Annotated in this window: 51 protein-coding genes; 19 read left to right on the forward strand and 32 right to left on the reverse strand. The window is 41.7% G+C overall.

Features of this window, described 5'->3' with window-relative positions; all coding sequences use genetic code 11:
- Nucleotides 1–230: 230 nt before the first annotated feature.
- The 8 genes from ACE4RR_RS04510 to ACE4RR_RS04545 all read right to left on the reverse strand — a co-directional run bounded on the left by ACE4RR_RS04510 (nucleotide 231) and on the right by ACE4RR_RS04545 (nucleotide 8,940).
- Nucleotides 231–869: a CAP domain-containing protein gene (locus ACE4RR_RS04510; RefSeq protein ID WP_375534214.1), complete on the reverse strand. Its 639-nt coding sequence runs from the start codon at nucleotides 867–869 to the stop codon at nucleotides 231–233.
- Between the two features lie 65 nt (nucleotides 870–934).
- Nucleotides 935–2,320 (reverse strand): hypothetical protein, encoded by a 1,386-nt coding sequence (locus ACE4RR_RS04515; protein WP_375534215.1) that lies wholly within the window; start codon nucleotides 2,318–2,320, stop codon nucleotides 935–937.
- Between the two features lie 111 nt (nucleotides 2,321–2,431).
- Nucleotides 2,432–3,154, reverse strand: coding sequence for a ThuA domain-containing protein (locus ACE4RR_RS04520; RefSeq protein ID WP_375534216.1), 723 nt, complete (start codon nucleotides 3,152–3,154; stop codon nucleotides 2,432–2,434).
- Nucleotides 3,155–3,255: 101 nt separating this feature from the next.
- Entirely contained in the window at nucleotides 3,256–4,533 is a 1,278-nt protein-coding gene (locus tag ACE4RR_RS04525; protein WP_375534217.1) for a TRAP transporter large permease, read from the reverse strand.
- A 3-nt stretch (nucleotides 4,534–4,536) separates the two neighbouring features.
- Nucleotides 4,537–5,043: a TRAP transporter small permease gene (locus ACE4RR_RS04530; RefSeq protein WP_375534218.1), complete on the reverse strand. Its 507-nt coding sequence runs from the start codon at nucleotides 5,041–5,043 to the stop codon at nucleotides 4,537–4,539.
- Nucleotides 5,044–5,055: 12 nt separating this feature from the next.
- A complete protein-coding gene (locus ACE4RR_RS04535; protein ID WP_375534219.1) occupies nucleotides 5,056–6,072 on the reverse strand; it encodes a TRAP transporter substrate-binding protein in 1,017 nt (338 codons plus the stop codon).
- Between the two features lie 94 nt (nucleotides 6,073–6,166).
- Nucleotides 6,167–7,186: a LacI family DNA-binding transcriptional regulator gene (locus ACE4RR_RS04540; RefSeq protein ID WP_375534220.1), complete on the reverse strand. Its 1,020-nt coding sequence runs from the start codon at nucleotides 7,184–7,186 to the stop codon at nucleotides 6,167–6,169.
- Nucleotides 7,187–8,016: 830 nt separating this feature from the next.
- Nucleotides 8,017–8,940 (reverse strand): aldo/keto reductase, encoded by a 924-nt coding sequence (locus ACE4RR_RS04545; protein ID WP_375534221.1) that lies wholly within the window; start codon nucleotides 8,938–8,940, stop codon nucleotides 8,017–8,019.
- A gap of 202 nt (nucleotides 8,941–9,142) precedes the next feature.
- On the opposite strand from ACE4RR_RS04545, the gene ACE4RR_RS04550 reads away from it, so the two are divergent.
- Nucleotides 9,143–10,183 (forward strand): exonuclease domain-containing protein, encoded by a 1,041-nt coding sequence (locus ACE4RR_RS04550; protein WP_375534222.1) that lies wholly within the window; start codon nucleotides 9,143–9,145, stop codon nucleotides 10,181–10,183.
- Here the strand turns inward: ACE4RR_RS04550 and ACE4RR_RS04555 are convergent.
- Together ACE4RR_RS04555 and ACE4RR_RS04560 are read right to left on the reverse strand one after the other, a co-directional pair.
- Nucleotides 10,180–11,373: an aminotransferase-like domain-containing protein gene (locus ACE4RR_RS04555; protein ID WP_375534223.1), complete on the reverse strand. Its 1,194-nt coding sequence runs from the start codon at nucleotides 11,371–11,373 to the stop codon at nucleotides 10,180–10,182. The two genes, ACE4RR_RS04550 and ACE4RR_RS04555, sit on opposite strands and share 4 nt — an antisense overlap.
- 150 nt (nucleotides 11,374–11,523) lie before the next feature.
- Nucleotides 11,524–12,018: a metallophosphoesterase family protein gene (locus tag ACE4RR_RS04560; RefSeq protein ID WP_375534224.1), complete on the reverse strand. Its 495-nt coding sequence runs from the start codon at nucleotides 12,016–12,018 to the stop codon at nucleotides 11,524–11,526.
- 543 nt (nucleotides 12,019–12,561) lie between these two features.
- Between ACE4RR_RS04560 and ACE4RR_RS04565 the strand changes: the two genes are divergently transcribed.
- From ACE4RR_RS04565 to gvpU, 5 genes are all read left to right on the forward strand, one after another.
- A complete protein-coding gene (locus tag ACE4RR_RS04565; protein WP_375534225.1) occupies nucleotides 12,562–13,212 on the forward strand; it encodes a type 1 glutamine amidotransferase domain-containing protein in 651 nt (216 codons plus the stop codon).
- Nucleotides 13,213–13,317: 105 nt separating this feature from the next.
- On the forward strand, nucleotides 13,318–14,439 hold the full coding sequence (locus ACE4RR_RS04570) for a 5-methyltetrahydropteroyltriglutamate--homocysteine S-methyltransferase (RefSeq protein WP_375534226.1): 1,122 nt from the start codon (nucleotides 13,318–13,320) through the stop codon (nucleotides 14,437–14,439).
- Between the two features lie 180 nt (nucleotides 14,440–14,619).
- Nucleotides 14,620–15,402 carry an AAA family ATPase gene (locus ACE4RR_RS04575; protein WP_375534227.1) on the forward strand — a complete coding sequence of 261 codons (783 nt, stop codon included), beginning with the start codon at nucleotides 14,620–14,622 and terminating at the stop codon, nucleotides 15,400–15,402.
- Between the two features lie 443 nt (nucleotides 15,403–15,845).
- Nucleotides 15,846–18,908 (forward strand): efflux RND transporter permease subunit, encoded by a 3,063-nt coding sequence (locus ACE4RR_RS04580; protein ID WP_375534228.1) that lies wholly within the window; start codon nucleotides 15,846–15,848, stop codon nucleotides 18,906–18,908.
- Between the two features lie 122 nt (nucleotides 18,909–19,030).
- The gene (gene gvpU / locus ACE4RR_RS04585; RefSeq protein WP_375534229.1) at nucleotides 19,031–19,447 is read left to right on the forward strand and encodes a gas vesicle accessory protein GvpU; all 417 of its coding nucleotides are present in this window, start codon (nucleotides 19,031–19,033) and stop codon (nucleotides 19,445–19,447) included.
- 21 nt (nucleotides 19,448–19,468) lie between these two features.
- On the opposite strand, the gene ACE4RR_RS04590 is transcribed toward gvpU, so the two are convergent.
- Nucleotides 19,469–20,764 carry a M20 family metallo-hydrolase gene (locus tag ACE4RR_RS04590; RefSeq protein ID WP_375534230.1) on the reverse strand — a complete coding sequence of 432 codons (1,296 nt, stop codon included), beginning with the start codon at nucleotides 20,762–20,764 and terminating at the stop codon, nucleotides 19,469–19,471.
- A 183-nt stretch (nucleotides 20,765–20,947) separates the two neighbouring features.
- Here ACE4RR_RS04590 and ACE4RR_RS04595 point away from each other — a divergent pair, with 183 nt between their 5' ends.
- The 3 genes from ACE4RR_RS04595 to ACE4RR_RS04605 all read left to right on the forward strand — a co-directional run bounded on the left by ACE4RR_RS04595 (nucleotide 20,948) and on the right by ACE4RR_RS04605 (nucleotide 22,996).
- The gene (locus tag ACE4RR_RS04595; protein WP_375534231.1) at nucleotides 20,948–21,298 is read left to right on the forward strand and encodes a DoxX family protein; all 351 of its coding nucleotides are present in this window, start codon (nucleotides 20,948–20,950) and stop codon (nucleotides 21,296–21,298) included.
- A 146-nt stretch (nucleotides 21,299–21,444) separates the two neighbouring features.
- Nucleotides 21,445–22,347 carry a prenyltransferase gene (locus ACE4RR_RS04600; protein ID WP_375534232.1) on the forward strand — a complete coding sequence of 301 codons (903 nt, stop codon included), beginning with the start codon at nucleotides 21,445–21,447 and terminating at the stop codon, nucleotides 22,345–22,347.
- 7 nt (nucleotides 22,348–22,354) lie between these two features.
- Nucleotides 22,355–22,996 (forward strand): HAD family hydrolase, encoded by a 642-nt coding sequence (locus tag ACE4RR_RS04605; protein WP_375534424.1) that lies wholly within the window; start codon nucleotides 22,355–22,357, stop codon nucleotides 22,994–22,996.
- A gap of 149 nt (nucleotides 22,997–23,145) precedes the next feature.
- Here ACE4RR_RS04605 and ACE4RR_RS04610 read toward each other — a convergent pair whose 3' ends face one another.
- Nucleotides 23,146–24,252, reverse strand: a complete 1,107-nt coding sequence (locus ACE4RR_RS04610; protein WP_375534233.1) for an NAD(P)/FAD-dependent oxidoreductase — start codon at nucleotides 24,250–24,252, stop codon at nucleotides 23,146–23,148.
- Between the two features lie 318 nt (nucleotides 24,253–24,570).
- Between ACE4RR_RS04610 and adhP the strand changes: the two genes are divergently transcribed.
- Nucleotides 24,571–25,587: an alcohol dehydrogenase AdhP gene (adhP, locus tag ACE4RR_RS04615; protein ID WP_375534234.1), complete on the forward strand. Its 1,017-nt coding sequence runs from the start codon at nucleotides 24,571–24,573 to the stop codon at nucleotides 25,585–25,587.
- 44 nt (nucleotides 25,588–25,631) lie between these two features.
- On the opposite strand, the gene ACE4RR_RS04620 is transcribed toward adhP, so the two are convergent.
- The 9 genes from ACE4RR_RS04620 to htpG form a co-directional block, all read right to left on the reverse strand.
- The gene (locus tag ACE4RR_RS04620) at nucleotides 25,632–27,071 is read right to left on the reverse strand and encodes a sigma-54-dependent transcriptional regulator (RefSeq protein ID WP_375534235.1); all 1,440 of its coding nucleotides are present in this window, start codon (nucleotides 27,069–27,071) and stop codon (nucleotides 25,632–25,634) included.
- On the reverse strand, nucleotides 27,052–28,734 hold the full coding sequence (locus ACE4RR_RS04625; protein ID WP_375534236.1) for an ATP-binding protein: 1,683 nt from the start codon (nucleotides 28,732–28,734) through the stop codon (nucleotides 27,052–27,054). Before ACE4RR_RS04625 ends, ACE4RR_RS04620 begins: the two co-directional genes overlap by 20 nt.
- Before the next feature lie 12 nt (nucleotides 28,735–28,746).
- A complete protein-coding gene (locus ACE4RR_RS04630) occupies nucleotides 28,747–29,892 on the reverse strand; it encodes an iron-containing alcohol dehydrogenase (protein ID WP_375534237.1) in 1,146 nt (381 codons plus the stop codon).
- Nucleotides 29,893–30,175: 283 nt separating this feature from the next.
- Nucleotides 30,176–30,763: an NAD(P)H oxidoreductase gene (locus ACE4RR_RS04635; protein WP_375534238.1), complete on the reverse strand. Its 588-nt coding sequence runs from the start codon at nucleotides 30,761–30,763 to the stop codon at nucleotides 30,176–30,178.
- A 364-nt stretch (nucleotides 30,764–31,127) separates the two neighbouring features.
- Nucleotides 31,128–31,274 carry a hypothetical protein gene (locus tag ACE4RR_RS04640; protein WP_375534239.1) on the reverse strand — a complete coding sequence of 49 codons (147 nt, stop codon included), beginning with the start codon at nucleotides 31,272–31,274 and terminating at the stop codon, nucleotides 31,128–31,130.
- Nucleotides 31,275–31,354: 80 nt separating this feature from the next.
- Complete coding sequence (locus ACE4RR_RS04645; RefSeq protein WP_375534240.1) at nucleotides 31,355–32,959, reverse strand: ABC transporter permease; 1,605 nt, start codon at nucleotides 32,957–32,959, stop codon at nucleotides 31,355–31,357.
- Nucleotides 32,959–33,852: an ABC transporter ATP-binding protein gene (locus tag ACE4RR_RS04650; protein WP_375534241.1), complete on the reverse strand. Its 894-nt coding sequence runs from the start codon at nucleotides 33,850–33,852 to the stop codon at nucleotides 32,959–32,961. Before ACE4RR_RS04650 ends, ACE4RR_RS04645 begins: the two co-directional genes overlap by 1 nt.
- Nucleotides 33,849–34,490 carry a TetR/AcrR family transcriptional regulator gene (locus tag ACE4RR_RS04655; RefSeq protein ID WP_375534425.1) on the reverse strand — a complete coding sequence of 214 codons (642 nt, stop codon included), beginning with the start codon at nucleotides 34,488–34,490 and terminating at the stop codon, nucleotides 33,849–33,851. The genes ACE4RR_RS04650 and ACE4RR_RS04655 overlap by 4 nt, the downstream gene beginning before the upstream one ends.
- 515 nt (nucleotides 34,491–35,005) lie before the next feature.
- Nucleotides 35,006–36,889 carry a molecular chaperone HtpG gene (htpG, locus tag ACE4RR_RS04660; RefSeq protein ID WP_375534242.1) on the reverse strand — a complete coding sequence of 628 codons (1,884 nt, stop codon included), beginning with the start codon at nucleotides 36,887–36,889 and terminating at the stop codon, nucleotides 35,006–35,008.
- Between the two features lie 334 nt (nucleotides 36,890–37,223).
- Between htpG and ACE4RR_RS04665 the strand changes: the two genes are divergently transcribed.
- The 4 genes from ACE4RR_RS04665 (at nucleotide 37,224) to ACE4RR_RS04680 (ending at nucleotide 42,323) form a co-directional block, all read left to right on the forward strand.
- On the forward strand, nucleotides 37,224–38,201 hold the full coding sequence (locus ACE4RR_RS04665; RefSeq protein WP_375534243.1) for a 2-keto-3-deoxygluconate permease: 978 nt from the start codon (nucleotides 37,224–37,226) through the stop codon (nucleotides 38,199–38,201).
- A gap of 61 nt (nucleotides 38,202–38,262) precedes the next feature.
- A complete protein-coding gene (locus ACE4RR_RS04670) occupies nucleotides 38,263–39,555 on the forward strand; it encodes a four-carbon acid sugar kinase family protein (protein ID WP_375534244.1) in 1,293 nt (430 codons plus the stop codon).
- Entirely contained in the window at nucleotides 39,552–40,550 is a 999-nt protein-coding gene (pdxA, locus tag ACE4RR_RS04675; protein ID WP_375534245.1) for a 4-hydroxythreonine-4-phosphate dehydrogenase PdxA, read from the forward strand. The genes ACE4RR_RS04670 and pdxA overlap by 4 nt, the downstream gene beginning before the upstream one ends.
- Before the next feature lie 39 nt (nucleotides 40,551–40,589).
- On the forward strand, nucleotides 40,590–42,323 hold the full coding sequence (locus ACE4RR_RS04680; protein ID WP_375534246.1) for a sigma-54-dependent Fis family transcriptional regulator: 1,734 nt from the start codon (nucleotides 40,590–40,592) through the stop codon (nucleotides 42,321–42,323).
- A 15-nt stretch (nucleotides 42,324–42,338) separates the two neighbouring features.
- On the opposite strand, the gene ACE4RR_RS04685 is transcribed toward ACE4RR_RS04680, so the two are convergent.
- The 4 genes from ACE4RR_RS04685 to ACE4RR_RS04700 form a co-directional block, all read right to left on the reverse strand.
- Complete coding sequence (locus tag ACE4RR_RS04685) at nucleotides 42,339–42,944, reverse strand: response regulator transcription factor (RefSeq protein WP_375534247.1); 606 nt, start codon at nucleotides 42,942–42,944, stop codon at nucleotides 42,339–42,341.
- Complete coding sequence (locus ACE4RR_RS04690; RefSeq protein ID WP_375534248.1) at nucleotides 42,941–44,077, reverse strand: sensor histidine kinase; 1,137 nt, start codon at nucleotides 44,075–44,077, stop codon at nucleotides 42,941–42,943. Before ACE4RR_RS04690 ends, ACE4RR_RS04685 begins: the two co-directional genes overlap by 4 nt.
- Nucleotides 44,078–44,705: 628 nt before the next feature.
- Nucleotides 44,706–45,740: a Delta(5) desaturase DesA gene (desA, locus tag ACE4RR_RS04695; protein ID WP_375534249.1), complete on the reverse strand. Its 1,035-nt coding sequence runs from the start codon at nucleotides 45,738–45,740 to the stop codon at nucleotides 44,706–44,708.
- Nucleotides 45,741–45,942: 202 nt separating this feature from the next.
- Nucleotides 45,943–46,599 carry an HAD family hydrolase gene (locus tag ACE4RR_RS04700; protein ID WP_375534250.1) on the reverse strand — a complete coding sequence of 219 codons (657 nt, stop codon included), beginning with the start codon at nucleotides 46,597–46,599 and terminating at the stop codon, nucleotides 45,943–45,945.
- A 357-nt stretch (nucleotides 46,600–46,956) separates the two neighbouring features.
- Here ACE4RR_RS04700 and ACE4RR_RS04705 point away from each other — a divergent pair, with 357 nt between their 5' ends.
- Complete coding sequence (locus tag ACE4RR_RS04705; RefSeq protein ID WP_375534251.1) at nucleotides 46,957–47,451, forward strand: L,D-transpeptidase family protein; 495 nt, start codon at nucleotides 46,957–46,959, stop codon at nucleotides 47,449–47,451.
- A 643-nt stretch (nucleotides 47,452–48,094) separates the two neighbouring features.
- Here the strand turns inward: ACE4RR_RS04705 and ACE4RR_RS04710 are convergent.
- Together ACE4RR_RS04710 and ACE4RR_RS04715 are read right to left on the reverse strand one after the other, a co-directional pair.
- Nucleotides 48,095–48,547: an SgcJ/EcaC family oxidoreductase gene (locus ACE4RR_RS04710; protein WP_375534252.1), complete on the reverse strand. Its 453-nt coding sequence runs from the start codon at nucleotides 48,545–48,547 to the stop codon at nucleotides 48,095–48,097.
- A 267-nt stretch (nucleotides 48,548–48,814) separates the two neighbouring features.
- Nucleotides 48,815–49,255: an SRPBCC family protein gene (locus tag ACE4RR_RS04715; protein ID WP_375534253.1), complete on the reverse strand. Its 441-nt coding sequence runs from the start codon at nucleotides 49,253–49,255 to the stop codon at nucleotides 48,815–48,817.
- Between the two features lie 143 nt (nucleotides 49,256–49,398).
- Between ACE4RR_RS04715 and ACE4RR_RS04720 the strand changes: the two genes are divergently transcribed.
- Together ACE4RR_RS04720 and ACE4RR_RS04725 are read left to right on the forward strand one after the other, a co-directional pair.
- The gene (locus tag ACE4RR_RS04720; RefSeq protein WP_375534254.1) at nucleotides 49,399–50,226 is read left to right on the forward strand and encodes a cytochrome P450 family protein; all 828 of its coding nucleotides are present in this window, start codon (nucleotides 49,399–49,401) and stop codon (nucleotides 50,224–50,226) included.
- On the forward strand, nucleotides 50,226–50,648 hold the full coding sequence (locus ACE4RR_RS04725) for a cytochrome P450 (protein WP_375534255.1): 423 nt from the start codon (nucleotides 50,226–50,228) through the stop codon (nucleotides 50,646–50,648). Before ACE4RR_RS04720 ends, ACE4RR_RS04725 begins: the two co-directional genes overlap by 1 nt.
- A gap of 134 nt (nucleotides 50,649–50,782) precedes the next feature.
- Here ACE4RR_RS04725 and ACE4RR_RS04730 read toward each other — a convergent pair whose 3' ends face one another.
- A complete protein-coding gene (locus tag ACE4RR_RS04730) occupies nucleotides 50,783–51,658 on the reverse strand; it encodes an AraC family transcriptional regulator (protein WP_375534256.1) in 876 nt (291 codons plus the stop codon).
- Nucleotides 51,659–51,820: 162 nt separating this feature from the next.
- On the opposite strand from ACE4RR_RS04730, the gene ACE4RR_RS04735 reads away from it, so the two are divergent.
- Entirely contained in the window at nucleotides 51,821–53,023 is a 1,203-nt protein-coding gene (locus ACE4RR_RS04735) for an NAD(P)/FAD-dependent oxidoreductase (RefSeq protein ID WP_375534257.1), read from the forward strand.
- A 142-nt stretch (nucleotides 53,024–53,165) separates the two neighbouring features.
- Entirely contained in the window at nucleotides 53,166–54,563 is a 1,398-nt protein-coding gene (locus ACE4RR_RS04740) for an ATP-binding protein (RefSeq protein ID WP_375534258.1), read from the forward strand.
- 133 nt (nucleotides 54,564–54,696) lie between these two features.
- Here ACE4RR_RS04740 and blaOXA read toward each other — a convergent pair whose 3' ends face one another.
- The 4 genes from blaOXA to ACE4RR_RS04760 all read right to left on the reverse strand — a co-directional run bounded on the left by blaOXA (nucleotide 54,697) and on the right by ACE4RR_RS04760 (nucleotide 57,506).
- Nucleotides 54,697–55,515, reverse strand: a complete 819-nt coding sequence (gene blaOXA, locus ACE4RR_RS04745; RefSeq protein WP_375534259.1) for a class D beta-lactamase — start codon at nucleotides 55,513–55,515, stop codon at nucleotides 54,697–54,699.
- A gap of 306 nt (nucleotides 55,516–55,821) precedes the next feature.
- Nucleotides 55,822–56,064: a hypothetical protein gene (locus tag ACE4RR_RS04750; RefSeq protein WP_375534260.1), complete on the reverse strand. Its 243-nt coding sequence runs from the start codon at nucleotides 56,062–56,064 to the stop codon at nucleotides 55,822–55,824.
- Nucleotides 56,061–56,519 (reverse strand): Na-translocating system protein MpsC family protein, encoded by a 459-nt coding sequence (locus ACE4RR_RS04755; RefSeq protein WP_375534261.1) that lies wholly within the window; start codon nucleotides 56,517–56,519, stop codon nucleotides 56,061–56,063. The genes ACE4RR_RS04750 and ACE4RR_RS04755 overlap by 4 nt, the downstream gene beginning before the upstream one ends.
- A gap of 327 nt (nucleotides 56,520–56,846) precedes the next feature.
- A complete protein-coding gene (locus tag ACE4RR_RS04760) occupies nucleotides 56,847–57,506 on the reverse strand; it encodes a Na-translocating system protein MpsC family protein (RefSeq protein WP_375534262.1) in 660 nt (219 codons plus the stop codon).
- Between the last annotated feature and the right edge of the window lie 165 nt (nucleotides 57,507–57,671).

Genomic DNA, 57,671 nt, shown 5'->3' on the forward strand with positions numbered 1-57,671 from the left:
AAAGTAACAAGACACCCCAAAACATCTGAAATTTTAGGACCCTTTTATTCCAATAGAGGAATAAAAGGGTCCTTTTTTGAACTTCCGTTTTTGTTGGAGATAAAATGCAGGTTTTTCAGCAGCCTCGCTGCTCTTCCCACAGGAGTCTCGGACTTGTCCCCTGCTATCTTCTATTTAGGATACTACTTTTTCTATAAAAAGGGGCTTTTGCTACAGCCCCGTTATCTTCTTTATTTTTTTATAAACATCTGCGTCCAATACCGTCCATTTTCTTCAAATCCCGCGCCAATATGGGTAACTTCATTATTTAAAATGTTTTCCCGGTGCCCTTCACTGTTCATCCAGCCTTCCACTGCCTGCTGAGCAGAACGTTGCCCCATGGCGATATTTTCTGAAGCGACCGTATATTCAATTCCAAATTCATCCATCATTTCAAATGGAGTCCCATACGTTGGAGATTCATGGGCAAAATAATTATTTTCCGCCATATCCGCCGATTTTGCCTCTGCTACTTTATTTAAGTCATTGTCCATCCGCAACGGCGGCAGGCCATGTTCTTCTCTTGCCTCATTTGTTAATGTTACTATTTCTCCAATGACTCCATTTCCACCAGCCGCCTCTTTGTTTTCAGCTCCCGGTTTTTCCACATCTGATTCAGCACCAGCATCCTCGCCGCTATCATTTTCAGGCCATTGATCCCACTCTTCCTGAAATAAATCTTCATCAAATTCTTCATCTATTTCATAGCGCACGGGACCAGGCTGATTTTCTCGTGCTTCATCGCTTTCTTTCTGAAGTCCGCAGCCAGCAAGCGTTACTGTCAGTATTCCAAAACATAGAATGAAATAACGCCAATTATTATTAATCATTTGCTCTCCTTCTTTCCCAATGGTAGATATACTACATTATGGGGCAGATAGGCAGATTTTATGCGTTATGCTTGCTGCATAGTACGGTACATTTCACGGTATGCCTTTGATTCCTGTTCCATTCCTTTTTCATAATAAGCTTTTGAAAGCCATAATACTGGCTTCGGATCAGAGGATTTCAGTTCCATTTCCCAGCTGAAACATTCTATAGCTAGATCAAACTGCTTGAATGCGTAGTATAATTCGCCAAGCTGCAGCTGCTTTTCCGGATCATTTGCAAGACCTTCCATCTTCATCACTTGTGCAAAAATAGGTGAATTCGGTGAAGCTTTCTGGATTGGAGCCATCCAATCAAAAATATATTTAAAATCATAATGCTGTAGCATCGAAATAATGCATTTTTTTAAGAGGTCCTCTGCGTGTTCAGGATGAGCATCAAATAATTGAATAATAACTTTGTTTGCGTGAGAAAGAATGTGTTTGTCTTTGTCAAATTGGGAATGTTTGAGACTGACAGCGATCTTTTCAAGCTGCTCAGCAGTCAGAGAAGTGCGTGCGGAAGTCATCAACGAGACTGCTTTTTCCGGATGATCCCCGTTTAAATAGGAATGAATTAAGTCCTCCTGCAGGGCAGAGAACTGCGGTGATTGTTTGTATAGATTTTCAAATATTTTCAAGCGCTGTGTATCAGAAAAATAAACTGGAAGACGCTCGGTTATTTCTCTATATACTTTCATAGAAGGGCGGCGCTTCATTTCAGTGATTAACAATGCCATCAGCTCTACTATACGGTTTTCTTTTGAATAGATCTGCTGCAGAGCAGAGGCATTATCTCCATCTGACCTTTTTTTAAACATCATTCGTTCTGCGTACAATGGATCGTCTGTAAGAAGGAGTGACGGCTGTTGCGTGTAAAGTTCACTGAACCTATCGAAGGAAGCATCAGCCATTAATTGTTTCAGCCAGCTATGTTTTGGAACGTACTGCTTCAACAGTTGAATCATTCGGTAACTACCGAAAAGCTGTCCGTTGCGGCGGTATTGAAAGTATATTGATTGGATTTCCTTAAAGATGTGTTTTTTAGTTAGGAAGGCATCAAAGAAAGTAAAGATATAAGCTGCCTCGTAGGAAGAATAGCGGCTGGGTAGCTTTTCCATGAAAGAAGGGAGGCTTTTAACCATATACACAGGCGAAGAGGAAAGAAGATTTTCCATTAAAGGATGATTACCTGAAAAACGCATTCCTTTTTTAAATGCTTTTTCCAAAAAGGAGCGGCGATTAACACTTGCCGCCTTTATTGCGATAAGAAAATCATTTTTATAAAAAATTAAATAGTAGGACTGACGATTATCTGCTGAGGCTTCCACAATCGTGCTTTGCATGTAAATGGCCATTCGTTCAGCTTTAACCGTTATATTTTTTTTGCGATCGGACACAACACATGTATTCATGCCGTTCCCTCCTATCTTATAATTAACCGTATCACACATTACAGAGAAAAGCATTATTCACCACAAGGAAAAAAATTCCTCATTCCGGCAATACAGAATGAGGAATCGCTGCTAATCATTTGAAATTTGTTCTAGTGGACTGGCATTTCCGTAAATAGGTCTTGGTCTATTTGCAGGCGCAGCCCATTTCACTCCATTTTGAATAACACGTTGTACCTCTTTGTTGTAATACGTTGGGTACGTTTCATGGCCGGGACGGAAGTAAAAGATTTTACCGTTCCCGCGATAAAAGGTGCAGCCGCTGCGGAAGACTTCCCCGCCTTCAAACCAGCTTGTAAATATAAGTTCGTCAGGAGCGGGGATATCGAAATGTTCTCCATACATTTCTTCCCGTTCCAGCTCGATATACTCTCCAATACCTTCTGTAATTGGATGTGCGGGGTTGACTACCCACATCCGTTCTTTTTCATCAGCTTCCCGCCATTTTAAGTCACACGTGGTTCCCATTAATTTTTTGAATATCTTTGAAAAGTGAGCGGAATGCAGTACAATAAGTCCCATTCCATCAAGAACTCGTTCATGGACTTTATCAACAATTTCATCGTTCACTTCATCATGTGCTTTATGACCCCACCATACGAGTACATCAGTATTTTGTAGAACCTCGTCAGTCAAACCGTGATTTTCTTCATCAAGAGTAGCAGTGCGAACCTCACTGCCATTCTCCTTTATAAAGGAAGCAACAACATTATGTATACCCTCAGGATACATTTCCCGTACTTCCTGATCTTCGATTTCGTGGCGGTATTCATTCCAAACTGTAACATTTATCATCGACAGTAGCCTCCTATGAAATTATCATTTAACACTATAATATCATTTCTGCAAACGATTTCATATTCTTTTTTGATAAAAAATACCATTCTTCCATTCTTTTATTCAAGAAGTCCTGGAATGAACATAACAATGTCGCTCCAAAACGTAATAATGAGCAGAACTGCTATCATTGCTCCATAGAAAGGCATCAATGTTTTTAATACTTTTTCCATTGGAATGTCCCCAATAGCAGAGCCAACGAATAAAGCTGCTCCGACAGGCGGCGTAATCAATCCTATAGATAGGTTGAGTATCAGCATTATGCCAAAATGTATCGGATCCATTCCAAGCTCTGATACGACAGGCAGAAAGATTGGTGTAGCGATTAAAATCAACGGAGCCATGTCCATTACTGTTCCCAGAAGCAATAATATCAGATTAATTAGAAGCAGAGTGATAATCTCATTGGAGGAAAAAGAGAGCAGCGAGTCAGAAACCGCGCCAGGGACCTCCAAATAAGCTAACAGCCACCCAAATCCGGATGAAGCTGAAATTAAAAACAATACCATAGAAAGAGTCTTAAATGTGCGATGCAGAACATATCTAAAATTACTTAACGGTACATCCCGGTACACAAAAAATGTAATGATAAAGGCATAAACTGTTCCAATAGCAGCTGACTCTGTGGCAGTGAAAAATCCCGATACAATCCCTCCAATAATTATCACAGCAGTCAACAGACCTAATATACCTTCCCGTAATACTTTTGGGATCTCTTCTTTTTTCATTGGTTCACTTTTAGGATAATTTCTTTTTACAGCTATGACATAAGCGATAACCATCAGTACAAAAGCTAGGAGGAGTCCTGGTAGTACTCCGCCCATAAACAGGCCGCTGATGGAGACGCCTCCTGCTGCAGTGGAATAAATAATCATATTGTGACTCGGCGGCAGAATAACACCCTGTGCGGCACTGGAGACGGTCACACTGACTGAGTAAGCCTGATCATAACCTTTTTTTCTCATCATCGGAATTAACACCGAACCAACAGAAGAGACATCAGCCACAGAGGAACCAGAGATCCCCCCGAAAAATGTGCTGGCAGCGATATTAACCAGTGCAAGACCGCCCCGGATTTTACCAATTAATAAATTTGATAAATTAATAAGCCTTCTGGAAATACCTCCTTCATTCATAATTTCCCCTGCCAAAATAAAAAATGGAATGGCGAGGAGAGAAAAGGAGTTCATCCCGGCTACCATTCTCTGTAACACTGCCGGCAATGGTATACCGATTGATAACGCTGTCAATAAAGATGAAATAACAAGTGTAAGCGCAACGGGCACTCTTAATATAAGCAGCAAAAGAAAGCTTCCGAATAAAATTGCAATTTCCATGTCTTACTCTCCTCTCGTCTCTTCTAAGGTGTCATCTCCTGAGGAATCATCATCATTTATAAAGTTCATCAGCCCAAAAAAGATCATCAGCAGTCCGGTAATTGGGAGTACCAAATAGACAAAGCCTGAAGGGATGTTTAACCCCGGCTGATTAGTCCCCATGCTGTCTAAGGCAAAAACTGTACCGTAATAAGCGATAACGGCTCCGACTAAAACAACCAGAATGGCGTCACCTCTTCTGCAAAGCCTTTTAATTCGTTCAGGAAAATAACTATAAAACACTTCTACGCTGATATGTGTTCTTTCTCTAAATCCGTAGGCGATACCGAAAAAGCTGACCCAAATAAATAAAAATACGGTCAATGGCTCCAGCCATGTAATAGAAATTTCAAACGCTGTTCTTAAGATAACTTGAAAGGTGATTGCAACTACCATCACCGTTAACAAAGAAACAGAGATAATTTCTATCGTTTTATTGATCTTGTCTCTTATCCGGTTAATCCCTTTCATAATAATCTCCTCCTATTGAGCTTCATCGATTCGGTCTATCCAATCCTCGTATTTTGGACCGTATTTTTCATAAAGAGGCTGGACTGCCTCTCTCCAACTTGAATAATCATTAATTTCTATAACTTCATTTCCATTCTCTTCAAGCGCTGCCGCTGCTTCTTCTTCCAGCTCAGCCCAGGCCTCCCGCTGAATTTCAATGGAGTCCTGAGCTGCGCTCCATACAATTTCCTGGTCCTCTTCACTCAGCTCATTCCAAAAATCATCAGACATAATAAGTACTTCAGGTACTGTAGAGTGGGCATTCAACGTATAGTAGTCTGCAACTTCGTAATGGTTGGTCGTATAAAAGCTCGGAAGATTATTCTCTGCACCATCTACGACACCTGTTTCCAATCCGGAATAAACTTCTGAAAATGACATCGTGCTGGGGGAACCTCCAAGAGTATCAATTAAGTCAATCATCATATTCGATGGCTGCACCCGGATCTTCAAATCCTTCATATCTTCCGGCTCTTCGATCGGCCGTTCTGTATTATAAAGATGTCTGCTTCCAGAATCATAAAAGGCGAGCCCCTGCATACCTGCATCCTCTAAAGAATTCAACAGATCGGTTCCTATATCTGATAAAAGTACATCCCACATTGCCTCTTCATTTTCAAACAGGTAAGGCATCGACAGTACTCCGATATCCTCTGAGAAATCTACAAGCGGGCTTGCGTTTGTTCTAGTCATTTCAATAGAACCAATCTGAACCTGTTCCAGGGCACTTCGTTCGTCTCCCAGCTGGCCGCCTGAAAAAACGTCTACTTGAATTCTGCCATCTGAACGTTCTTCCACCATTTCTGCAAATGCTTTGTCTCCAATCGTAGTCGGATAATCATCGGGCTGATTTTCTGCCAGTACTATTTCGTAAGTATTTTTTTCTGAAGCACCCGCTGAATCTGTATTTTCTGGTGTTTTCTGCGCGCATCCCGCTATCATCACGACGACTAAAGAAGCAATAAACGCAGTCCACATAAACTTTTTCATAATAGTTCCTCCCATCATGTATATCTTCACTCTGTCTGCTTTACTTTCTTCATGGTTAAATAACGATTTATATAAAGCGCTTCCAAAATAAATATCAGTGTATGTCGGAAACGGAAGAACGTACAGCAAATCTCGGTTCATAACGATAAATTTCCGGTTTTGTAGGGTGATCATTTATTTGTGCCAATAACAGCTCTGCAGCTTGTTTTCCCATTTCAAAGGCGGGCTGATTAATCGTAGTAAGCCCGGGGTTGTGCAGAACTGCAAATGAGACTTCGTCGATACCTATTATGCTGAGTTCCTCAGGAAGCCGCATCTCTTTTTCTTTGCAGAATTCAAGAAGCGCAATTAATGCGAGATCATTTGAAGCCAAGATGGCTGTGGGCTTAACCTTTCGTTTGAAAATTTTATTCAATTGCCCCCGCAATAAGGGAAGATCTCCAGAAAAGATAAACTCCTCCCGGCAGTCCTTCCCGAATTCATCCATCGCCATCCTGAAACCATCTAAACGCTCGATCCGGGGTGTAATTGGAGGCTCGAGCTTTGGCGTGACTATAGCAATATTGTCATGCCCTTTTTCTGAAAAATGCTCAACAGCCAGCTCTGCCGCTTTATAATTATCAAGCAAAATTGTTGAAACGCTTACTTCCGGCATAATACGGTCCATAAACACCACTGGAATCTGATAGTCAAGCAGCTGCTGATATACGCTAGTATTTTGCCGGGAAGGAAATATAATGAAACCATCCACTTGCTTAGACTGAAGCATCGTTAAATACTTTTTTTCTTTCACAGGATCGTCGTCTGCATTGCAGACAATAACGTGTATATCTTTTTCATTACAGCTGTCTTCAATAGAGCGGATAACCTGAGTCGAAAAGCCGTGCAGAATGTTGGCCACGATAATACCGATTGTAGAAGTTTTTTTCTTCGTAAGACTCCTCGCAATAAAATTCGGTGCATAGCCAAGTTCTTCGATACTTTGCTGAATGTTATCCTTCGTTTTCTCACCCATATATTCAAATCTTTCATTTAAATATTGTGAGACGGTGCTTTTTGAGACATTTGCATGTTTTGCCACATCATTAATGGTGATTTTTTTGGTTTTTTTCATTTTTCATCTCCACGTAACTTTCAAAGTTTGACGTTAACTAAACCGGTTTAGTTTTTGGGTAAAAAGATAACCGCTTTACTGTCAGGAAAAGAGGTTTCTTCTACCTTTAATTGTTATTAATTGATTTCATCTCAAGCATGATCAGCAGTGAGGCGGATGTGACCGTTTTTAACCGGCCTGAAGTCGACCACTTTACGCTGCAGTCAAATGCCCGGTATATAATTCTGAAAAGCTTATCAAATTGTTTACTAGAAAATCAATATTTACATCCTAAATGTAAGCGTTATATTTTTCAAGTCTTTTTTTGTTTTTTTAATCTATCCTCAATTGTTTTGAAATATAAGTAATAGGCTGCTGAAATGTAAAATTACCGACAGAAATTTTGTATGATTACACTTCTACATGTATAGAAATGAGCAGCCGCCGAGGAAGCTGATCGCTTACTTCGGGAAGCGGCTGCCTCCAGCTGCAGAAAGATTACTCCGCCCCTATTCCAACTCAGCGCAGCCACGCCCATCTCTCCGGACACTGTGCAGTTATTTGCTCTAACCAGACCGATTTTATAGTTTTGTCGGACATGGATTCCGTTAATGGTGAATCTGAGAGCTTAATTCACATCATTTCAAGCAAATAGCGTACCTGATGTCCAGAAACCTTCATAAACCAGCTGATTTTGATAGATTAGCGGATTTCATCTCCACAGTCTGCACGCATCTCCTCTATTATGCCTTTTCCACCGAGCTGATGATAGCACCTCCTTGTTTTCGAAAATCACCAATAGCGAGAAACGGGAGGAAGCGACTCAGGTTAAAAACGCAAACGCTGTAATTTTATTTTCCGACCGCCTGTGGGTGCTCTTCCGTAACAAGATCCAAATCTGCGGCAGCAGCATTCGCCGCTGCCTGTTCAGCGTTCTTGCATCCAGGAATGACAGAGGTGACCGCAGGGTGATTCAGGCACCATGCCAATGCCCATTGTGCCATCGGGACACCTTCCGGCACTTCGTTTTTATGGAGGTGTGCCACGGATTCTAGTTTTGTCCTGGTTTCCTCTTTATTATGCCGGTGCCGCACATCATTATCGGCAAATGACGCTCCAGGTTTATATTTACCGCTTAAGTAGCCGCTTGCTAGAGGAACTCTGGCTAATACCCCGAGATTTTGATGTCTGCAGGAAGGCAGAACTTCATCCTCAGGGGCACGGTCCAACCTGTTATATACTACCTGAACCGCTTCCGATCCAATTCTGCCTGCATTTCCAACCTGATAAATATCATCATTTTTTGCGATTGATATACCGATATGCTTGATTTTCCCTGATTTCAACTGTTTATCCAGCATTGTCCAAAGCTCATCGTTATCAAATTCTTCTCCTACTCCTGAATGAAACTGGTACAGATCAATATAGTCAGTACGAAGGGCTTTTAAAGACTCATCTAATTGATCAAGAACTTCCTCTGGCTGAAAATGACGCGTGCGCTCGTATAAATTATGAAATTTGTGTCCGAATTTAGTGGCAAGCACCCATTTATCCCGGTCTCTTTCTATTGCTTTACCGATAAATTCCTCCGAGAGGTGATCACCATAGCATTCAGCAGTGTCTATAAGATTTATACCTGTTTCTCTTGCTTTCTCAAATATTGCATCCACTTCAGGCTGAGTATAATTATGTCCCCACTCTCCGCCGAATTGCCAGGTCCCAAGACCGATCACAGAAACATTCATGCCGGTTTTTCCCAGTGTCCGGTACTTCATCTATAACGCTCCTTTCCTTTCACATGCTATTTTGTCTGCGTTAATCTTACTAACAGTTTCGAATTGGTTATCATGAAATCCTTCTTTTCGGTAAAATTCTCTATTTGTTGTCAGAATCGATCATTTTTTTATTACCCATACTCACTAAATATGCTGTAAAATATAAATAATATCCTCCAGCGGATAAGGGAGTGAGGACATCATGTCAAATAAGGACGACTTCCATAGGATTCAAGAGGAAATTGAAAACTTCGAGCTGTCCATAAGCAGTAAAATAGATGTACAGAGGATCATATCACTAAGTGAAATTGTGTTGAACGAACTGCCGGAATATTTGCAGCAGTGTAATACGGAGCCAAAGTCCATTCCCTTTCGTCACTTATTAATCCAGGCGTATGCAAGCATAGACGAGTTTGAAAAAGCCCGTGAAGCAACAGAGAAATTTTATGAGGCTGGTGCTTATCATAAAGAGTTGAAATCTGCTGTGTTAAAACGGATTGATGAAATGCAGCGTGCCAGTATTCGATTGCATACATATGCAGAGAGAGAGTCAGAGATTAATTATGAAAGAATTATTCAACAGCTTGGAAATTTGGACACAAAGGCGCTCCAGTGGTATGTAGATAATAGCCTCACGCTGCCCGGCACAGGAGTTAATACGATTAATGCAGCTTTTGTCGATGTTGAAACTACCGGCATGTCACCCGATAAGGACGAAATTGTTGAAATCGGGGTTATGCTTTGCCGTGTTCATAAATCTAGTGGAAAAATTCTTGAAGTATTAGAAGAAGCAAATGAACTGAACGAACCAAGCTTTTCCATTCCGGCAAATGTCATACGAGTGCATGGGATCACGGACGAGGATGTGGCCGGTAAGAAAATGGACACAGCTAAATTTGATCAGTTATTTTCCTCCGCAGATTTAATTATCGCGCACAATGTATCTTTTGACCGCGGCTTTATCGAGCGCTGCTTTCCATCAACAAAAACAACACCCTGGCACTGTTCTGTCCAGGGTGTACGGTGGAAATCCTATGGTTTTCCGACGAGAAAGCTATTATACCTCTGTAAAGCACATAAGATTGCCCAGAGTCAGAACCACCGGGCACTCGACGATGTAAAGCTGACCGTCGAACTCTTACAGCGCAAAAATCCTGCCGGAGAGTATTATCTGAAAGAATTAATAAAAAAGCCTTACCAAAAAAAGTCTTATAGAAGTCCGCGCCGTCGCAGATGGAGTTAATCGACAACTCCTGCCGCAGATCTGTTCATTACTTGTACCAATCGTCTCATGCCTGTCTCTATCTTTTCCGGCTCGGCATTTGTAAAGTTAAGCCTCATTGTATTTAGAGCCGGGTTTGATACATAAAAAGGAGCACCAGGAACAAAAGCTACTCCATTTGAAACTGCATCCTTTAACAACGCTGTCGTGTGAACGTCTTCCGGCATAGTGACCCAGAAGAACATACCGCCTTTTGGTTCAGTATAGTGTATATCAAGCTCGTCTCCACTATCAAAAATGTCCTTCATAAGCAGCATCCGGTCTTTATACGACTTACACAGTGTACGGATATGCGCGTCCAGATCAAATTCCTTCATTAAATGAACAAGGGCATGCTGCGTTAACGAGTTGGTGTGAAGATCGGTAGCTTGTTTTGCCTGAGCCATCATTCGGATAATTTGATAAGGGCCGGCTATCCATCCTGTCCGCATCGCTGGAACGACTGTTTTTGAAAATGTGCTCGTGTATACTACGTATTTATTATCATCCATCGAAGCTAGTGGAGGAACAGTATCACTTTCGTCAAATTGTATATCCCCATACGGATCATCTTCAAATATAATTGTATGGTACTTTTTTGCAAGCTGAAGAAGCTTTCTTCGCCTCTCTAAAGACCACACCTTCCCCCCTGGATTAGAATAAGTTGGTACGACATAAATACATTTTGGCTTTAAATGTCGTATTTTTTCCTCTAGATCCTCCTCCAACATTCCGTCCTCATCCGAGTCAACGGCTACGATATTAGCCTCATAGGATTGAAATACCTGTAGAGCCGCTAAATACGTAGGGTTTTCAGTTAGAATAATGTCTCCTGGATCAAACATCACTCTCGCAAACAAATCAATCGCCTGCTGAGAACCGGAAGTAACAAGTACATTCTCCGGGTTACGGAAAATATCTTTCTTTTCCATCCGCTCACACAACATCTCTCTGAGGGCAGGAATTCCTTCTGTCTCTCCGTATTGCAGCACCTTTGGATTAGATAGAAGTGCCTGATCAAAAGCTTTTCTTACTTCCTGAACAGGAAACAGTTTTTCATCCGGCAGACCTCCTGCAAACGATATCACATCACCCTTGTTTACGACCTTGAGAATATCACGGACCGCTGAAGACTGCATGTGATAAACCCGCTTGGCAAAACCATATTTCATTCTCTCTCCACCTCTTTTTTAAAACTTTCTCCTGCTCTCTGCTTCTTTTTATCTATATTTTGAAAATTATATCATATTCTACATTGCTATTTGTGAAGAAAAAAGTAGAGTTTTCTCTGAATCAATTCTAATTTCCAGACACGGCCAACTTTACATTTTATCTGAATAGAAAACATGCTTTATCGAGAGCTGCTTGGTTACTTCCATAATACCAAAGGAATAATACGGAAGTTTTCTTTTATCCGTAACTGAGCCTGGGTTAAATAATAGAGTTTTCCCTTTATATCGAAGCATTGGTATATGAGAATGCCCGAAAATAATACAGTCAATAGGCATCTCAAATGCATCGGCCGCTCGTTTCTCCGTTGTTTTCCTTTCTCCATGTCCATGAGTAATACCTATTTTCCAACCCTCTGCTTCAATAATTTTTTTCTCAGGGAATCTTTGGATGATTTCCTTGTCATCGACATTGCCGTAAACCCCTTCCACAGGCCCGTATTCACTAATTTCTTCGTATACGCTGTATGTCTGCCAATCACCGGCATGCACGATCAGGTCCACCTCACTCAGTTCCCTCAGCAGACGTTCCGGCAGCTTTTTTGCTTTCCCTGGTATATGTGTATCCGAAATAACAATAATTTTCATCTTTATCCCACATTTCGTTGTAAGTTTATCTTTATATTTAATCAGGGAATAGAACGTCACTGTCCATCCGTTGTTTTTTTTAGTTTACGTTTCTAACAGGATAATTGTCCACAACGCATAGCTAAGCTTCTTATTGAAAGAATTAACGCTTCAAGTGAGGAAACAAATGAAAAAGGTCAGCCGGTTTTTTATAACAAAGTTGCAGGCTCTGTTATAACCGGCAATGAAGATGGGGGGCAAAGGAAGCGTCCAGATCAATTCTTTACGGCCTGCTGACTAATGGTTTTACAGTTCCTCCAAACGCCGTCTCCTATTTGGTTTGGCGAAGCCGGTCCAGGACCATCATATATTGAAGCTGGCCAGAAAAGTGAATATACTCAATCAAGCACGAAAATGATGACGTACAATTTAATCCATTTCGCCAGAAATTTTCAGCAGCATCCTATTCCTGCAAAAGGAAACGCTAATTCGTAAGCAGAACTTTTTACATTTGCAGCAGAAGCACTTTAAAATAGATAGGGAAATCATAAGGAGGCATGACTTATGGCAAAAAATGTACTAATGGTTGTGACGAATCATACAACAATTACGGATGATCATAAAACGGGACTCTGGCTGGAAGAGTTTGCAGTGCCCTATAACGTCTTTAAAAAAAATGGCTTTGATGTGAAGGTCACAAGCATCGAAGGCGGAGATGTTCCTCTTGACCCAAACAGCATCGAGGACCATGCGGAATGGAAAGAAGCAGAAAACGAATTAAAGCATACATCAAAAGTGAGTTCAGACGATACGAATTTTGATGCCATCTTTCTTCCAGGAGGTCACGGCACCATGTTTGACTTCCCTGAGAACGAGGTGCTGCAGACACTACTCACACATTATGCCGATCAGGACAAAGTTGTCGGTTCAGTTTGTCACGGTCCTGCAGGTCTCGTGAACACGAAATATTCTGACGGCCGCTCATTTGTCAGTGGAAAGAAACTGACTTCCTTTACAGACGAGGAGGAAAAAGAAATGCAGCTCGACGCTCATATGCCATTTATGCTCGAAAGCAAGCTTCGAGAAAACGGTGCCTTATTTGAGCGCGGCGATAAATGGTCTGATCACTCAGTACGTGACGGCAGACTTATTACTGGTCAAAACCCGCAGTCAAGTCAAAGTACAGCAGAGAAAGTCGTAGAAGCTCTTCAATAAAGATCGTCAGCCTGTTGTGATTACTATCACATCAGGTTGTTTTATTTAGTGGATGCAGAAAAAACACCTACTACACTGATTTTTTTTAAGAAGGAAGTGATTATCTTGGCACTTGAAACAAATCGTCCGCCTTATCGTGCAGATCATGTCGGCAGCCTGCTCAGGCCGCAGCGATTAAAAGAAGCGAGGGCGGACTGGAAAGCAGCAAACATAAGTGACAAAGAACTCAGAAAAGTGGAGGATGAGGAAATTTCCAGGATTGTGGAAGAACAAAAAAATGCAGGATTGCGTGCTGTGACAGACGGAGAATTCCGGAGGGGCTGGTGGCACTTTGATTTTTTTGAAGGACTGGATGGAGTGAAAGGCTATAATACAGAGAGTGGCATTCAATTTCAGCAGCAGCAGACAAAGTCCCGAGCTGTCAAGGTAAACGGCACTTTGGATTTCACCAGCCACCCCATGCTTGAACACTTCACCTATCTTCAGAAAACAGCGGGAGATTATACAGCAAAAATGACCATCCCAAGCCCGAGCATGCTTCATTTTCGCGGAGACATTGATGAGGACATTTATCCGGACAAAAAATTATTCTTTGCAGACCTTGCCAGCACATATAAAAAAGCAATTGAGGCATTTTATGAGTCCGGATGCCGTTACTTGCAGCTTGACGACACCTCCTGGGCTTACTTCTGTTCAGAGGAACAGCTGAGTAAAATTAAGGAGCGGGGTGAAGATCCTGAGGAGCTGAAGAGCTGGTATGTATCCACCATTAACGAGGCTGTCGCAGATCGGCCAAAAGATATGAAAATTACGATGCATATCTGCCGGGGCAACTTCCGCTCCACCTGGATCTCTTCAGGAGGATACGAACCTGTAGCTGAAATTTTGTTTGAGAAGCTTCAGGTGGATGGTTTTTTTCTGGAATATGATAGTGACCGTGCCGGTGGTTTTGAACCTCTCCGATTCGTAAACCGTTCAGATCTTCAAATCGTGCTTGGCCTGGTCACCTCAAAATTTGGGCAGTTGGAAAAAAAAGAAGATATAATAAAACGTATCGATGAGGCTTCCCGCTATGTTGATATAAATCAGCTCTGTTTAAGTCCCCAGTGCGGGTTTGCCTCTACTGAAGAAGGAAATCTTCTTAATGAAAAAGAACAATTCAGCAAGCTCCGTCATGTTGTTGATATATCGAATCACGTCTGGGGAGAAGCTTTACCAATGGACTGAATGTGATAGAGCATCAGCTTCTTTATAAATTGAAATAGTAACTCAACTAATGAAAACAATGACCTGCTGCCATATCTTCATTTGGAGCAGGTCTGGTTTTATATATAAAAGGGATATATACATACCTAAAAAATTTTGTGACGATAAGATTATCTATGATGCGCATAGGAGGTGATTCCAATGCTTTTACAATCCGTTACGCTTGATAAACAAATATCAGAAAATACTGGGTATCCCTTTTCCCTCCCTATCATACAGAATTTCCAATCTATGCATTTCCAGAAGCCCGTTACGATTTTCGTTGGAGAGAATGGATCAGGAAAATCCACCCTCCTCGAAGCAATCGCCTCAAACATTGGGAGTATTTTAATAAGCGGCGGTAATATTGATGATGATCCCTCCCTTGAGCCGGCAAGACAGCTGGCAGCAGCGCTGAAACTTTCATGGAAGTTAAAAACAAAAGCCGGCTTTTTCTTTCGGGCAAATGATTTTAATACATTTACAAGCAGAATTGCAGCAATGAAACGAGAATCTCAGCAGCGAGTTGACGAGATCAAAAAAAAAGACCCATTTAGTCTGGAGGTAATGCCGTACGCCAGGACCCTCGGAGAGCTTAAGGACCTTTATGGTGAAGGACTTGAATATCGTTCTCACGGCGAAAGCTTCCTCGATTTATTCCAAGCCAGATTCCGGGAGGACGGACTCTACATTCTGGACGAGCCTGAAGCACCGCTGTCCCCTTTAAAACAGCTTTCTCTAATTTCACTTATAAATGAAATGGTTGAAAAAAATGGTCAATTCATTATTGCAACTCATTCCCCAATCCTTATGGCACTTCCAGGGGCTGATATTTACAGCATGGAAGAAGATACATTTGTTAAAAGAGATTATCAGGATTTAGAACACGTACGCTTAACGAAGGATTTTTTAAATAATCCTTCGAGTTTCCTGCGCCATTTATAACTACACCTGTTGAAAAAGTATATACATATAAATACTCCCAGTTGGGGATAAAACGGGTGAACACGGAATTTTAAATCTTGCTTCTTTGCCCTATGGCAGAACCATCAAAGATCTTATGAAAGAAAGTGGATAAAAGTTGTTTCAGCACTCTGCTCCAAGGGCAGGGTGCTTTTTTCTTACATTTATCTACGCCTGGAGACCTACTTAAAAATACGGCCAGAGCTTAATTCAAATTTCTTAAAGGAAAGGTATGATAATTATGAGTCAAGAAGCTGAAAATTTTATCATCTATGCGCCATCACTGATTTATATTCCGAAAAAATATTTTATTTATTAAAAAAAAGCAGTTAATTCTCCAATATTTCGGTATATAATGATGTTCTGTGATGTTAAAATTTAACACAGTTTCAGTACTATTGTATTGTGAAAAAAGGAGTGGTAATGTGCATTGGCTGAAATTCATTGTTAAAAGAAAAATTTTAGTAGCGTTATTATCTGTATTAGTTTTATTCATTGGAAGCTATGCTGTATTTGAATTAAATAAGGAGTTAATGCCTTCGGTTGAACTGAACGGGGCCTACGTGGAGGTAAGTGCCGGTGAGACACCGGCAATTGAAGTAGAAAGAATGATTACGGAGCCAATTGAACAGGCCGTGCTTGGGGTAGAAGGCGTTGAAGATATTAACTCAACGACAACTATCGGCCACAGTTCTCTGCAATTAACCTTTGCTGAGAACAGCGACGATGAAGTGTTTTCTGAGGTAGAATCTCTTATTAATTCTTCAACCTCAGATATTACGGCAGTGGAAGATGTGGAAACAGGGCAGTACGGGACTTCTCAAAGCTACGAATTTTTTATGGATGTATCAGGCGGGAATATGGATAAAATGACCGCCTTTGCGGAAGATGTCCTTGAGCCTAGATTAGAAGAACTACCAGAAGTAAGAGATGTTGACGTATCAGGCTCAGTTGATGAAGAAATGGTAATTGAATTGGACAGGGAGGAACTGGAAGATCGAGGACTTGATATCACTCAGATCACAGAAACTATTCAACAAGTAAACAATGAAGCAACTGTCGGCGAACTTAGGGAAGACAATGACTCTCCGTCCGTACGCTGGAATACTTCTTTAGAGAATGTGGAGGATGTTGAGAATATTCAGATTCAAACAGAGGAGGGGCTGATTCAATTAGATGAAATCGCTGATGCCTCTCTTGAACCGATGGAAAACTCTTCGTTTGTCTGGAAAAATGGAACGAAAGACTTCATGTTTGTGCAGGTTGGCCGTGCTTCAGAGGCAACACAGATAGACATGGCAAACGCGGTACGTGAAGAAGTCGATTCCATTCGAAAGGATGGGCTCGTTGAAGGTTTTACTGTAAACGAGATGGTCGCTCAGGCTGATTATGTCCAGGATTCAATAGATAGTGTGTCCAGCAATATTTTGATTGGAGGCATTATTGCAATTGCTGTCTTGTTCCTATTTTTACGGAACGTACGGGCGACTTTCATTGTAGGTATTGCAATACCTACTTCTATCCTGCTTACATTTGCTGCCATGTGGGTATTCGACTACAGCGTCAACATGCTCACTCTGATCGGGCTTGGACTTGGAATCGGAATGATGGTCGACTCCTCCATTGTCATTCTGGAATCAATATATAGAAAAAAAGAGCAGGGCTTTGCCAGACTTGAAGCAGTACTTGAGGGTACTAAGGAAGTTGCAACAGCGGTGATCGCCTCCATGCTGACTACGATTGTCGTATTTCTTCCAATCGGCCTTGTCGGAGGAGAAATGGGCGAATTTATGATTATGCTTTCAGCTGTTGTGGCTATAACGCTGATCAGCTCTGTGGTCGTTTCCTTTACACTCATTCCTTCGCTCTCAGAGAATTTCTTAAGACTGCGAAAGTCAAAAAAAAGGACAAAAGATGGTATTTTTCTTACCTCCTACAGCCGGTTAGTTTCTAAAATTGTCAAGAAAAAACGGTACAGCTTCACTGTAATCAGTGTGTTTGCTATCATTTTCGCCGGCTCATTATTTTTCGTGCAAAAAATTCCGATGACAATAATGCCGGATATGTTCAACCGTTATGCTGAGTTAATGGTAGATCTTGAAACAGGGATCTCGCCTGAGGATAAGGAGGAAATAGTAGCAGAAATGACCTCTTCTCTCGATGAGGTCAAGGATGTGGAGTCGAGCTATGTTATAGATAATGGCGGAATGTTTTATACCATTATCAATATGACAAAAGACGATGACATTACAACCGACCAGGATGAAGTGAATGATGAAATATTTCGTTCCCTGCGTGCCCTCGAAGAAAATTATCCTGTAGAGAATGTGCAGGATGTCATGTCCGGCGGCGGAGGATATCCGGTTCAGGTAAATGTGGAAGGGGACAGTTTCGAAGAGCTTCAGTCTATTTCTGATGATTTTACGAATGAGCTAGAAAGCATTGATGGCATTGTCGGCGTTACCAATTCCATGGAACGATCTTCCATAGAGCAGATCGTTGAATTAGACGAAAACGAAATCGAAGATGCCGGATTGTCTCAGCCGCAAATAAGACAATTTATTGAGCAGGCATTCTTAACTATGCCTCTCGGTGAGATGACCGTGAATGAAAAAGATGTTCCATTAATGGTTCAATGGGATGAAGCGACTGCTTCAGAAGAGGCGCTGCTTGATTTGGAAATTCCAACAGCAGATGGTAATGAAACCCTCTCTACTTTCATTGAGCTTACAAGCGTCGAGACTCCGAACGAAATCGCACATCGCAACGGTGAGCGGCAAATGTCTATTTCGGCGGATATTGAAGGCGCAGATCTTGGAACAATTAATCGTGATGTCCAACAGACAATTGATAATTTTGAGACTCCTTCCGGCTATAGTATTGAAGTAGCAGGAGATCTTGAACAGCAGCAGGAGTTAATGATGGAAATGCTGCTGGTTCTTGCCATAGCGATATTTCTGGTTTACTTGGTGATGGCTGTGCAATTTAATCACCTGCTCCACCCTATCATTGTAATGTCCGTCATTCCGATGACCATTGTCGGTGCGATCCTTGGGTTACTTATTACCCAGCGTGAGCTCAGCATAATGTCCGGTATAGGCGTGATTATGCTGATCGGTATTGTTTTAAATAATGCCATTCTGCTAATAGACCGTACTAATCAGCTTAGAAGAGACGGGCATACTGTATCAGATGCTTTGATTGAAGCCGGCAGAAACCGGATCCGTCCGATATTAATGACGACCTTTACTACAGTCGGAGGCATGCTCCCTCTTGCTCTGGCTACCGGCTCATCCAGCAGTTATCAAGCTCCGATGGCCACTGTAATTATTTCCGGGCTGCTGTTTGCGTCACTGATTACACTGGTGCTCATCCCTGCTGTTTATCGATTGTTTACGGCTACAGGCAAAGGCTTTGGCAGATTCGGCAAAAAAAAGAAAAAAGACAATCGCACTGACAACACTGAATATCAAGAATCTACAGGCTGATCTAGTAAAGCCCTTCTGGATATTACCTCCAGGAGGGTTTTTGTATGTTTAACAGCTTTTGATTAATAATCCGCCACTGTTGGGTAAAGACTAATATTATCCACAAATTGGAGGGAAATATTATGAAGGAAGAAATGCAGGATGTGAAAAACATTGATTACGTGCTGAGATACCTTGTCCGTCTTGCAGACAATGGAGCGGAATTAGATATCACATTGAATGTGAGCGGCATTACAATTTCCGGAATTCTGATCGGTAATGTTGCATACCTGACCGAGCTTGAAAATGAACTTCAGAATAATGAGCAGAATGAACTTGAAGAAAAAATGAGCACTTTTTTTGATAAATTGTCTGAAAAATTCCAGAAGGACAATGACCAGGATGAATACGAAACTGGATATCTTCACTTAAAACAGGCTAAAATTATTAAGTCCCAGGGTCAATTTTTGATCGGAAGCGGCTTGTGGAGAGGAAAAATCGCTGATGTCAATGGGTTCAGCTTTGAATCAGTAAAGGAAAAGGAAAAAGCTCACGGGTAGCCCCGGAGCTTTTTTATTTCCTTATTCTTCAATAATCGATTCAAGATAAGATTTAAGCACATGCACACCCTGAACGCAGTCATTTAAAGAAGACCATTCTTCCGGATGATGACTTATGCCATCTTTGCTTCTCACAAAAAGCATAGCAGCGGGAAGATGGCGGCCAATCACCATTGCATCATGACCTGCACCACTCGGGAGATCTGTTGCGAGTAAATGATGCTTTTCCATTGCCTGAGAAAATCTATTTTTTAAATGGATAGGAATCAGAACGGGGGCTACCTTTAACGTCTGCTGCCAGTGGCAGGCGACTCCAAAGTGTTCAGCGGATTTTTCCGCCTGTGCAATTACCAGCCTTATAAGCTCGTCTCTTTTATTCTCATAAATATCTCGAATATCGACCACCAGCGTCACTTTCCCTGGAATCACGTTAGCTCCATTCGGATAAACATGAAGCTTTCCCACAGTAGCCACTGCCGAACTGCTCAACGTCCCTGGAAGGTCCGGAACATCACTCACAAACTGGCCCGCTGCAGCTAAAGCATCCTGCCTTTCCGTCATTGGAGTATTCCCCGCATGTCCGGCTTTTCCTTCAAACGTTATCTCCATCCAGCAAGGCCCGGCGATTCCTGAAACGATCCCAACAGGCAGGTTCTGTTTCTCCAGCGTTTTTCCTTGCTCAATATGTACTTCAACAAAAGATTTTATTTTACTTAAATCCCGTTCAGCCCTGATGAATCCCTCTTCGGAAAGCCCTGCTTTCTCGAGAGCATTAAAAAACGAAATGGAATCAGAATCCTTTAACCCCCGCTGAACCTCCATATCTACATCGCCGGTCATCGCCCGGCTTCCGGTTAAACCGTTAGAAAACCTTGAGCCTTCTTCATCTGAAAAGATTACGGCTTCAAACGTCCTATTCGGCTGAAATCCAGATCGATTCCAGGATTCTGCTACCTCAATGGCAGCAAGGACACCTAAAGGGCCGTCAAAATGCCCGCCATTGGGAACGCTGTCCACGTGTGAGCCACTCATAATTACCGGCAGATCCGGATGTTTTCCTTCAAGACGTCCAAACACATTACCTGCACCATCCTCGGTTACGGTTAGCCCTGCTTCCTGCATCCAGCCGATAATTACCTGCTTTGCTTGTTTTTCCTCAATCGAAAAACCTAAGCGCCGGCTCCCCCCTTCTTCGGTTAATCCTATTTCTGAAATTGCATGCAAACGCGCTGCTAAACGTCTTCCGTCAATACCGTCGTAAGAAAATTGACTGCTGTAGTCACTCATTAACCTAGAATATAAATCCCAGTTATACATACATGCACCTGCCTAATGGATTGTCATAATTACCAGTATATAGCACTTATTATACATTTTATCGTGAAAATTCACAGACTTATAAAGCAATGCTTTACTATTATTTTATACATTTCAATTCTTCGTAAGGAGTCATGGGGATATCTATTGTCTCATAAGAATAACAAAAGAGGAGGTATTTCAATGAAAAGTGGTTCATTTTCTACAATCATTTTAATACGGTATGTAACGGCATTCGTCTTTATCGTTTCAGGTATTATGAAAATCATAAGCCCAGATATAATAAATGATCTTGAACTCCCTTTTTCTTCCAATGTAATGCTTGCTGTAGCTGTAATTGAAATCATCTGCGGTATTCTCATTTTCTTAGGCAAATATGTAAAAGAAGCGAGTATTGTACTGCTCATAATAGTGGCTGCCGCGTTGCTCCTGGTAAAAATTCCAACCATCCAATCGGGAGTTTTCTCCTTCCTATTTAACGCAAGGCTGGACGTTGTCATGATGGTGCTTTTATACATTCTGTTGCGCCGGTGAGCTGTAAGAATCCACCCCCCTCTATTTCCATCGTTTAAAATACTGAGAAAATCGGGAAAAGAAAGGTAATCCTGCTTCCCGGTTTTTTCAGTTTTATATTACATAGAAAGGAAGTGCATTCCATCGCCAAACAAGCTGTTACTGTAATGAAAGGTGGAATTCTGCTGCTGCGTTCCATCGCTGTAATCTCCTCTAGCGTAGCCACAATAATATCAACGATGCTTCCTTTATTTTTATATGTATCCACCCCAAATATTGAGTTAATTTCAATCTTTATTCTTCTTATCTTTAGTGCCTTTCTCATACACGGGGTACTGACGCATGCATTAAATGATTACACAGACCACCTATCGGGAACGGATACGAACAGCCCTGCAATTTTATCCGGGGGCAGCCGGGTGATACAAACGGAGGTATTTTCGGTTGAATCTCTCGGCAGGTTCGGGAAATGGCTAAGCATTTTACTAGTAATGATTTTACTTGTTTTTCTTATGCTCGGTTATTACCGCCTGGCGGTCCTGTTATTTGTAGGGTTGTGGGCAGCGGTCGCATATTCTGTACCTCCGCTGCGGTTCAGCTACCGGCCATTTATCGGAGAATGGCTCTGTACCTTTCCTTCCGTATTATTTCTAGGATTTGCAGGGGCCTGGCTTGCATTGGGGTCACCTCCAGAGTGGGCTCTGCAGAATGCAGTAATTAACGCATTAATATGTATAGCATGGGTAATGGTTCACCACATTCCGGACCTGGACGCTGATAAGAATGCCGTTCCTCCAAAAAGGACAAGTGTAGTATGGGCTGCAGAAAAATTCGGATTGGCGTGGAGCCGTCTGCCTGCACTCACCTATTATTTTTTGGCTTTTACCTGCACCGCATGGCTTATACCTGAACGTTTCTGGGCCGGTGCCGGGGTAACTATTGTTACCGCTGTCTCCGCTTTGTTCATTTTTAAAATGAACGTAGCTGACCCGGTACAAGTCTCATCTTATGAAAAAATAATGCTGATGCTGGCAATATTGAATGCAGTCTGGCTTGGCATATTTATTTAAAAAGGGAGTGGAAATATTGAAAGCAATTATATTTGATTTTGATGGGACGCTTGCGAATACCCTTCCTGTGAATATCTATAGTTTTCAGCAGGTCTTTAAGAAATTTGATAATAAATCACTCTCTAATAATGAAGTGGTCGATCTGTTTGGTCCCCCCGAACCGGAGATTATTACTGAGCAGTTGAATAATACCCAGCTGGAGGAAGCGATAGAGCATTATTTTAAAGTGTATGAGGATCACCACAACCGGCTCGTTGATAAAAACCATGAAATAGAGAAAATGCTGGCTGTAATAAAGCAAAAAGATATTAAATTAGGGGTAGTCACCGGTAAATCGAGAAGAAGCTTAAACATATCGCTGGAAAAGCTGGATTTGAAAGAACAGTTCGATGTAATCGTTACTGGGGACGAAGTGGACGATGATAAGCCAAATCCTGAAGGAGTGCTCAAGGCATTATCTGAGCTGAATGTGACCAATGAGGAAGCGATGTACATTGGGGACAGCGACGGGGACATTCATGCTGGAAAACGTGCTGGGCTGGCAGTCGCCGGTGTTCAATGGCTCCCGGAATATCAGTCCTCCGAATACACCACAGAACCGGATGCCGTGTTTACACGACCTGATGAATTATTTGGTTTTCTCAAGTAGAAAATAAGATGTAGCACGGATAGAAATAGAAATCGGTTGTACCGTTGAGCAGCGATTTCGCTCGTAAGCTGCGGAGGCGGTCGCTTGCCGCCTGCAGCCTTGAATGCCAGAATGAAGGCCCGTTAATAATCGATATAATTTATTTAATATTATCGCAGTGGGTCGTACGCTCGTAAATCCATCGATATATTATTTTTCACAGCTAATTCAGCGGCAATTACTCCTGCCAGCGGTCCCATAGTTAGACCAGATGGGCCAAGTCCTGTGGCAATTACGAGGTTTTTTACTTCAGGCACATTTCCTAATAACGGCAGCTGGTCTTCTGACGCAGGACGGAATCCAATCCGGCTTTCGAGGAGGGTGGCATCCGCAAGCCCTGGTGCAATCTTTAGTCCTTCCTGAAGCACTTCATGCACTCCTCCTGCCGTCAGCCGGTAATCAAAGCCTGACCCAGTCTCTCTCGTTGCTCCGATGACAACTCTTGAATCAGCAAATGAAACTAAATAGTGACTGCTCTGCGGCAAAATTACAGGCCAGGCAGCAGTATCTTTTCCGTTTATTTCAAGGTGAATAATCTGTCCTCTTTGTGGCTCAACTTTTACATGAACCCCGATTGAATTCAGCTGTTTTTTTACCCAGGCCCCTCCCGCCGCTATGACGGCATCTGCTTCGATGTCCCGGTCCTCCATTAATATTCGTGTGCAGCGACCGTTTTCTATGTGCAGGTCTGCTTCTCCGTGATGTATCACGGCCCCATGTTTTTTGGCAGCTCTTTTCATGGCAAGTCGTATTAAATTCCCGTCTACCCTTGCCCCTCCTGTTACATGTACAGCTTGAAGTCCCTCTCGCAGAGGAGGAAACAGTTCTCTCGCCTGCTGTGAATTTAAGCGTCTGATTTTCCCCGCTTCCGGAAATGCTTCCCTTCTTTTCATTACCATTGCTTCAAGCCGATCAAGCTCTGAACCGTTATCACTAACCGCCATAGCACCTGAATAACAAAAACCAGTCTGAGATTCTTCATCCTGATTCAAAAGCTCAATCAACTTAGGATAATAACATGCTGATTCTTTCGCGAAACGATACCAATCCGGGTTCACTGCTTTAGAAGAAAGCCACGGGCAGATAATACCAGCCCCGGCAGCTGTCGCTTCACCTTGATGCTCTTTATCAATAAGCAGCACTTCAAAACCATTCCTGGAGAGATGATACGCCGCACTTACTCCAACAATTCCTGCTCCGACAATCGCTATTTTCAAGCATACTCCTCCTAACAATTGCAGGTATATATACCAGTTTATCACAGGCATATATTCTGCCAAATTTTCGGCTTGTCCGCCGACAAATTGTCGGTATTTTTTCATTTTTCACAAAAATTTTCTACATGAAAGACAGAAATTTTTCTTTTTTATTTATGTAAGATAATTCTTATTAAAGGGTGAAAGTATAAAAAACCTGACCCTATCGCCATTTAGACGCCGAACAAGCCTAGTTTTCCCTTAGCAGTCTTAAGAAAATGGCACATTTTTTGCAATAAAATGTCAATGTACGACTAATGAAGAGGAGGAGTTATTAAGATGAAAGCAGCCGTGGTTAATGAATTTAATCAGAAACTGGAAATTAAGGATGTTCCGATCCCGGAGCTCGAACATGGAGAGATTCTTGTCAAAATTCATTCGTGCGGGGTCTGCCACACCGACCTGCACGCAGCACATGGAGACTGGCCTGTTAAACCAAAGCTTCCGTTAATTCCTGGTCATGAAGGTGTTGGTGTAATAGAAAAAGTTGGGGAGGGGGTCGGCTCACTCAAAGTCGGAGATCGTGTCGGCATTCCGTGGCTGTACTCTGCCTGCGGTGAATGTGAATACTGTTTATCAGGGCGGGAAACTCTTTGTCTCGATCAGCTTAATGCCGGTTACTCCGTAGATGGTGGGTATGCAGAGTACTGCAAGGCCCCTGCTGCATATACGTCTAAAATTCCCGATTCTCTGTCTTTTGACGAGGTGGCTCCTTTGTTTTGTGCAGGGGTTACCACTTACAAAGCACTGAAGGTATCAGAGGCGAAGCCGGGGGACTGGGTTGCAATTTACGGCATTGGGGGGTTAGGCCATGTGGCGGTACAATATGCAAAAGCCATGGGACTGAATGTCATCGCCGTTGATGTCCGGGATGATAAGCTGCAGCTTGCGAAAGAATTAGGTGCTGATGATGTAGTTAATGGCATGAATTCAGATCCTGCCGAAGCAATACAGGACAGGCTCGGAGGTGTTCAGGCAGCCATCAGCGTAGCTGTGAACGCCAAAGCATTTGAACAGGCGTATCATTCTGTAAAACGTGGAGGCAGCCTTGTAGTTGTTGGCCTGCCAACCGGGGAACTGCCAATTCCAATTTTTAACACCGTATTAAATGGTGTGACTGTAAAAGGTTCAATTGTCGGAACAAGAAAGGATTTACAGGAATGCTTAAATCTTGCGGCACAAGGAAAAATAAAAACAATGATTGAAACAAAAGAATTGGAAGACATTAATGAAGTCTTTGAAAGCATGGAGAACGGGGAAATAAACGGCAGAGTCGTAATAAAAATGGCTCAATAATACTAGTAACAAATAGGGCCGTGCTTTCTAATCTGCGGCCCTATTCAATTTCCCTTTTCATTTAAAATATAACGAAGCTTCCTGCTGTTTATACCCAGCATTTCTGCTGCTTTTCTACGATCGCCGTCAGTATAATCGAGAGCCTTCTGCGCAAATTCCCGGCTGATATCTTTTTCTGCCTCCCTCAGCTCTTCAATTATGGCATCAATAGACAATTCATTTCCTTCTTCTATTCTGTGTAAATACTTATGTTTCCAAGTTTTTGAGAGCGGTCCTGCAGCTGTCATGGTTTCCAGTGGCAGAGGCGCTGACTCTGAAGCGGTTGAGGTATTTCCCCCATTGCTTTTGTGTATTAGAATGGCTGATTTCTCAATGACATTCTTCACTCCTTCCGTTATCGCTGCTGCCCTCATTAATACATTTGTCAGTTCCCGGATGTTACCCGGCCAATCATGTGCCTTTAATAATTGCAGAGCCTCCCTGGATAATTGCATCGTATCGAATCCCTGCTCCTGCAATAAGAAGTAAGCAAGTTCTTCGATATCCTCCATTCGCTGCCTAAGAGGGGGCATTGTCAGGGTCACAACTTCAAGCCTGTACAATAGGTCCTTTCGGAACACTCCTTTGTCTGCTTCCTCATGCAGATTCCGGTTCGTGGAAGCTATGATTCGTGCTCCTGTTCTTCTTACTTTTTCTCCTCCGACCCGCATGAATTCTCTTGTTTCTAGTACACGCAGAAGCTTCACCTGAATTGACAAATCCGCTTCTCCGATCTCATCAAGCAGCAATGTTCCTGTGGAAGCGAGTTCAAAGACTCCTTTTCTTGTTTTTACCGCCCCAGTAAAAGCTCCAGCCTCATGACCGAATAACTCGCTTTCCAGTACTTGCTCTGCCAGCGCTCCGCAATTAATTGCCAAGAAAGGAGAATTTTCATCTGCTGCAGAGAGCTCGTGGATAAATTGGGCGAGCTTTTCTTTTCCTGTCCCAGTCTCACCTTCAATTAATATATTGATATTTTTGGACGCAAACGTAGCTGCTAACCGTAGCGTCTCCTGCATCCTCGGACTTTGGCCAATAAACATACCGGATTTTTCCGCTAGAAGCTGAGTTGAAAAGGGAGGGGCTGTATGATCTGTCGACTCCAGTACCTTTTCAATTACGGCGATGTCATCAAATGGCTTTTCTAAATAGTCTTCAGCTCCCAGTCTGATTGCCTCTACCGCTGTTTTTACTGTACTATATCCAGTCATCATTATTGCTTTTCCAGCTGGAAATTTTATCTTTATTGTTTTTAATAATTCTAAACCTGTAACATCCGGAAGCTTTAGATCAATAAATGCAAAATCAACATTCATTGTTTTATCAATTGCTTTTTCTGAACTGGCTCGGTCGGAAGCTGTGATCGGGTGATGTCCGTGAGAGTGACACAAATATTGAAACAATTCTCTAATCTCCTGATCGTCATCAATTATAAGAATATTCATTAACCGTCTCCTTTTTTATGGCAGGGAGCCAAAAAGTAAACTTACTGCCTCTCCCTTTTTGACTCTCTGCAAATAAATTGCCGTTGTGAGTTTTCGCGAGATCAATACTTACCGACAGACCAAGGCCGGTCCCATCTGTTTCCTCTTTTGTAGTAAAAAATGGGTCAAAAATAGAATGTAATATCCCTTTCTCCATTCCCACACCATTATCAACCACGGAAAGAAAGACACCATCCTCCCCTCGATGACTCATTTTACCGGTCTCGATTTCAATGGTTCTGTTCTTGTTAGTTTCCAGAAGTGCATCTCTTGCGTTTAATAAGAGATTTATCAATATTTGCTCGATTTGATGAAGACTCCCTTCCACCAGGGGCAGAGCCGGATCATAATGCTTCAGTACCGTGATTTGTTCTCTTTCGATTTGAAATCCAATCAGCCCCAGTACATCTTCTGCAGCCGTGTGCAGGGAACAAAGAGTGGTTTCTTCTTTATCGAGACGAGAGAAAGCCAGCAGATTGCGAATAGTTTTTTGGCATCTTTTACCGCTTCGAACAATGCCTTCTGCTAATGAATACTCTGGTTCCTCTTCATTTATTTTTCTTAATAATAGCTGAGTATTGCCGAGAATTGCTGTTAAGGGACTATTTAATTCATGAGCCACGCCGGCAGCCATTTCTCCAATAGCGGCCAATTTACCTGAGTGCTGCAGCTGAGCCTGTGAAAGCACTGTTTCTGTTACGTCCTTCATATAGATTACGGATCCCTCACTGCCAGTAGTCTTTTTTAAAGGATAAGATCGAATATCGAAAATACGGCCATTTGCCAGCGTGCATCGATATGAATTCTTTGTTTCTAGTCCGTTTTTCAATTCAAGGGGGCATTTTCTGTGAGGTTCGCGGCAGATGAGATCATGGCATGAATTTCCAATTAAATTCTCATAACTTAGGTTAAATATCCGCTCCGCTGCTAAATTACACTGTACAATCTTCAAATCTTCATCCGTTACTATTAATACATCCTCCACGGCTTGAAAGGTCTGTTCCCATTCATCTTTCCCCTGAAGAACGGCTTGATATAGTCTGGAATTTTCAACGAGAACTGCAAGGTGATCCGCAAGCTGACGAAAAAATTCAATGTCCTCCTTTTCATAGGAGACCCTGCGCTTATTCCCCAGGCACAGCACCCCTGCTACCTTATCTTTTACGATGAGCGGGATAATACATACATAATAGATGCCGATTTTCGCGAGCGCCCGTTCCTCTTCAAATTCAAATGGAGCCTGCCCATATTCATGCAGTACAATTAAATCTCTTTTTGCTGCTTTCCAATAAAGTGAGGTTTCTTTCGTAAACACCGTTCCTGGGGCAAGAGGAGCTAATTTCTCAGGATACATGCTCTGCAGCGTCATTTTATTTTCCTCTAAAAGCGATAGACTGACTCTATATACGGGAAATACATCATACAGCTTACGGAACATTCGCTCGAGCGATTCCTGAAGGGGACGATGCACGTGGAATCCTTTTGACAGTTCACTTAATATTTCAAGCTTTTCGTTTTTCTTTTCAAGCTCGGCAATTGTTCGCTTCAACTCGGTATAATAGCTTTTTTTAGAGGATTTAACACCTGTCAGCTTTTCTATGACTGCTTCTTTATCTTCAAACATATTATCCCCTCCTTAATACGCATTTCGAAGCAGCTGTTCAATATCCTCGAGAGACACATCTCTGGGATTGGTTACCATACATGCATCATCAATTGCTATTTCTGCCATTCTTTCATAATCCGGCTTCCGCAGCCCTGCGTCCCGGAGTGTTTTCGGAGCTCCTATATCGTCTGCAAGCATACGAACTGCCTGGATTGCCGCTCGTCCTTTTGAGACATGATCTGACCCCGCAGCTTCTGCCTGAAGGATTTCTCCAATGGCAGCAAAACGCTCAGGCTTCGCTATTAAGTTAAATTCCATCACGTGCGGAAGAAGAATACTGTTAATTTCTCCATGAGAGAGTTCATAATGACCTCCGATCGCATGCGACATTGCATGAACGGCACCAAGAATAGCATTGGAAAATGCCAGGCCTGCCTGCATACTAGCCATTGCCATCGCTTTTTTTGCCTCTAAATTTGTGCGTGAAGCCACAGATGGTCGTAAATATCGTTCCGTTAATTTCATTGCATTGACGGCCTGTACATCAGTAAGCGGTGTAGCTGCTACACTCACATACGATTCAATCGCATGAGTCAGGACATCGAGTCCCGTGGCAGCGGTTAGCATACTATCCTTAGTCATTAATGTATAAGGGTCAATAATAGCGATATCTGGTACGAGTGATTTAGAGACAATTGTCATTTTCTTTTTCTTATCTGGATCTACAATAATTGCAAACTGGGAAACCTCAGACCCTGAACCTGAGGTTGTGGATACCATAATAGTCGGTGGAAGCGGACTGTGGATACGATCGACTCCCTCATACTCTTCGATGCGGCCTCCATTACTAATGAGAATGGCAATCGACTTTGCTACATCAAGCGCACTGCCGCCGCCGATACCCAGAACCGCATCACATTCATTTTCTCTTGAAAATTCCGCTCCCTTTTCTACTTCAGCAATTGTAGGGTTAGTGATAGATTCAAAATATTCCGCATAGGAAAGGGAGGATTCCTCCAGGCTATGTATAACTTTCTCTGTCCAGCCTGCCTCCTCTACTCCACGGTCGCTCACAACCAAAATATTCTGAGCACCAAGCCTGACAAAGCTTTCACCAGTCTGGCGGAGTGCATTTTCCCCAAATATAATTTCTGGTGCTATAAACTTCGTGATCATTTCCTCGTCTCCCCCTCCGGGTAACCGTTTTCATATAATTCTATTGTAACGTATTCCCAATATCTGTTCTTCGTAAAAACGTTAATATAGAAAAATGAGGCTGTGGAACAAAACCAGTAAAAAAAAGCTAAGACTTGTCGCCAGATCAGATGACGACAAGCCTTATTTTTAATTCTTTAAAAATACATTTTCTGCTGCGTACGGCATTCCACAGGAAATGCCTGCTGCCTCATACCGCCCGTGCGTGGTGACAACTAACATAGATAATCGAAAGCGACTTTTACTAGTTCATAACCTGGTATTTGGTATAATTCAGCCCAAGATCATAGGAGCGCTTCAGGATCTCGTCTATATTTCCGGGCTCCCCTTTTATTGTTTCATAAAAAAGTTCAAATTTTGAACTTGGAATTCCTACATAATCAGCGAGCCCAACATTAAAATAATGCTCCATCATTTTATCGTATTTCCTTTTTTGGAAACGCTCGACCGGTGCTCCAGCAAGGCTTATCCATAACACATGCTCATGGGCCAGTTTATTCGGCCCATATGCTACTCCATAATTCCAAACGCGGTCTATATAACCCTTCATTATAGCCGGCATGCTCCACCACCAAAGTGGAAAAATAAAAGCAAGTGCGTCATGCTGATTCATCCTCTTAATTTCTCGTTCCACTTCTGGAGAAAAATGCTGATTACTCGCTGTCCAATTTGGTTCATCAGCTTCGCGCAGAACAGGATCAAAGCCGCTGCGGTATAAATCCAGCACTTCCGTCTCGTGCCCTGCATCTTTCAATCCCTGCACGAAGCGATGTAAAGTCGAAAAAGTTAATGAATCCTTTCTAGGATGAGCTGCTATTGTCAGTACCTTCATGGCCACTCCCACCTCTTTAGATAATCTGTACTTTCATCTTAGAGTAATTAATGAATTCAGTAAAATAGATATTTTTAAATTTATAATTCAATAATAATGATATTAAAAGGAAACTGCTCCCTGCTGAGCATTTGAGGACAGGACGATGCAAAAAATGAAATGGAATACTGGATAGCCGCAGATATAGCTGGGCACTGTGTCCTTTGAGGTGTATAAAGATAAAGACCCAAGCAGTCCTGATTCACGGTCTGAAATTTGGATACCGATTAAATAAGTCTTATTAACTAGGGTGTAAGATATTCGAAATGATTTGCATTTTATTACAAAAAACACCCTGGAAATGATTTTCCAGGGTGTTTCCTCATTAATCTTTTTTACTCACGTATTCATTTGGACGTTCGCCGCCTTGATCATTATGGTTTTTAAACTGACTTAAACGACCATTACGATGCTCACCGTGGTGTTTATTTTCTTTGAATTGCTTATCGTCTTTTTTTGGTTTTCTGCCCATCGAACTTCCTCTTTCCTTGTGAGATTAATACTTAGTGTAAGGAAATTAGCTTATTTTATGCAAGACAGTCTTCTGATAGTTTATCCCTGTAAATCGCGTTTATTATACCCTATGAAGCCTGCTGTCAATGCTCCCACTGCAGCGGCAGTGAGAGCTGCCAAGCTCACAAAATCCAACTCCTCCACAGGAAGCTGAGAAACATGACCATATGGTGTAAGGGTACTTACCCACTCAGGAAATTGAAATAATCCACCCATATAAACGACGACAAAGGAAAACACTAAATAAAGCCACATGAAGCCTGTAAACTGAGGCAGTATGCCGACAAGCAGGACAGCGATACCAATCATGACCCACATCGCAGGGAGATATACGAGAGCTGCTTTATAAAAGGTCGAGACCACCATATCGTTGTCCATCATCGACACTCCAATTAATCCTAGAGCGAGTGAAGCAAGCGAAAGCATAATAAATCCTATGATCACCGATATAATCACGTAGCTTCCAAGCAAGCGCGAACGCGATACGGACTTACTAAGCACTTGCTCATTCCGGCCTTTCTTCTCTTCTCCTTTTAGCTTTAACACAGCTAATAATGGAGGAATTGAGCAGATAATCGCAATAATCGAAGTTATCATAGTCAAAAATTGTTCAGTCAGCGTGAAGCCTTCCTCCGTTTCAAATAGCTCAGCCATCATTTCAATTTCTGAAAAAAAGGACTCTAAATCCCCGAACACAGAACCGTAGGAAGCACCTAATAAAACCATGCCTACGCCCCAGGCAATAAATCCTGTGCGCTGAAGCCTCATTCCAAGCCCTGCCGGTCCCTGCAGCAATATTGAAGCATTATGCCTACCAGGCCTGCTCGGTAGAAAACCGGACCCAAGGTCGCGGATGGCATTTAACGTAACTGCGACGACAAGGATCGCTATCGAAACCGCAGCGGTCATCAGAATCGGCCACCAGTAATTATTAACGTAAGTTTCCGTCCCCACTATCCATCCAAGCGGAGAAACCCAGGATAAACCTTCGTTACTCACATCACCGACAGCCCTGATTAGATAAGAAATACCAAGGACCGCAAACGAAAAACCAATAACCCCTCTGGAGTTTTCAGAGAGCTGAGAAAATAAAGCGGTAACCGCAGTGAAAAATATTCCAGCAGCTCCCAATGCCGCTCCATATAGGAGTGATCCTTCCAGGTCCATGCTTTCGATGCCTAATGCATATAATCCGAGTCCTGTAAGAAGTGCAAGCAGTACATTTGTGATAATAAGCACTGTACTTGCTGCCGCAAGACTCGATAAACGACCTGCAGGAAGAGCCCGCACCATTTCGACGCGCCCATCCTCTTCTTCTGCCCGCGTATGACGGGCCATAAGCAGAATACTCATAATCCCTACGACTACAGCTGTCATGAGAAGCATTTGATGGGCCATCATCGCACCATCCGTGTAATTATCGAGTCCGTAGCCAGGGCCAACCATCGCTATCATCGCAGGATTTCTCATTGTTTCCGCAATGGCCTCCCTTTCCTGCTCACTTACATACAGCCCGGAAAAAGCCTGGGCCACGGCTGCATTTGCAACGAGAAAACTTATGAGCCAGACAGGTATTCGGATCCGGTCCTGACGAAGCTTAAACCGGATAAGAGCCCCAGTTTTGTGAAACAATTGACTGTTCATCAGGATGCACCTCCTACTCCTTCATAGTGGCGCATGAACAAATCCTCAAGCGTCGGTGGAGCGCTTTCCAGCTTCAAAACTCCAAATTCGCTGATATACTTCATAACAGTTTCCAGTTCTTCACTGTCCACTTGAAAACGAATCGCCTGCTCTTTTTCTTCAACATCATGTACACCTTTCATATCTCGAAGTGCAGTCAACGGCCTCTTCGTTTCAACGAGCAGGGTAGTTCTCGTTAAATGACGCAGCTCATTGAGTGAACCGGATTCAATAATCTTTCCCTGCCGGATAATCCCAACCCGGTCACAAAGTCTTTCTACTTCCGATAAAATATGACTCGAAAGCAATATACTCTTGCCAGCTGATTTTTCTTCCATTACACACTCTTGAAAAACGCGTTCCATCAAAGGATCAAGTCCGGAAGTCGGCTCATCGAGTATAAAAAGATCGGCATCGGATGAAAAAGCAGCGACGAGCGCAACTTTCTGACGGTTTCCTTTTGAATATGTCCGGCATTTTTTGGATGGATCAAGATCAAAGAGCTTAATCAGTTCTCCACGACGTTTTTTATTGTTCGTACCGCGGAGCTTCATAAACAAATCAATCACTTCTCCTCCGGTTAAATTCGGCCACAGATTCACATCTCCCGGTACATAGGAGACACGTTTATGAATTTCTACTGCATCCTTCCATGTGTCCCTGCCGAAAATTTTCGCTTCGCCTTCTGAAGCTTTTAATATACCGAGCAGCACCCGGATGGTAGTCGATTTTCCTGCCCCGTTTGGACCAATAAAACCGTAAACCTCCCCATTATTCACTTCCATGTTAACCCCGTCCAGAGCAGTAAATTTACCGAAGTTTTTTGATAAATTAATCGTCTGTAGTACGCTCATCCTTTCCCCTCCTCATCCTTGTAATAGCATTTCTTTAAAATCTCCAGGTACTCAAAAAATTCTTCCCAGAGAGGCTCTATATCTTCTTTCGCAAAATTTCTTCCCTTCAGCTTAGCTTTAATTTCCTCCTGGTACCCTTCGATAGACCAGCGAATCAGGTTAAAAGCTTTAGTTACGTCAATGCCTTCACGAAAAAGAGAATAATCAATGTTTCCATAAACCTTTGAGTAACCAAGCTTCTGCAGTCTCTTAAATTCGGGCAGTATTTTCTCCGGCATGTCTTTTTCATCGAGCAGCAGGAAAGATCCTAGAAAATTAAATACCCACGGATTTTCCGCAAAGGCTTTCATCTTTATATAGGTTGCCTGCCTCATTCGTTCTATAAAATCAGTATTTGTCTCATCAACATGCTGTATATAATTATTTATGGCAATTTTAAGACTGTAGTCAATCAGGTAGTGGTATAACACATTTTTATTTTTAAAGTAGTAAAACAGCATTCCTTTACCGATGCCGGCATTTTTTACAATTCGATTAGTAGAAGCCTTCTCGTACCCATTCTCTGCGAATTCCTGCAGAGCTGCTTGTAAAATTCGCTTTTTCTTTTCATCATCCAGCTTTTCAAAATACTTAGTAATAAGACATCCCTCCTACCGGACCAGCTGTTAGACCAATGTGGTCGATATTATCATAGCACCAGTAGACCACACTGGTCAATATAAATTTTCTGCCATTAATTTTCTCTCCGTTTTTTCATGAAACTTTCTGTATAACCTCCATGTTCATCCGTACAATGATAAATTTTATCTTCGAAATGATTTTTAATAAGGGATGACTTGCGGGCTGGTTGAAGACTTCGAAAATTCTAACCGGGCTGTATGCGGACAGGAGATCCGTTATTTTATTAATTTTCGCATCTCATTTTGAATGGCTGACGGACATCAGATAAGCTATTTGCCTGAAGGGTGGGAAAATCAGCTTCTTTTTTGGCAGATAGAGGAACTCATGTCCCGTCAGTCCGCTGTACCTGCCTGCGCTGCTCAAAGGATGAAGAAGAATTAATTCAAAGCACATAATAAAAAAGGCAACAGAGTCTTTTACGTAGACCTGTTACCTTTCTAGATACTTATTGGCGTTAAAACGGCGCGTTATTTTATGCCATCACTTTACACATATCATTAGTAAGTGCCACCGGGTCTTCCACCGGAAGGCCTTCAATAAGCAGAGCCTGATTATACAAAATATTAGTGTATAGGGATAACTTATCTTTGTCGTTATCATAAGCACCTTTTAACGATTGATAGATGCTGTGGTTAATATTTACTTCTAGTACTTTATCAGCTTTGACATGCTGATTCTGATCGGGCATCTGCTGGAGGATTTTCTCCATTTCAATGGAAACTTCACCATCCGCTGTCAGGCAGACGGGATGAGACTTCAGACGCTTGGAGGCCCGGACATCTTTCACCTTGCCGGAAAGCAGCGTTTTGATTTCTTCAAATAGTTCTTTGTTATCCTCTGCTTCGTTCTTTTCTTTCTCTTCCTCTTCTTCTGATTCGATGCCGAGATCTCCGCTTGCCACAGATTTAAACTGCTTATCTTCATAGCTCATAATTGTTTTTATCGCAAATTCATCAATGTCTTCAGTAAAATAGAGTATCTCGTAGCCTTTATCGAGCACCATTTCCGTCTGCGGCAGTTTTTCTATTCTGTCAATCGAGTCACCAGTGGCATAGTAAATATACTTCTGTTCTTCCGGCATTCTGTCCGTATACTCAGCGAGTGAAACTAATTTTTTTTCTTTTGAAGAATAGAAAAGCAGTAAATCCTTGAGGTCATCTTTGTTAGCTCCAAAGTCCATTTGAATGCCGAATTTCAGCTGGCGGCCAAACGCTTCAAAAAATTTCTCATACTCTTCCCGTTCATCCTTCAGCATGGTTTTCAGCTGGCCTTTGATTTTATTTTTAATATTTTTAGCGATCAATTTTAGCTGGCGGTCGTGCTGCAGCATTTCCCTGGAAATATTTAACGATAGATCCTCAGAATCGACGATACCTTTTACAAAACCAAAGTAATCAGGCAGCAAATCCCCGCACTTTTCCATAATCAGTACGCCGTTCGAATAAAGCTCGAGACCTTTTTCGTATTCCTTCGTGTAAAAATCAAATGGTGTTTTCTCTGGTATAAATAGAATCGCTTGATAGCGGACGGCGCCGTCGACACTGATATGAATATGCTTTAAAGGCTCGTCAAAGCCGTAATGCTTTTCCGCATAAAATGCTTTGTAGTCCTCATCAGTAAGTTCGTTTTTATTTTTTCTCCAAATGGGCACCATGCTGTTGATGGTTTGTTCTTCTTCAATTTCTTCGTATTCGCCTTCTTCATTGTCCTTTGGCTTTTGCACGCTGACATCCATTTTAATCGGATAGCGGATGTAATCAGAGTATTTTTTAATTATTGATTTTAATGTATGTTCTTCTACAAATTCATCATAATTCTCATCTTCTGTGTTTTCTCTTAACTTAATAATTACTTCTGTACCGGTTACTGCTTTTTCGGCCGGCTCTATCGTATAGCCATCCAGTCCGTTAGAAACCCATTTAAAGGCTTGATTACTGTCTGCAGATTTCGTATAAACTACAACATTCTCTGCCACCATAAAGGCAGAATAAAAGCCTACTCCGAACTGTCCGATAATATCGTGACCGTCCTTGATTTCATTTTCGTTCTTAAAAGCAAGTGAACCACTTTTTGCGATAACCCCGAGATTAGATTCAAGCTCTTCCTCTGTCATACCAATTCCAGTATCTACGATTTTCAACTCACGGTTTTCTGGATCCGCACTAACTTTTATGTAGTAATCGTCTTTATTAAAAGTCAGCGTATCGTCTGTTAAAGCTCGGTAATACATTTTATCAATTGCATCGCTCGCATTTGAAATTAACTCGCGCAGAAAAATTTCTTTTTGAGAATAAATCGAGTTAATCATCATTTCTAACAGACGTCTCGACTCTGCTTGAAATTGTTTAGTTGCCATTAGTAAAACTCCTTTCAGCTGTCATAATTAGCACTCTATATATTCGAGTGCTAAAAGTTCCCACTTCTATTTTACTTATCCCTGCCCTTGTGTCAATATCTAACGAAAATTTTATGTAGAAATGCCTTGATTGAATATTTATCAAATGGTCATAAAAACGGTCACTCCCTCCTTCCTCCTGTGTCCGTTTTTTAATGTGTTGCAAATTAAAACGTTTTCAAAAAACTGCGTAATAATAGTTGCACACTACTATGATGTGTTTTATATTTAAACTTGTAAGCGCTTGTAATATTTATTATGTTGCAATTTGCAATAACAAAAAGGAGGAAGTATAATGCGTGTAAAAGCTAATATTGAAAAAATACCTGGAGGCATGATGGTGGTTCCATTGCTGCTCGGAGCAGTTATAAATACATTTGCCCCTGGGATGCTGCGAATTGGTGGTTTTACCCAGGAGCTCTTTGTAGACGGAGCTCTCGTACTTATTGCTCTATTTCTACTTTGCGCTGGAGCGCAGATTAACGTAAAGAATGTTGGTGTGACTATCGGAAAAGGAGCCACCCTTCTTGCTGTTAAATGGGTTGTCGGTGCCAGCATCGGTCTGATAGCTTATATATTTGCTGGTCCCAGCGGACTCTTTTTAGGGCTCGCACCACTTGCCATTATTGCTGCTATGACAAACAGCAATGGTGGACTTTACGTTGCCCTTGTCGGCCAGTACGGAAAAGGAGAGGACCGTGCTGCTTATTCTATTCTGGCTTTAAACGACGGCCCATTTCTTACAATGGTCGCACTATCCATTTTTGGAGCTATGGGATTTGTTGAAGGCTTATTCTCCTTTGTGGATTTTATCGCTGTCCTTCTCCCTATTGTAGTAGGTGCTGTTCTCGGTAATCTTGATGAAGAAATGAGGGAGTTTTTAGATAGTGGCAGCAATATGCTAATCCCTTTCTTCGCCTTTGCCCTTGGAATGGGAATTAACTTCGCAGATATTATTGCCGGAGGACTAGGTGGCATCATTCTTGGAGTAATGACCGTACTATTAACTGGTACAGCAGGCTATTGGGTATTTAAATCTTTTAATTGGAATCCAGTTGTCGGTGCTGCGGAGGGATCCACTGCCGGAAACGCTGTCGCAACCCCAGCAGCAATCGCTTCAGCTAATGCTGCTTTCGCCAGTATGGAATCAATTGCGACCGTTCAGGTGGCGGCAAGTGTTGTAACCACTGCGATTTTACTGCCTGTATATATTGGATTTTTAGTAAAACGATTGGAGAAGAACGGAAAAATGCAGGAATATAAAGCAAGATAATCGTTCCCAGCGAGACTGGTAATTTCTTTTCCTCTCCAATTTTAGATCGAGGTGAAAGTACATGGATTTATGCATAGTCGCCGATGATTTAACAGGAGCGAATGATTCGGGTGTTCAATGTACGCAATTTGGATACCGTCCCTCCGTCGCGTTGAATGCAGGGCAATTAAATAACATGTTAAATAGAAAAGCTCTAATCATTGATACAGATTCCCGGGCCCTGGAGCCGGGAGAAGCATATAAAAAAGTCAAGGAAGCTTTAAATCCTCTTGTGAAAAATCCGCCAAAAGTGCTCTATAAAAAAATCGATTCAACCATGCGTGGAAACATCGGAGCAGAGCTGGATGCTGTCTTTGATACATTCAAGCCGGATTTTATCGCAGTAGCTCCTGGCTATCCTTCTAACGGAAGAACTGTGATAAATGGAGAACTGTTTGTCGACGGAGTATTGTTAACCGAAACAAATATATCTACCCACCCGGACCATCACTTTGAAACAGCCAGGCCGGATGCGATTATTCAGGAACAAAGCAAAAATCAGACAGTACACCTCTCCGTCCAGGAAGTGCTTAGCTCTCACCTGTCTCATAAACTTGCACAATTAAAAAAAGACGGAGTTTCATATATTTCCCTGGATAGTTCAAGTGAAGAGGATCTGCGGCGGCAAATAGAGAAGCTTTCAAATACGGCGTTCTCTATCATGCTTGCTGGTTCCGCTGGTGCTGCGCAATATCTTTCGTCTGTTTATCATCTCAAGGACACGATTGAAACCAGAAGTGAAAAGAAAAAACTGTACATTGATTCCGCATTATTTGTGATTGGCAGTATGAATAACATTAGTGCCGTGCAGCTGGAAAACCTTAAAGAGACTGGAGAAGTAAAGGAATATTTGGTGGAACCTTCAGTATTTTTTGAAGCGGACTGGCAATACAACAAAAATATCACCAGGATTCTTAATTCTATTCACGAGGAATCCTCCCCTTTTCTTCTGCTTCATCCGGACACAAGTGAAGAGTCAGTAACTCGTATTAAAGAAATCAGCCGCTCAAATAATATCAGCATGGCTGAAGCGACGCGCCAGATTGCATCCTGTATTGGAAAACTGGTTCAGCTCATTTTTCTCGTCCGGCCGTTCGATGGACTGGTAATGACGGGCGGCGATATCGCAAAAGCTATTTGTACCGCTTTGGAAAGTTCGGAATTCGAGTTACACTATGAATTCGAAAAGGGTATACCATTAGGAAAATTAAAAGGAAATTACGAACCACTTGTAATTACTAAAGCTGGAGCATTCGGAAGCAAAAATACGTTTGTCCGCATGCTTCACGCCTTCAAAGGAGAGGTGCACATATGAAAAAACAGCCCATTATCGGCATTACAATGGGAGACGGTGCAGGCGTCGGTCCGGAAATAATCGTAAAAGCTTTGGCTGACCCGAAAATTCATGAGGAGTGTAAGCCGCTCGTGATCGGTGATGTACAACGGCTGAAACAGGCTATTCTGTTATGCAATATTCCACTGAAGATCCAAAGAATTGAGTCACCTGAAGAAGCTGAATTTGACAAAAACATTATCAACTGCCTCCAAGTTGGCAAGCTGCCAGCTGACCTTCCGTTCGGCGAGCTGTCGTATGAGGCTGGAAAACATGCTTATTTATATGTTGAGAAAGCAGTTGAATTAGCAAAGAAGAAATCAATCAACGCAATCTGCACTGCACCATTAAACAAAGAAGCCTTGCAGGGAGCCGGCTATAAATACCCGGGGCATACAGAAATATTGGCTGATTTAACGAATACCGAGAATTATTCCATGATGCTGTCTGCCCCGAACCTAAAGGTTATTCATTTAACAACACACCTCGGACTGAAGGATGCTATTGAAGCGATAACACCTGAACGTACGTATCGAGTGCTTCGTTTAGCTCATGATACGCTTTTGAGAGCTGGATACGACACCCCCCGTATTGCTGTCTGCGGAATTAACCCTCATGCAGGAGAGAGCGGTCTTTTTGGATATGGTGAAGAAGAAAATCAGCTGATCCCGGGTATCGAAAAGGCAAAAAGCGAAGGAATTCATGCGGAAGGACCGTATCCGGCAGATACTCTGTTTTACAGAACAGTACGCGGAGATTTTGATATCGTCGTCGCCTGCTATCATGATCAGGGCCATGCTCCTGTGAAGGTGCTCGGACTCGAAGCAGGCGTTAACATTACTGTTGGCTTAAACCACGAGGTAATCCGTACCTCTGTCGATCACGGAACCGCTTTTGATATTGCAGGCAAAAATATTGCTGACGCAAGAAGTCTGATTGAAGCAATCGCTTCCGCGGTAGATTTAGCACCTGAATAGAAAATAAATAATTTTTCCGTCTGAAAAGGGAGCAAAATGATGAAAATAAAGGTTGGATTTATAGCACCTTACCGGGGATTAAAGGAAATAGCAGAAAAAGCTGTGCAAAAACATCCTGATATTGGAATGGAGATCATTACAGCAGATTTATATGAAGCAGTCAAACCCGCTAAATCCCTTGAACAGCAGGGTTTCCATGTCCTTGTCAGCAGAGGGGGTACAGCGCGTGTTCTTCGCGAAAATATCAACCTTCCGGTAATTGAAGTTGATGTATCCGGATATGATATTCTCCGCACTATGCTTCTCATAAAAGATTCGAAGGAACCGATTGAGTTAATTGGTTTTCCGAACGTGTGTCGTGGGGTGAAAGAAGTGGCTGGCCTGTTAGATACACATATCTCTTATCAGACGGTCAACAAGGAAGAAGAAGTTGAACAAACGGTAAGAGATGCGATGAAACGCGGAGTACAAATTATCGTAGGCGATACTGTTACAATGAAAACAGCAGAGAGGTACGGCTTGAGGGGAATCATGATAACTTCAGGCCATGAATCAATTGAGCAGGCTTTATGGCAGGCAAAGGAAGCCGCACGCTCAGTTAATCAGCACCAGCAGGTGATTGAAGGATACCATTCTTTATTGAATATTCTTCCTGAAGGCGTGGCACTTCTTGACGAATCAGGATATATTCTATATACCAATCCTGCTTTTCAAAGATTGTTTCAGTTGGAGCATCGATCAGCATTTCTTTCAGAAGCAGCACCTGAACTTGAAACCTTCCATCATGAATTGGCGGCCCATTCTTTTGCCCAAAAAAATTTCATCCATCAAGGTCGTGAACTATCCATCGAAGGAGCCCTCCTTTTTAAAGGGGCTGTCCGGAATTTCTTTTTAAAATGCAGCGATGAAACACGTTATGCCATTGAACAAAAAGGGTTATCCATCCACCCGCTTCGATCCGATATTGTTTCGTTTTCACAAATTTCAACAGCTGATGAAAGAGTAAAAGACGCGGTGGAAAAAGCAAAGCGATCAGCACACACCTCTCCTATTCTTCTCATTACGGGGGAAAATGGTACGGGCAAACGTTCGATTGCTGTGGCTCTTCATCATTTTGAGACAAATCATACGGAGAATCAATGGATGGTGCATCTCAGCAGCGACTTTGATGAAACTGCTTTTCATCGTTTAAAAGAACACCTGGGCAGCAGTTCCGGCACTTACTATATAAAGCATTGGGAAGATCTTCCAGAAGACTGGTCAGCATCATTGCTGAAGACAGCAGACCACTCGCCAGCCACCTGTATATTTGCTTCCGTTTCAAGTGCCACTGCTGACAAAGTGCGTGCATTTTTTTCTGAAGAAAGAATTCTGCACCTCCCTCCTTTGCGGGAAAGAGTGGGGCATTTAGAAGAATATATCCGATCCTTCGCGGCAAGATATAATACTTTATATGGAAAGCAAGTAGTGGGGGCAGAAAAAGCGCTTCTCACTAAATGGCGTGAATATAAGTGGCCGGGAAATCTTGAGGAGCTGCAGAGTTTTGTGCAGCACGGCGTCTATAATGCTGAAGGATCTTTTATTACAGAAAAAGATATATCCATCGAAAAACAAACAAGTGGGCTGAATATAGATCTTACGAAGCCTCTAGCAGACATTGAAAAAACGATCATTGAACTGGTGCTGGCCGAAGAGCAGATGAACCAATCGCAGGCCGCAAAACGGCTGGGGATAAATCGATCTACATTATGGCGCAAGCTGAAAAAAGATTAGCTGGTCCAAAATGTGCTATTTTGACCAGCCCTTCTCTTTATACTTTGAAATTGCTTCTATGCGGTTATTTACTTCCAGTTTATCGAGTATGACTGAGACATAATTTCGGATGGTTCCTGAAGTTAATCGAAGAGTGCCCGCAATTTCTTTGGTTGTTTTACCATCTGATATTAGTTTTAATACCTGCTCTTCCCGCTCTGTCAGAGGATTTTTACTTTCATTACCATAGGCAAGGTCAACAAGCTCCGGAGCATAAACTCGCCTGCCTTCCATAATAATGCGTATAGAATTCGCAAGATCCTCACTCGGGCTGTCTTTTAATAAATAGCCGCTTATTTCTGCTTTTCGTGCCCTCTCAAAATATCCGGAACGGGCAAATGTTGTTAATATAATAACCTTGCAAGGATAATTCTTCAATTCTTCTGCTGCTTCAAGTCCGGTTTTTACCGGCATTTCAATATCCATAATACAGACGTCAGGCTTATGCTTCATTACTAAATCCAAAGCTTCTTTTCCATCCCTTGCCATGCCGACCACTTCCAGGTCTTCCTCCAGTTCGAGTAATGAACCAAGAGCTCCTAGAAGCATTCGTTGGTCCTCGGCTATAACAATTCGTATCACATGGACCCCTCCTCTTTTATATGATGGATAACATTCGGCACTCGGAAAATAAGGGTGGTTCCAGAAGTGGATTCTATGTCTAAGCTCCCGTTTACAAACTCCAGCCGTTCTCTCATTCCTTGAAGACCATGACCCTCAACGGGTTCTTCAAAGTGAGGTATTCCCGTGCCATTATCTTGGATTTTTACGATAATTTCACTCGATGCTTGTTCAAAAAGAATGGTGCACGAGGTAGCCTGACTATGTTTGACAACATTCGTTACGGCTTCTTTCAAACACATACTTATAACATTTTCGACTAATAAAGGAATACGGTTAAATTCAGGGGTGCCTTGAATATGATACTCAATTTCTGCAGCATCCAGTATTTGCTGTACATAGATGATTTCGTCAGCCAGTTTTGTGCCTCTCATATCTGAAACCATTTCTCTTACCTCTTTAAGTGCTGTTCTTGCTGTTTTATTGATATCCTCTAATTCTATTTTGGCTTTCGCGGGGTTCTTAGTCATCAGTTTTCTTGCTAGGTCACTTTTTAACCCGATTAATGACAGCTTTTGTCCCAACGTATCATGCAGATCACGTCCAATTCGCTGACGTTCCTCTAAAATCATCAAATTGGAAATTTTTTTATGAGCCTCTTCCAATTGACCTTCGAGTTTTTCGCGCTTTAATCTATAGTTTATTGTGAAAGGCAGCAATATTACTCCAATGAAGGTGACGAAGATAAAAGGAAGCTGATAATTGATCATTTCACTCTGCCTGATAAGCATGAAACTAATGGAAGTTACCGTACTAAGGAGATGTACAATATATAAAGTTAAAAACATTATTTTATTTTGAATCCTGCCAATGAAAAATGCTAAAAAAAGTGCAAAGTAAATAAATCCAAATAGAAACGACATGGCAATACTAATGGCCATCTGTATACTCGCCCATATATAAACCGGCCAGCCTCTGGAGGTAAAAGAAAGTAAATAGGACGCAAAAAACAATAGAATCATCAGCACTCCAAAAATAAATTCTGCAGCGGAGGTAGAGCTAAATATAAAGTAAAAGGGCAATATGCAAAAGACTACCCATACATAAGAGCTGAGTCCTGTCGTTTTAGGAATAATATGATACCATTTCTGCAATGTAATCCTCCTTATCGACTTATACTTTTCATTAAGTATACCAATAAATGTATTCCTCCGTGCTATGATGAAAGGGGCTGGATCAAAAGCCCTTTACAATAAGAAAACCTTCCCAGTAGGGAGGGACAGGTTGTTGAGATAGGCTTCGCAACAACCTGTTTTTTTGGTTATTAATCCGATTATTCAGATGTTTATAGTATAATATTAATATGAATCCGCTACTGACGGAGTTTTGACGGAGCTTATTATGAAAACTCATAGATAACAAACAGGGTCTGGATCAAAAGGTTTTAAACAGCTGACGTCCTTCCAAAAATAATGGGGCTGTATCATAACTGATACTCGCCCCTTTTGCATGGTAAAAAAAAGCAGTGGACAAGTCCTTCGCTTTCCGTGGGCAGCGCTTCAGCTAACCGGGCGAAACCCGCGCCCGGCGGATCTTCAGCCGCTGCTCTTCCCACAGGAGTCTCGGACTTGTCCCCTGCTATCTTCTATTTAGGATACTACTTTTTCTATAAAAAGGGGCTTTTGCTACAGCCCCATAACTTGTTTTGGTCTGATTTTAACCACCAAAGTGGGGACTAAAATTTTTTGAAAAGACTTTTGATACAGCCCCGTTCGGTTTCTTTTATTTCTCCTGAAAACTCGTTACCTTGGATGTTCCTTTAAAAGTATAACCATTTTTCTTATTAAACCCGACAAATGATTGGTTTTTTTCATCATACAGTCGAAAACGAATCGAATCCAGGCTGGATGCGAATGTTATTGTAGTCGCTTTGTGTAAAGGCGGAGTTGATTCGTGTGCTTTTTCAAGGTGATAATTAGGAATTCTGGGGCTTAGATGATGGACATGGTGAAATCCAATACTTCCCGTTATCCACTGTATCCACCTCGGTAGTTTATAGTAGGAGCTTCCGTCGATAGCAGCTTTAACATAGTCCCATTCATCTTCATTTTCAAAGTAGGAATCCTCAAATTGATGCTGTACATAAAATAACCAAATTCCTATTGCTCCAGAAACGAATACAATTGGAAGCTGAACAATTAGAAAAGCTTCCCAGCCAATAGAGATAATTAGAAGTGTATAGATGGCGGCGATGGAAGCATTAATCAGGTATGTGTTCCATCGTTCCTTCCGCTTTGCTTCTTTTCGATTTATTCGGTTCTCTATTAAAAAGAGAAAGAACGGCCCTATCCCAAACATTATTAAAGGATGACGGTAAAGTCTGTAAGTTAATTTTTTCCATATAGATGATGTATTATATTCATCTACTGTCATCACCCATATATCTCCGGTGCCTCTTTTATCAAGGTTACCGCTGGTAGCGTGGTGGATAGCGTGTTCTCTTTTCCATTTCTCAAATGGAAAATGGGTGAGAATCCCGGTAATTATTCCAAGACATTTATTTGCTTTATTGTTTTTAAAAAAGGACATATGCGTACAATCATGAAAGATAATAAATATTCGAACCAAAAAACCTGCTGTGACAACTGCTAATCCAAGGGTCAGCCATATGGATACAGATAGGCTTTGATAGGCAAAAAACCAAAGCAGGAAAAATGGCAAAATAGAATTCACTATTTGTTTTATACTCTTCTTATTATCTGCGTTCGTGAAAGCTGCTACGCTTTTTCTTAATTCTGCTTGCTTTTTTTTACTCATGTAAGCCCCCTTGATCATCATGCTTAGTAATGCCTTACCCCTAACAATAGAGCAAGTGATGCATCAAAAGAAGTCACACATGTAATGAGCAGTATATGACACTTGTCATATCTGTGGGTGAAATCCTGCTTTGACATACCTTTAATTTTAAAGTTAATATACTCCCGCTTTATTCAACTACTTCATTTATTTCAAGAGTGGATCATGTTTCACTTATTAAGTGTACAATCTCAGAAAAATGATCGACGAGAATGTCAGCCTCATCAAGTTCCCCGCTTTTAGCATATCCGAAACTGCAGCCAATAGTAAACAGTTTATTTTCCTTTCCAGCTTCAATATCGGAGAAGCGGTCTCCGACCATCACTGCTTCGGAGCCTGCTTGCTGGGCAATCATTTTCACTACGTCAATTTTACTTTTCGTTTCATATTCCTGAGCTGAATAAATTCCTTCGAATAACAAAGCAAGGTTTTCCCGCTCTAATGCCGCCGGCACATACTCAGCGTTGCCGTTGCTTGCCACAAACATTGGATAACCCATGTCCGCGAGTTTTGTAAGACTGTCCTTTACTCCTGGTAAAAGCTGTCCTTGTCCCTTGTTAAGTTCTGATAAAATGTATCCGTCCATCACCGGTTCGAGCTTATGAAGAGTTTCATCCGAAGCGTCCGGCATAAGGCGTTGGAAGCCTTCATGAAAACGCAGGCCGATAATATCCACCTGTTCCTCCTTTGTCCAGCCTTTATCCAGATACATACCTTTATCTACTGCGTACATTAATGTATTCTCTATTGCATGGCTCAACAAGTCCCTGCTGTCAAACAACGTACCGTCCATATCAAAGATAATTGCTTTCTTTTTCATATGTCCCCTCCTTTTATTCATCCTTATAGTACTCTTATCAAATTTTACCTTCAAACAAAAAAACAGAGCCGCCTCTGTACAATCTTGTCTTACTTATTTAGTTCAAGAAGATTTAAGCTCCAGGAAGAGAGAGTTGACCCTCTCTCTCAAAAGCCACTATCGTTATTTGCGACGGTCGGCTTTCCAAGCCATCCGAGTCCAAGAACAGTTACCGTTATTCCTAATTTACATGCAGATAGATAACAATCCAGATCACTGACTATTTTTTTCACAATAAGAATGCTAAACAACAACTCACTGCTGGGCAGATGTCAGCATAATCTGTTAATAAGACGGATGCCTGTGGAGGTGAAGTTAATGATTCATACGGTAAAATCAGGAGAAACACTGTCACAAATTTCGAGAGATTACCGCACTCCGCTTCAGGCAATTATCAGCGCTAACCCATCCATCAACCCGAATGCAATTTACCCAGGACAATCTATTGTGATTCCAGGATTTCCTCCAGCAGCTTCGATTCCTTATCACATTGATGTTTCTATAAACAATCGGACACTAAGTTTGTTCAAAGTCGGCGTCCTCCAAAAACAATACCCAATTGCTGTAGGCAGAATTCTTTCCTCCACGCCGGTCGGCAACTACATTATCATAAATAAAGCACCAAATCCCGGAGGGCCATTCGGAACCATGTGGATGAGTTTATCTAAACAGCATTACGGCATTCATGGAACCAACGATCCCGGTTCGATCGGCCAGGCGGTCTCGAGGGGCTGTATCAGGATGTATAACAATGATGTTGAGGAGCTGGCAAGAACGGTTCCCATCGGAACTCCTGTATCGATTCACCCATAAAACATATCGTTACATTTTCCAAATAATTTTCAACTTCTAAAATGTACAGCTAAAGGAAAACTTAGAACAGCTTAGTATTTTGTGCGCTATTTCATCACAAATCATTGACAAAGTAAGTAGAATTCGGTAAGGTCGCAATTAAGAACATGAGTAAAAAAGCTTGTGTTTAATGCATGCTTTAGAATTGTAAAAAATTAATAAACCAACAACCGGCGGTAATAGTTAGACTATTGAGCTAATCTATAAGCTGGGAAAGGCACTTTGCCTTTCCCAGCTTTTTTTCGTCTTACTTCCCTGCCATACCACAAGTAAGAGCAGTTTTCAGTTTTACTACACACTAAAAATAAAGGGTGATGTTATATTAAGTATCTTGTCGACCATGCCGGTAAAACCGTCCACAAATCTTCATACGTAGGAAGTGGCTGTACACCTGGTTACACCTCTCCTCCAGTCAGGGAGTGGGAAGGAGTATATAACGAACGAAAAATGAAGCAATTACTTCATCAAAAGGGTTACCTCGAATGTTCTTCCTGTTTCGGTTTAGGGTTCGTGATGAAACAACGAGATTCTATTTCAAAAAGTTGCTCAAAATAAGTCATTAAAATTGTACTGAATTCACGCATCTAAAGATGCTCAAGTTTTTTTACGTTAAAATTTCCATTTTTAATTCTTCTGTCATCTGAGCTGCCAGTTCTGGGCGGCCGTGAAATTGAGCCGGAGTATTCTGGAATAAAACAATCTTCCATACTCCTTCATTTCGAACCGCAATTAACGTATGATGAGTATTTAATTCGGGATTAATACTCGTCTCCCCAGGCGGAACCATTCCTGCAATAGCATGGAGCACAGCAGCATCCTCTCCGAGACTGCGGAGGCTTTTTACTTTCGTCACATAAGGTGGTGTCGGATGTTCGGCGAAGATCAGCTCCAAGTGAGAAAGAATTTCTTTACGACCGGCAAGTTTACTTCCATCGAAGCCGATCTGCATACCATCCTCTGAGTAAAGCGCCGCCATTCCGAAGGCGTTCCGTTTATTCCACCCATTAATCAGCTCTTCATAAAGCTCTTGAATTTCAGACTCCAGTGATTGGCTCATGTTATCACCCTCCTGTATTAAACAGCGCAATTCTCCAATAAGAAAAACTCAGCATTACTTTTACTTTAATTCTAAAATAAGAGCTGAATTTCTTATAGTTCCAATATAATAATTAGTATGGTTAGTTCAGTATTACATATATTCGGGAGCAGTAATAGCAATAATACAGCTCGCCGTTTTTATACAGAAAGATCTTCCGTCAAAAATTTATTAGCTGATCGTTTTTTCAGTGGATTTTTCACCGGGAAGAAACTCTCTTATTATTAATTAAATTTCTTTTGCTTCTATTACTTTTTTTACCTCATTAAGATGGTCACCGTCCTGGCGAAGAAGCATTTTTTTCATGATCCCGTTAAATAGTCTCATTACCCCCCTGCTTTCTATAGAACATGTCAATGTGAGCTCGCTCCCTTCTTCATGGGCTTCAGTGTGATAATAATAGGTTATTTTCATCCCGGTAAGCTTTGAAGTGAAAGCTACCTCCCGCGGCGGCTTATAATGGCTTACCTCAATGACTGCAGATGCCTGCCTTTTACCAATTTTTCTAGTTTCTCGATAGCGGGTTCCCGTAGAAATATCGTTGGATGTGAGAATTTCTATTTTTACGATATCTTTGATATAATCCGGAGCATTTGTCGGATCACTAATAAAGGAAAATACTTCTTCCGGGGTTTCGTTGATGATTTCTTTTTTTTCAAAAGCATTCATTGTCTTTTCCCCTTTTTTCTAAATGTAATTAGTAACTTAGGCACTCTTTGTCAAAATTCCTTTTTATTTCTCACATTTCGCGTGTTTAATCCATGGAAATTGAAGGTATCATAAGAAGCAGCGAAAAGAGGAGGAGAGAGTTCATGAGAGTTAACGTACCTAAGGATAAGGGACTGGATCATTCTCTGGCATTATGGAGGGAAGGCTACGAATTTATACCAAACCGTGTGCAGAAGCACCATTTTGATGTATACGAAACGAAGGTACTAGGTGAGCGGACAGCCCTTTTGAGCGGAGAAGCGGGAGCAAGGCTATTTTATAACACCAACCGAATGCAGCGCAGTGGCGCGCTTCTTCCTAATTTTGTCCTGAAAACGTTATTTGGTGAAAATGCAATACAAACGATGGATGATACTGCACATGAACACCGGAAGTTATTGTTCATGTCACTTATGACTGCTGAAGCGCTTGAAAGGCTTTCTGAGATCACAACCAAGCATTGGGAAGATTTCACCGCGAAAGGAAAGAAAGATATCGTCTTATATGAAGAAGCTTCAAAAATACTTACCCGCACCGCTTGTGAATGGGCAGGTGTGCCGATATTAGAAAAGGAAGTGCCAATGCGTACGAGGGATTTTCTTTTAATGATTGACGGGTTCGGCGTACTCGGGTTAAAGCATCTCGAAAGCAGACGGGCACGCTCTCGTACAGAAAAATGGATAGAGCGTCTCATACTGGATGTAAGAGCCGGGAAACTTCAGGTCGAAAAAGGCACTGCGATCTATGAGATGTCAAGCCACCGAGATCATCAAAATAAGCTTCTCAATCCAAGAATGGCAGCTATTGAACTCAACTCATTAATACAGTGCGCCCGGCCGTCGCGATCGCAAAATTTATTACATTTGGTGCGACAGCACTGGAAAAATACCCGGAAACTAAAACCTGCCTTTCTCAGGGAGACGAAGAGTTAATGATGTTTGTACAGGAGGTGCGGAGATTTTTTCCATTCGTTCCTTTTCTGGGGGCCCGATGCCGCCATGATTTCAAATGGCAGGAGTATCCGTTTGAAAAGGGACATCTCGTACTCATTGATATTTATGGAACCAACCACGACCCACGAATTTGGGAGGAACCGAATTTCTTCCGTCCCGGTCGATTTAAAGACTGGAACGGTGGGATGTTTGACTTGATCCCACAGGGGGGAGGGGATTATTACAAAGGTCACCGCTGCCCTGGGGAACAGGCCACTATCGAAATATTGAAAGCAAGTCTCCGTTACCTGGGAAATAAAATGGAGTATGAAGTGCCTAAGCAGGATTACAGTTACAGTCTCCGAAAAATGCCATCTATACCGAAAAGCGGATTCAAAATGAAAAATGTAAAACGAATTTAAAAAGTTTCGCACCTGATTTAAAAGGCGTAAGCGTCAGCCTGTCTCCAGCAGCTGCGACCGGTAATGCCGGACATTGATTCTGCTATATGCTCAAAAAAGCTATTGTGACAGATAAATCACAATAGCTTTTTCAATCATTGTTTCTTACTAACAGGAATCCATATCTCGCTCTCAAAATCTGGCGCTTCATAATCACTGTGTGCATTCCAGAGAATTTCAGGGCCATCTACATGCTCATAGCCTGATGAAGGAAACCATTCAGAATATATTCTGCCCCATATCTCCTGAAGTGCGGCGGGGAATGGTCCTATTGCTTCAAATACTGCCCAGGTCATAGCAGGAACTTCGAGTTGGTCAAATACTTCCGGTGCTGCCATAGTGGTTGCTGCCCCGATATAGTGATCCAGCTCTCCATGATTATCCTCTCTCCCCTCTGAGAAATTAGTGGAAGCGTTAATCATTCCCGCAGGCTCAATGTTAGACAACTGCTTAATCTGGTCCTGCTCCTTTTTGCTTAAATTTCTCCACATATTTTCAATTTCGGGGTTCACTCCATGGTATAATAATGTAACTCTTTTTTTCCTTCCGACGATTTTAAATGCATCTTTGCTTACGATTCGATAATTCATTTCTTCTCCTCCTTGGATTGAAAGCTGGAAGGTCATGGGAGGATATGCCTTAAGTGTTGTGCTGTCACTTCTGGCCTGGGTTGGAGTAAGTCCATGCATTTGCTGAAATGCCCTTGTGAACGCATCCGGTGATTGATATCCATATTTCAATGCAGCATCAATTACCTTCATGCTGTAATCTTTCAAATCAAATGCTGCGAGTGTGAGCCGTCGGCGCCGAATGTACTCAGACAGCGGGACCCCGGCTAAAAAAGAAAACATTCTTTTAAAATGATATTCTGAACAGCGCGCGCGCCTCGCGACCTCCTTAAAATTAATATCATCCTCAAGATTTTCTTCAATATAGACGAGTGCTTCATTCATTTCTTTCAGCGAATCCAAGTAACATACCTCCCATAACACTTTCATACTAGCAACTACACCATGAAGAGAACCGACAATGTGTGCACCAATCTGCCGGATTACTCCTTTATCTCCGTCACATAAAGTCAGTTGGAGAAGGAAATACTGTAAAAAGAAATTTTTTGCAGAAGGAGGCTTATCATGGATTTACTGCATGGAAAATTGTATTGGCCGGCTACTCTTCCTGCTCCCCCTTCCTATCCGGTACTAGAAGAAGATATTTCTTGTGATGTGCTTATTATCGGAGGTGGATCGTCTGGTGCACAGTGCGCTTTTGAACTGGCACAAACGGGTCTGGACATCGTTGTCCTGGAGAAAGATCTTATCGGTTCCGGCAGCACGAGTGCTAATACTGCGCTTCTTCAATACCTTGGGGATAAGATGCTGTTTGAGCTTGTAAACAGCTTTGGAGAAGAAAAAGCGATATTACACACTAAGCTCTGCGAAAAAGCGATTGACAAAATCGAAGAAGTCTCCAAAATACTTCCGATCGATCCGGATTTCAAGAGACGCGATAGTCTTTATTTTGCAAGTGGCGGCTTTGGTTCAAACAAACTTCTTCACGAAAATTTTTATTTAAAAAAACACGGATTTAAATCTGAATTATGGTCGGAGGAAAATATAATCCAGCACTATCCTTTCCGGAAGCAGTCTGCACTTTATTTATATGATGATGGAGAAATTAATCCATTTAAATATACACACGGTCTTCTTCAGTATGCAAAAAAGTATGGTGTCCGCATATATGAAAATACACCAGTCAATGGGAGAAAGCGAGATACTGACGAAATCACTTTTTTCACAGAAAACCACCATTCGATTCGTGCTAAGTATACGATTTTTGCAGCTGGTTATGAAGGGCTGGAATGGAAAAAAGAGAAAAACAGTGTGTTATCAAGCACATACGCGGTCGTTACAACTCCCGTGGAGGATTTATCTGACTGGTACAAGCGCACGCTTATTTGGGAGACGGCAAGGCCATATATTTACATGCGCACTACTCCTGATAACCGCATTATCATCGGCGGTCTGGATGAAAAGACTAATAATGCAGAGAAACGTGATGCAAAACTCATCCATAAAAAAGAAAAATTAATTACCGAATTTAATCTGCTGTTTCCCATCACTCAGGTAAAACCGGATTATTATCTTAGTGCCTTTTACGGAGGTACTCATGATGGATTTCCGGTTATCGGACAATATCCTGAGTTTCCGAATTGTTATTTTTTATTTGCTTATGGAGACAACGGTCTCGTTTACAGCGGTATAATGGCTGAAATTCTTCGCGATGTAATCACATCTGGGTCCAGTACCATGCTTTCACTTTATCAACAGCGCAAATAATTCTTTAAAGAGGACCGCTTTCAGCGGTTTTTTTGTTTGCAGGATGAAGTGATGGGGTAAAGTTCTAGAAAACCAGCATAGGAAATACTTCCTCTATTTTCTTCCCCCGCCACCGACTTCAAACAGCGCAGAGGTGATAAACATGAGTCGTTTCGATCAATATAGTATTTCTCCGGTGTTAAATAATATCGGTGAAAATATTATCATTACTGATGATGAGTTTACCTTCATATGGATGAATGATTATACCGATCATCTTTTTCACAAGCTCCGGGATTCTCTCCATCTCCAGTCAAAAGAAGAGCTTATTGGGAGAAGTCTTCACTTCTTTATTTCTCGCTCAGACCAAAAATTGCTCGAACACACAGACTTTCCCCGTGATATTCATACAATTTTTATGGATTATTTCCAATTTACCATTACTATAGATGTTTTCTACGGACTCGAGGACGGGAAGGGTTATATTTTAACCTGGAAAGATATCACTGACTATGAAAATAAGATCGCAGATGTCACAAGGGCACTTGATGAATCCTCGATTTTTGGTGTGCTTGATGAAAACCAACGATTTACTTATGTAAACGACCGCTTCAGTGAGATTTCCAAGTATTCCTGTAAAGAATTGCTTGGCCATACCCCGGCTCTGCTTAAACGAAATACTAAGGAGGATGAGTGTCAATACAAACATCTTTTGCTCACGACAGAACAAGGGAAAATATGGAAAGGTGAATGTCAGAATAAAGCGAAAGATCAGTCAACGTATTGGGTCTACACAACAGTTGTCCCAATATTAAAAAAAGACAATAAGCCTTCCCGCTATATGATCATTCAACAGGATATTACTCGCGAAAAGAAAACGGAAGAATTACTGCAGCGCACAGAAAAATTAACTGCCATTGGCGAGCTTGCTGCTGGAGTAGCGCATGAAATCCGCAATCCCCTAACAGCGATCAAAGGGTTCACTCAGCTGCTGGAAGGCAATCCGCAATACAAGCAGGTTATGCTCGATGAAATCGACCGTATCAACTTAATTGTGAATGAATTTATGCTTCTTGCCAAACCTCATGCACTTAAACTGAAAACGAATCAACTGGCATCGCTGCTAAGCTATGTAATCTCCTTTATGGAATCGGAAGCCAATTTAAAAAATGTCAGTATTCATAAACGTTTTGACGATGAAAACTTGATGATTGAATGTGAAGAAAACCAAATCAAGCAGGTTTTTCTAAACCTCATTAAAAACAGCATTGAAGCCATGCCTGATGGAGGTAACATATATGTGCACCTGCGTAAAATCAATGGCAACGCAGAAGTGGCTGTAACTGACGAAGGGGACGGGATCCCAGAGGAGTATCTTCATAAACTCGGAGACCCCTTCTTCACGATGAAGGAAGGGGGTAACGGACTCGGTTTAATGGTGAGCTATAAAATTGTATCAAATCATAAAGGCTTCATTCATGTAAACAGTGAGCCTGGTAAAGGAACTACATTCATCATCCTATTTCCGCTTACAGTAAAGCAGGAAGGACAATTGATTTAAACCTGTTGGAAAGGAAAGATGCCCTCTATGATAACTATTTCCATTTCCTGTTGAGCACATAATGAGTTTGCCCAAAGTCCTTTCCCAAAACACGAATAAACACCCTGTTCCTTGAAGAATAGGGTGCCTTCACTTATTCACCGCTGATGCGGTAATAATTGTCCAAAATGTTTCTTGTGATTTCTTTTGCTTCCTCCCCAGATCCGTCTATATTTGTTACAAATACGTATGTGCGCTTGCCGCTTTCAATAAAGCCAGTGTACCATCCTAAGCCGGAATCGGATAATCTAGTAGCCGTTTTTCCATAGATTGTATAGCCCTCGCCTTCCTCTTCGAGCATCATACGTTTCACTGTTTTCATTACATCATTATCAAACGGAAGTTTCTCTTTATGGAGAGCTTCCATAAAATCTGCCTGCTGAAGTGGGGTGATCTGCATGGAGCTGTCGAGCCAGAATCTGTCAATCCCGCCGCTGATATCCTGATTCCCGTATTCGATTTTATCTATCCATTCCTGCATTCGCTCCTCTCCTATATGTCTGGCCATATCCTGGTAGTACCAGACGACAGAATGCTTCATCGCAGAGCCTAATGTATGGTCCTCATTCCAAATGGGAAAATCCCGCACTACTTTATCCCATTCTTTTATATGATATTCATCCCGCACCGCCTCTACCTGCAGTCCGATCAGCGCATTCACAGGTTTGAATGTCGATTCCGGAGTAAATTCCTGCTGCGCTCTCTTCTCATCGTAGACAAAGGTTTTTCCATTATTTACATCTCGTAAGACAAAGGTCCCGTCCTTTTCATAAAAAAATTCCTCCACATCAAGTTTGTTCATATTAACTTTTTCATTCACAGGTCCTGCTGCCGCAGGAATCTGACCATTAATTATTACATTAGCAATGCCTAATAACAGAAGGAACGCCAACAGGTACAACCATTTTTTCAATCAGCTCACCTCATAAATACTTTCATAAGTAATTGTATATTAAAGTAAGTTCGCTGTTTTCCTAAAAATTCCTATCGACTATCTACCTAAACTTAATGAAATTGATTCTTTTTAGTAGAAAATAAAAAACTCTCTATCTTTTAATAACAGTTAATTTTCAAATAAAAGGTAAAGTTTGTGAAAAGAGTAATGGGAGGCTCACCCTTTCTTCAAGAATAGATTGGGGAATTTTTTTCAACAAAAAACCGAAAAGGACCATGTCCTTTCCGGCTTATGTCTGGCTCTATTGTCCAGCTCATTTCTGCCCTATGAATGGTTCGGTTTTAGGATGAAAATAATATAGCTCTTATCGAGGGTAAAATCCCAATCCACGAAAATATCTATTACAAGTGTACTTAAAATAGTTTCAAACACCTTAGGATCCAGCAGACGCTTTTCGAGCCTTCTTTTACTGAGCCGCAGCGGCTCACTGAACCCTGAACGGATTAATTCTTTTTCAATTTCTACAAGTATTCCCTGCCTGTCTACCACAAGCGTTCGTGAATTCAAATAAAGAGAATCAGTCTGCTCCGGTTTTTTTCTGCGTCATTGCTTACTTTGTTGATTTCCTTGTGAATTTCCTCTTTATGAGAATAATCCGCATAGGAGTGATTTCTTTCTTCTTCACTATCTTCTTTGATTACTCCCAAAAGCAGGCCGGTTCTGTTTTTTAAAGACCAATCATAATAAAGATTATCTACGTTAATGCCTGCGGTAACCCGCAGGGTGGCTTTTATTTCCGGAATGAGCTCCTGCATTAATAAATCGCGGGTCTCTTCAATTTTCATAAATTTATTTTGTTTTATCAGCACTTGTTCCATAGGTGCTAAAAAGTCTCGTAAATAAATCGTGATAAATGGATCTTCAATGGATACATATACCGAAGATGGTCCCTTCCCGAACGTATCCCGGAACAGCTTTCCTGTATAGCTTGCTATTTCAGCTTGAACAGACGTCTTTTCCATTAGCTTCATTCCTTTTTCCTAGATTTCTAAAAAAGTACAATCTATTACGGTCATGAATCAACTTCCACTCAAGCTCCGTTATTAAACACAGTATTATCAAATTTCGTTCCACTAAAAAAAGCCAAAAAAGGATCAAGCTCCAAATTTGGCTCATATTCTGACGCTAATGTCCAGCTCATTATCTCCAAGATGTTATTACGTTATATTCTCAAGAACTTTCATTATTAATTCAATACCTGTTTGTGGAAAAAGTGTTTATCCATTTTCCCAGTCATTACTCTAACGCTGGCGAGATATTTTTAAAAGAGGAAAGCTCGACTTTATTTATTAATGATATGGAGAGGTCATAAAAACGATAATATTTTTTGTCCCTTCTTCATTCCAAATGTTAAAAATATCTTGAACTGCTGCTCCCATTATTTTTGAAAAATAGTTTTTCGTAATGTCCTGACTTGCAATGTTATTTTTTTCATTTCCCTGATACCCCGCTCTGCCGGCAAGCGTGATTCTTGAATTTACTCGTTTGATGAATACATCTTCAGGATCGGCCGGAGGATACTCCCACAGTTTTTGTATGTCTTTTTCAAGCAAAGAATAAATAGGCTGATCAGCTGTTTTAAGAAACAAAGACTCCCAATTCAATCCAACAATGAGGCCCGACTTTTGGTCAAAATTCCAATCAACATAAAATGAGAATCCCTCTGTATCTAGTTTCTCCTGAAGACAGAGTTCAAGTTTAGCAAGAACCGGCCCCATAATACTTTTTCGTAACGACGCTAAAGCCTCGTTTCCTTCTTCTTCAAGCAGCACCTCTTCAATTGGAGATAAGAAGTTCCGTATATGGATGAGAATATGAGACGGAGCAAGCGTCACATATACTGATTCCGGCCCTCTTCCAAAATGATCTCTTAATGTTCTACTTGTATAAGAGGCGATCTGCTTCTGCTGCTTCATCACATTGTCATCAATAAAATCTTTTTCGACCATTGTCTTCTTCCTTCCTAGTTCATGTAAAGTATCAATTTTTTATGCTGAATAGATAGCAATATGGAAGATATTCAATGTATAAATCCAGCTTCAAATGTAGGGCTGGCTTATCTCCCACTCTTTTGAACACCCATAAATCCTCTTTATGTAAAAGCTTTGCTTCGG

The organism is Alteribacillus sp. HJP-4 (assembly GCF_042139015.1).
Taxonomy (GTDB): Bacteria; Bacillota; Bacilli; order Bacillales; family Marinococcaceae; genus JBHIKY01.

Bases quoted from the DNA above. Each gene is read 5' to 3' on its own strand.
- ACE4RR_RS04510 (WP_375534214.1), bottom strand. From the start codon at position 869: ATGATTAATAATAATTGGCGTTATTTCATTCTATGTTTTGGAATACTG.
- ACE4RR_RS04515 (WP_375534215.1), bottom strand. From the start codon at position 2,320: ATGAATACATGTGTTGTGTCCGATCGCAAAAAAAATATAACGGTTAAA.
- ACE4RR_RS04520 (WP_375534216.1), bottom strand. From the start codon at position 3,154: ATGATAAATGTTACAGTTTGGAATGAATACCGCCACGAAATCGAAGAT.
- ACE4RR_RS04525 (WP_375534217.1), bottom strand. From the start codon at position 4,533: ATGGAAATTGCAATTTTATTCGGAAGCTTTCTTTTGCTGCTTATATTA.
- ACE4RR_RS04530 (WP_375534218.1), bottom strand. From the start codon at position 5,043: ATGAAAGGGATTAACCGGATAAGAGACAAGATCAATAAAACGATAGAA.
- ACE4RR_RS04535 (WP_375534219.1), bottom strand. From the start codon at position 6,072: ATGAAAAAGTTTATGTGGACTGCGTTTATTGCTTCTTTAGTCGTCGTG.
- ACE4RR_RS04540 (WP_375534220.1), bottom strand. From the start codon at position 7,186: ATGAAAAAAACCAAAAAAATCACCATTAATGATGTGGCAAAACATGCA.
- ACE4RR_RS04545 (WP_375534221.1), bottom strand. From the start codon at position 8,940: ATGAAGTACCGGACACTGGGAAAAACCGGCATGAATGTTTCTGTGATC.
- ACE4RR_RS04550 (WP_375534222.1), top strand. From the start codon at position 9,143: ATGTCAAATAAGGACGACTTCCATAGGATTCAAGAGGAAATTGAAAAC.
- ACE4RR_RS04555 (WP_375534223.1), bottom strand. From the start codon at position 11,373: ATGAAATATGGTTTTGCCAAGCGGGTTTATCACATGCAGTCTTCAGCG.
- ACE4RR_RS04560 (WP_375534224.1), bottom strand. From the start codon at position 12,018: ATGAAAATTATTGTTATTTCGGATACACATATACCAGGGAAAGCAAAA.
- ACE4RR_RS04565 (WP_375534225.1), top strand. From the start codon at position 12,562: ATGGCAAAAAATGTACTAATGGTTGTGACGAATCATACAACAATTACG.
- ACE4RR_RS04575 (WP_375534227.1), top strand. From the start codon at position 14,620: ATGCTTTTACAATCCGTTACGCTTGATAAACAAATATCAGAAAATACT.
- gvpU (WP_375534229.1), top strand. From the start codon at position 19,031: ATGAAGGAAGAAATGCAGGATGTGAAAAACATTGATTACGTGCTGAGA.
- ACE4RR_RS04590 (WP_375534230.1), bottom strand. From the start codon at position 20,764: ATGTATAACTGGGATTTATATTCTAGGTTAATGAGTGACTACAGCAGT.
- ACE4RR_RS04595 (WP_375534231.1), top strand. From the start codon at position 20,948: ATGAAAAGTGGTTCATTTTCTACAATCATTTTAATACGGTATGTAACG.
- ACE4RR_RS04600 (WP_375534232.1), top strand. From the start codon at position 21,445: ATGAAAGGTGGAATTCTGCTGCTGCGTTCCATCGCTGTAATCTCCTCT.
- adhP (WP_375534234.1), top strand. From the start codon at position 24,571: ATGAAAGCAGCCGTGGTTAATGAATTTAATCAGAAACTGGAAATTAAG.
- ACE4RR_RS04620 (WP_375534235.1), bottom strand. From the start codon at position 27,071: ATGAATATTCTTATAATTGATGACGATCAGGAGATTAGAGAATTGTTT.
- ACE4RR_RS04625 (WP_375534236.1), bottom strand. From the start codon at position 28,734: ATGTTTGAAGATAAAGAAGCAGTCATAGAAAAGCTGACAGGTGTTAAA.
- ACE4RR_RS04630 (WP_375534237.1), bottom strand. From the start codon at position 29,892: ATGATCACGAAGTTTATAGCACCAGAAATTATATTTGGGGAAAATGCA.
- ACE4RR_RS04635 (WP_375534238.1), bottom strand. From the start codon at position 30,763: ATGAAGGTACTGACAATAGCAGCTCATCCTAGAAAGGATTCATTAACT.
- ACE4RR_RS04640 (WP_375534239.1), bottom strand. From the start codon at position 31,274: ATGGGCAGAAAACCAAAAAAAGACGATAAGCAATTCAAAGAAAATAAA.
- ACE4RR_RS04645 (WP_375534240.1), bottom strand. From the start codon at position 32,959: ATGAACAGTCAATTGTTTCACAAAACTGGGGCTCTTATCCGGTTTAAG.
- ACE4RR_RS04650 (WP_375534241.1), bottom strand. From the start codon at position 33,852: ATGAGCGTACTACAGACGATTAATTTATCAAAAAACTTCGGTAAATTT.
- htpG (WP_375534242.1), bottom strand. From the start codon at position 36,889: ATGGCAACTAAACAATTTCAAGCAGAGTCGAGACGTCTGTTAGAAATG.
- ACE4RR_RS04665 (WP_375534243.1), top strand. From the start codon at position 37,224: ATGCGTGTAAAAGCTAATATTGAAAAAATACCTGGAGGCATGATGGTG.
- ACE4RR_RS04670 (WP_375534244.1), top strand. From the start codon at position 38,263: ATGGATTTATGCATAGTCGCCGATGATTTAACAGGAGCGAATGATTCG.
- pdxA (WP_375534245.1), top strand. From the start codon at position 39,552: ATGAAAAAACAGCCCATTATCGGCATTACAATGGGAGACGGTGCAGGC.
- ACE4RR_RS04680 (WP_375534246.1), top strand. From the start codon at position 40,590: ATGAAAATAAAGGTTGGATTTATAGCACCTTACCGGGGATTAAAGGAA.
- desA (WP_375534249.1), bottom strand. From the start codon at position 45,740: ATGAGTAAAAAAAAGCAAGCAGAATTAAGAAAAAGCGTAGCAGCTTTC.
- ACE4RR_RS04700 (WP_375534250.1), bottom strand. From the start codon at position 46,599: ATGAAAAAGAAAGCAATTATCTTTGATATGGACGGTACGTTGTTTGAC.
- ACE4RR_RS04705 (WP_375534251.1), top strand. From the start codon at position 46,957: ATGATTCATACGGTAAAATCAGGAGAAACACTGTCACAAATTTCGAGA.
- ACE4RR_RS04710 (WP_375534252.1), bottom strand. From the start codon at position 48,547: ATGAGCCAATCACTGGAGTCTGAAATTCAAGAGCTTTATGAAGAGCTG.
- ACE4RR_RS04715 (WP_375534253.1), bottom strand. From the start codon at position 49,255: ATGAATGCTTTTGAAAAAAAAGAAATCATCAACGAAACCCCGGAAGAA.
- ACE4RR_RS04720 (WP_375534254.1), top strand. From the start codon at position 49,399: ATGAGAGTTAACGTACCTAAGGATAAGGGACTGGATCATTCTCTGGCA.
- ACE4RR_RS04725 (WP_375534255.1), top strand. From the start codon at position 50,226: ATGATGTTTGTACAGGAGGTGCGGAGATTTTTTCCATTCGTTCCTTTT.
- ACE4RR_RS04735 (WP_375534257.1), top strand. From the start codon at position 51,821: ATGGATTTACTGCATGGAAAATTGTATTGGCCGGCTACTCTTCCTGCT.
- ACE4RR_RS04740 (WP_375534258.1), top strand. From the start codon at position 53,166: ATGAGTCGTTTCGATCAATATAGTATTTCTCCGGTGTTAAATAATATC.
- ACE4RR_RS04755 (WP_375534261.1), bottom strand. From the start codon at position 56,519: ATGGAAAAGACGTCTGTTCAAGCTGAAATAGCAAGCTATACAGGAAAG.
- ACE4RR_RS04760 (WP_375534262.1), bottom strand. From the start codon at position 57,506: ATGGTCGAAAAAGATTTTATTGATGACAATGTGATGAAGCAGCAGAAG.